Below are 45,163 nucleotides of genomic sequence, written 5' to 3'. Positions count from 1 at the left end.
GCTGCCACGGAACAACCTGCTCCATCTCGGCAAGAAAGATCTCGCGCCGGGTCTGCTTACGCTTGCCCAAGCCCTCAGCGTCACCGAACGTCAGCTGCATGGATGAATCCTCTACATAAGGCGATAGTGTCGCGCATCTGCGGTGAGTTGATCAGACCTTCCCTAACTTTTTCGCCAAGCCGACCGCCGATCGCGGCCGGCTTGCGCTCCCTCGCGGCCATTGGTCCGTTGAGCGAGTGCGCTGTCCGGCGAGTGCATCGATGGTGTCGACCCGTCGGTCCTTGTCGTTGGGGATGCACCTTCCTTCACTCTGGACAAACAGATATGACCACTTCCCGTGAGATCCATACGCTGGCCCGTGCCTGTCGGCGCCTGGGAACAATCGCGTTATTTGCAGCATTGCCACAGTGGGCGATGGCCGCCTGCGGCGACTCCAGCGCAACCAAAATGAATGCCATCCTGTTCAATGGTGCCGACAAGACCACGGTGCTGGCGCATCGCGGCCTATGGGGAAAATACGCCGGGATCGCCGATCTGCCGGAGAACTCGCGCGGCGCGCTGCAGGCTGCCAACGACCAATGCATGGATGGCGTGGAGCTGGACGTCAAGCTCACCAGCGATGGCGTACCGGTCCTGTTGCACGACTACAATCTTGGCCGTACCACCACCGTGTGGCAGCAGCATCCCGGCGTCAAATACGATCCCATCACCAACCAGGGTGTGAACCCGTCGGTCCTGGTGACGCCCTGGTCGCAGGTCAGCGCGCTCTTTCTGTTGAGCCCGGACCGCACCACCATTACCGGCTATCACGTGCCGCGCGTCGATGACGTGTTCGCCTATTACAAGCAGCACAACCTGCGCACTCCGATGGTGTTCGACATCAAGGATGCGGCGACGGTACGCGCCGTCCGCAAAGCGGCGGAAGGCGCGTTCGGGTTGGCGTCCGGCAGCTATGTCGCCGCCAAGGTCAATGCAACGCTGTACACCAGTCGCGATGCCTACCGTGCCGACGGTAGCGGCATGGTCGGCATTCCGGTGTTCACCACCAACATGCTGGGCAAGATCAACGTGCGCCAGACGATCTCGGCGTGGATGAACGACGGCCAGCAGACGATGGAGATCAACGTCAAGCAGCTCGGTGGCTTGTTGCAAAGCGATGCCGACTTCATTCGTGAGCGCGGTTATCGCGTCGGTGTATTCCAGGCCATTCCCGATGGACCGTATGCCGGCAAGTTCTATCAAAACAGCGGTGCCTGCTGCTATGCCTTGTCGGATCTGTATTTCTCCTACTCCGGTGGCCGCGACACCGCCGACAATCGCGGCAACCTGGATTTCATCGTGCGCGACGAGGCATTCGGCCTGATCACCACCGATGACCCGAAGGCCGCCATCGCCTATCTGCGTGCGCGCGGCAAGCACGAATAACGCGTGCATCTGGCCGACCCGACGGCGGCGCTGACCGCCGTCGGGTCTTGTCTAACGGAGGTTGTCGTATGGTGTCCACACGTTTGTTGCTCGCTGCGCTAGCGGTGAGCCTGATCTTCTGCGTGGCAGCGGCGCAGGCCGGCGCTGCCGTATCCGATGTACGCAGTCACCAGGCAACGGTGCTGCAGATCGGCAAGCAAGCGCTCGATGCCCAGGAGTACCGCGTGCTTGCACTGGCTGGCTTGCCACAGGATTTCAATCCCGCCAGTGCAGCCGACCCGGAATTTGTGCGCGAATTCGCCGATCGCCTGTTGCTGGTGGAGCAGGCTCGGCGTGAGCATTTGCAGGACGACCCGGTCGTGGCCGCGCGCATACGTCAGGCGACCGATGCGATCCTGGCCAAGGCCGTGCAGACGCGTGCGCGCGAAAGCGCGCAGATCGATGCTGCGCAGATCAAAGCGCAGTTCGATGCGCATCCCCACGATTACGATGAAGTGCACTTGAGCCATTTGTTCGTGGCGTTGAAGCCGCAGGGCGCCGCGCGGCGTGGGACGCCCCTGACCGATGCTCAGGCGCTTGCCCGGGCGCAGCGCCTCAAGCAACAGCTGGAGTCCGGCACACCGTTTGCCGAACTGGCGATGCGGCAGTCCGACGATGCCAGTACTGCGGCCGAAGGCGGCGAACTGTCGCCGATGTTTCTGCGCAATGTGGCGGACGCGTTCGTCGCGCCGGTGCAGGACCTGGCGGTGGGGCAGGTGTCGGCGCCGGTACGTGGCGCGGAGGGTTACCACCTGATCCGTGTCGATGCGCGGCGACCGGCAACCCTGGACAGCGCACGCGGACAGATCGAGGTGCAATTGCGTGACCAGGCGGCTGCCAACGCATTGGAGCAATTGCGTCAGGCCAATCCGGTGCGTTTCGATCGCGCCGCGCTGGAAGCGGCACTGCATTGAGGGGGCCATGACAAGCCAAGTGCATACCGTGCATGCATCTGGCGAGCGGCCAACTTGGCCGAGCTGGGGCCTGCGTGTCGCGGTCATGGTATTGCTGGCGTGCAGCGCGTGGTGGCTGTGCGCGTTGCATGCTTCAGCCCCCCGGCACGTGCAGGATAAATCGATGATGCCAGGCACGCCTCCGGTCGCGGCCCGATCGCGCCAGCGATCGGACAACATCTCGCGCAGCCTGTTCGATACCGCCATGCAGCAACTTGCCTGCCGCGAACGTCAGCACGAACAGGCTGCGCAGATCGCGCGCGGTGGAGTGATCGTCGCAGGGTTGTCTGGTCGTGCCGGATGCGTGGCAGACACGCCCTTGCAGATCGAGGCGATGTTACGTACAGCTGCCGCGCGTGGCGATGTGGATGCCCAGCGCTATCTGCTGGCGCACCACGCGGCCGACCTGATGCAGCGTGCCGTGGCGGCCGCGCCTGCGGGCACGCAGCAAACGTTGTCGCCGGATGCAGAGCGCGAGGTGGCTGTCATCGTGAGCGACCTGGAAGCGCTGGCATTGGCAGGCCACCGCGATGCCATCGATACCCTGGCGCAAGTGGTGGAATCGCCCCTGCTGCATGCGCCCGACCCGGTCTATGCGGCCGCGTGGCGACTCGCCGCACGCCAGCCGCCGGGGCGGCCGCTGGATGCAACTGCGCCGCTGCAGGCCGAAGACGAGGTGTTGGACGCGCTTACTCAACAGCAGCAGCAACAGGCACGAAGTTTGGCGCTGGAGCTGTTCGACGATTGCTGCCGCCGCCTGCCGCGACTACGAAATGACGGTAGCGCTTCGGCTCACCAGGGAACGCATCTCTCTTCGCAGCAAGGACGCTAGCCGCGCCGGCCATGCGCGGGGCAGCGCCTCGCTCAGCCGAAATAACGCGCCTTCAACGGCAAGGTGGCCGCGCCAATCGCGCAGGCATCGGCAGGTGCTTCGGCCGGGAGCAGCGCCGGCAGGCGCGTCTGCCCGCCGCGTGGCAGGTGGGCGATCTGCACTGCGGCGATCAGGCGTTGCGCCAGATCGCCCGGCAGGCGACCGCCGAATACGATGGCGTCGGGGTCGCACACGGCAGTGATGGCCGAGACGATCAACGCGATCCCCGGTACGCTGCGGGCAATCCAGCGCTCGATCGCCGTCCAGGCCGGATCGTAGGCCGCCAGCAGGCTGCGCGCATCGGCAAACGCCAGGCCGTCTTCGGCCAGCAGTTCGCGCAGCAATTCCAGGGTGGCCCGTTCCAGCTGCCGCGCCGGCAAAATGTCGGCGAATGCGCCGGCGTTGCCATGTGCCCCACGCATCACCTGGCCGTCGATGACCAGGCCGCCACCCAGGCCGTACCCCACAGACAGATAGGCAAAGTCGCGATGGCGCTGGCCAACGCCCAGCATCGCTTCGCCGGCGGCGGCAACGCTGCCGTCGTTATCCATCCAGACCGGTTGCCCGAACGCCTCGGCCAGCCAAGGGCACAGTGCGATCTGGCCCAGGGCGCGCAGCGGTTCGGGCGGATGGATGAAGGCATCCTCGCCGGTGAAGTACCCGCCCGGCGCCACGCCGATGCCCAGGCGCGCGCCGGCTGTGTCCACGCGTGCCAGCAGCGCCGCATCGGCGGCCTGCAGTTGGGTGAGCACCCCGTACAACGTGGTGTCGGTCAGCGCGGCCTCGCTGCAGGCGAGCAGGGCACCGGAAAAATCCACCAGCGCCAGGGCCAGCGCATCGGTGGCGATGGAGATGCCCAACGTGTGCCCATGCGCCGGATTCAGCGACACCGCCACCCCGGGCTTACCGCGCCCGTGGCGTGCCACCGCCTCGCCCATCTGCACCATGCCGCGCGCGTGCAGACCTTCGATCAGGCGCACCGCAGTCTGCATGGTCAAGCCGGTGCCACGGCTGAGGTCGGCACGGGTGAGCGCACCGGCCAGACGCAGGCGGTCGAGCATGTCGCGCTCGTTGCGGCTCAGGCTGGGAAAGGCAGGCGACTGCGGCGGCAACGCGACTGCGGCGGATGACGGCATGGCTAGCGGTGTCATGGGGGGTCGGACTAGCTTACCTACTTCGACCGAGCGGATTGCTTCACGGTAAGTGATTGAATTGATGGCACCTGTCCGGTACAGGTGCCCGCCTCGCGCCTTGGCTCACAGGCATCGGTCGCCCGACCGGCAGCGCCCGCGCGTCGGTGCTTGCCCCTCGCCACCGTTCGGCGGCGAGCGCGTCAGTTGCGCTGAGCCAATACGCCAGCTCATGGGGCGGCACCGATGACGCACGTGCCAGGATGGCACTCGCGCCTCCCCAAATACACAACTGCAGCGCGCGGCGGAATGCCTCAGCGCGGTGACGCATGGCGCCACCGTCCTGAGGGCGACACATGGCGCGGTACCATTCGGGGTTTGAACCACGGTCCGCGCCATGAAGATTGCCTCCTGGAACGTCAACTCGCTCAATGTGCGCCTGCCGCACCTGCAACAGTGGCTCGCTGCGTCTGCGCCGGATGTGGTGGGCATCCAGGAAACCAAGCTGGAAGACCACAAGTTCCCCGATGCGGCACTGGCGGCACTGGGCTACCGCAGCGTGTTCTGCGGGCAGAAAACCTATAACGGCGTGGCGATCCTGTCGCGCTCGCCGGCAATTGATGTGCAGATGGGCATCCCTGGGCTGGACGATGTGCAGCAGCGCGTCATCGCCGCCACTGTCGATGGCGTGCGCATCATCAATCTGTACGTGGTCAACGGCCAGGACGTGGGCACCGACAAGTACGCCTACAAATTGCGCTGGCTCGCCGCAGCGCACGACTGGATCGCGCAGGAGCTGCAGCGGTATCCGCAGCTGGTGGTGCTGGGCGACTTCAACATCGCCCCGGATGCGCGCGACGTGCACGATGCAACGGTGTGGAACGAGCACCACATCCTCACCTCGACCGACGAACGTGCCGCGTTGGACAAATTGCTGGCGCTGGGCTTGCACGACGCCTTCCGGTTGCACAACCAGGACGCCGAACACTTCAGTTGGTGGGATTACCGCCAGGCCGGTTTCCGCCGCAATCTGGGCCTGCGTATCGACCTGACGCTGGTGTCGGATACCTTGCGCGCACGCGCGGTGGAATCGGGCATCGACCGCGAACCGCGGACCTGGGAACGCCCCAGTGACCATGCACCGGCGTGGGTGCGGCTGGCGGAGGTCGGCGCATGAGCGAGCGGCATCTGCGTCGTAGCACGCACAAGGTGGGCGATGTCACGCTGGGGCCGGTGCATCGCCTGAGTTGCCACTGCGGTGCAGTGCAAATCGATCTGGATCTGCCGCACGGCCTGCTCGATCCACGCCGCTGCGATTGCTCGATGTGCCGCCGGCGCGGCGCCATCGTCGCGTCGGTCACCCTCGATGGCCTGCATGTCGTGCAGGGCCAAGAAGTGCTGCGGTTGTATCAATTCAACACGCAGACGGCAGCGCATTATTTCTGCGGCGTGTGCGGCATCTATACCCACCACCGGCGCCGCTCCAATCCCAACGAATACGGCTATAACGTTGGCTGCCTGGAAGGCGTCAATCCATATGCCTTGAACATTGCCGTGCCGGTGGAAGACGGCGTGCACCATCCGGCCGATCGCATCGCCGCCAAAGGCTGAGACGACAACGCCCGGGCAGGCCCGGGCGTTACGTAATGCGATGCGACAGCGTTAAGGCGATGCGTTAGCGCAGGCGGCCGCGGGTCACCAGGTTGACGATGGCCAGCAAAATCACCGCACCTACCAGCGACCACACGAAGGTCCACAGCGTAATGGCCTGGTTGATGCCGCCACCAAACAGGAAACCGGCGATCAGCGCGCCCACGATGCCTACCACCACATTGAGGATGATGCCCTGCTGCGCGTCGCGGCGCATGATGATGCTGGCCAGCCAACCCACGATGCCGCCGACGATCAACCAGATGATGATGCCCATGATGCCGATCTCCTTGTTCGCGCGCACCGGAAGTGGTGCATGGGCGCCATTCAACGCAGCCGCACGTGAAGCAGCTGTCGAACGCGATGAACGGTGTGGCCGACTGTTCGGTTTGGTGCACGGCGCGTGACAGCGCATGCGAGCTGGCGGGTTGGCCCGGTGCAGCTATGGCTACGCCCGCACCGCCCCGGCGAACGTGGCGAGCCGCAGGCACGTCAGCTGCTCGGCCCGGCGTTGGGCATCGACCCGGCGTTGGTGCCATTGCAGCGCGATGCACGCGGGCGTCCCTCGCTGCAGCCGGCGCTGCCCGACCGCGATACCGGCTGGAGCCATAGCGGCGAGCATCTGCTGGTGGGGCTGGGCGAAGGCGTGCGACTGGGCGTGGATCTGGAGCGCATTCGCGCGCGTCCGCGTGTGCTGGAGATCGCGCAACGCTTCTTTCATCCCGACGAGATCGCCTTGCTCGCTGCGCTGGCGCCGGACGCACAACACGCGTTGTTCTTTCGGCTGTGGTGCGCCAAGGAAGCCTTGCTCAAGGCCCATGGGCATGGCCTGTCGTTCGGCTTGCACCGGCTTGCATATGCGCTCGCGCCCGACGGCGCGCTGCACCTGCAGTGGTGCGATCCGGAACTTGGCCAGGCCGCGCAGTGGCAGCTGCACGAATGGTGGGCGGCACCGGAGTGCCGCGCGGCGCTGGCGTTCTATCCATTGGCGGGCGCGTCACCGGTCCGCTGCGTGGGCCTCTACGCCACGCCGTGCGGCAGAATCGGTTGACGGAACTGCGCCACCCCATCCAGGTCGCGCAGCGTCACCGTGAGCACGCCGCTGCGGCCGTCGATTTCCACTTCGCCAAAGAACTGGTAACCGGCCAGCGGCGAGGTGTTGGGCGCAGGTGGCGCTTTTTGAAACACCACGCTCGGGCCGAACGTGGCATCCAGTGCATTGGGCCCGAAACTGCCGGCATTGAGCGGGCCGCCGACAAATTCCCAAAACGGTTCGAACTGCTGAAACGCTGCGCGATCGGGGTGGTAGTAGTGCGCCGCGCAGTAATGCACGTCGGCGGTGAGCCACACCGTATTGCGGATACGTGCGCGGCTGATGAAGCGCAACAGCATGGCGATTTCCTGTTCGCGGCCACGCGGCACGCCGGGGTCGCCATTGGCGATCGCTTCCCAGCGCGGGCGCCCGTTCGCATCTTCGCCATCGGGCACCTGCAGGCCGATGGGCATGTCGGCGGCAATCACCTTCCATTGCGCGCGCGAGCCGGCCAGTTCGCGTTGCAACCACGCCAATTGCTCCGGCCCGAGAAACGCGGCATCGGGGCCGGGCTGCAGTTGCAGGTTGTCGCTGTTGGCGCCGCGGTCACTGCGCATGTCCAGCACGAAGACATCCAGCAAGGGGCCGTAGGCAATCCTGCGGTAGATGCGCCCGTTGCCATCGGCGCGCACGCCGCGCATCGGCGCATATTCCAGAAAGGCCTGGCGGGCGCGCCTGGCCAGCACGTCGATGTCGCGCACCTGATAGCGCGCATCCAGTTGCTTGCCGGGCGACCAGTTGTTGGTGGTTTCGTGGTCGTCCCATTGCCAGAGTTGCGGCACCTCGGCGTTGAAGCGGCGCACATGCTCGTCGAGCAGGTTGTAACGATAGTTGCCGCGAAATTCGTCCAGCGTTTCGGCCACCTTGCTCTTGGCCGCGGTGGTGAGGTTACGCCAGCGCTTGCCCTCTTCCACCGTCAGCTCGGCCGGGATCGGGCCGTCGGCGTAGATGGTATCGCCGCTGTGCAGGAAGAAATCCGGATTGCGCTCGCGCATCGCGCTGTAGATACGCATGCCGCCGATGTCCGGGTTGATGCCGAAGCCCTGGCCGACGGTGTCGCCGCTCCAGACAAAGCGCACATCGCCGCGCGCCTGCGGTGCACTGCGCAGGTGGCCGTGGACGGGCGCGCTCAACACGCCGCTGTCGGCATCTTCGAAGCGCACGCGATAGAAGATGTCCTGATTGCGCGGCAGACCGCTCAGGTCCGCGCGTGCGGTGAAGTCGTGCGCCGCCGACGCGGTCGTGCCGTCCACGCGCCGCGCCTGACGCAGGCTTGGACGCGTGTCCCATTCCACCCGCAACCGCGCCGGGCGATCGGCACGGCTCCACAGCATCGCGCGGTCGTCCAGCACATCGCCGCTCTGCACACCGTCGGTGATGATTGGTCGCCCCGACGGCGCGGCCAGGCTGCGCGTGGACCAACCGGCAGTGGCCGGCAGCAAGAAACCGGCGCCCAAGCCTTGCAGGACGCGGCGACGGGCGGGATCGGAGGCGGTCATGCGTGTCCTTCAGGCGGCTGGCAGCGTGCAGGTTTAGCGCGGCCGTCTTACCGCTACGTGTCGGTGACCACGCCTGGCCGCTTTAACGCGATGGGCCGCACGGTGCGCCGCGATCAGGATGCCGCGCGCCGCATCTGGGGGGCAGTGCGTCCGCCGCTGCCGCAGTGGATCACGCCTCCACTGCGCCGGGCCTGCCGTCCTCCACCACGAAGCGCTTGGTTGTCGACACCGTGGCGTTGCGGTCGCGCCGATCGGAGATGCCCTGCAGCCGGGTTTCCATCTGGCCCGGCGTGAGCGTCACCGACACGTAGCCGCGCGTTTGCCCGTCCACGTAATGCACGTGCGGGTTGGCTGCCATGGTCGCGTGCAATTGGACATTGCTCTGGCCGTCGGAGGTGATCGAGGTGCCGACGAATTCGGTGGCCAGCGTTGCCGACGCCTCGTCGGCCGGATCGGCCTTCAGGTCGGTGACCCAGTACGAGTGGATGTCGCCGCCCCAGAACACGGGGTTGCGCAGGCGCGTCTTCGCAATCGCATCGAGCATGCGTTCGCGCGTGGCCGGGTAGCCGTCCCAACCGTCGGTCCAGTGCCCGACCACGCCGTCGCGCCCTGCCTGTTGCATCGGTGCCACCAGCAGATCCTGCGCAATGACGTTCCAGCGTGCGGGCGACTGCGCGAAGCCGCCATGCAGCCAGCGCTCCTGTTCCCAGCCGAGCATGGTGCGCCGCGGCTCGGTGCGCTCGCGGCAACTGTCGGCCACCACATGGCCGCCGCGCCAGCCATTGGCCTGCGGGCAGGGTTGCTCGCTGCGGTACTGGCGGCCATCGAGCACGTAGAAACGCGCCAGCCGGCCGTAATCGAACGAGCGGTAGATGCGCATGTCAGCGCCGTGCGGGCGATGCCGCGCACGCAGCGGGAAATGTTCGTAGAAGGCGCGGTAGGCGGCAGCGCGCCGGGCCAGAAAGGTATCGACCGGAATCGACGGGTCCTGCGACCAGCGATTGGCGTAATCGTTCTGTACCTCGTGATCGTCCCAGGTCGCCACGCAGGCGCTGCCGGCATGCAGCGCCTGCAGGTCCGGGTCGGTGCGGTACAGCGCATAGCGATTGCGGTAGCCGGCCAGATCCAGGCATTCGCCGCTGCCGTGCGGGCGCACGATCTTGTTCGCCGCCTCGCCGTGGTTGCTGTACTCGTAGATGTAATCGCCCAGGAAGAACACCAGGTCCGGCTGTTCGGCGGCGAGGTGGCGGTAGGCGCTGAAATACCCCAGTTCCCAGTGCGAGCAGGAGACAAACCCGAACCGCGCTGCGTCCGGCGTCTGATGCGCTGCCGGCAGGGTGCGCGCGTTGCCGATCGGGCTGCGTGCCCCCAGGGCCTGAAAGCAGTACCAGTAGGGCCGATCGGCCGTCAAACCGGTGAGCTCCACGTGCACCGCGTGGCCCCAGACGGGGCTGGCGATGGTCTCGCCCTGGCGCACGATGGTGCGCATCTGCGGGTCGCTGGCCACCTGCCAGCGCACCGGCACCGCTGCGCGCAGGCCGCCACGTCCGTCCGGGTCCAGCGGGCGGGGTGCCAGCCGCGTCCAGATCACAAAGCCATCGGCCAACGGGTCGCCGGCCGCCACGCCCAGCGTGAAGGGATCGGCACTGCCGCTGGCGCGTGCGAACGGGCTCAGCAGCCCCGCCGCAGCCAGGCTGGCGCCAGCGATGAGGATGCGCCGCCGGCTCGGGTCCGGTGGCATAAGCGTGGCAGCGCAATCAGGCAGGGGTGAGGCGGCAGGCGGGTCGATCACGGGCATGGACAAACGGCAGGCAAGCAGACACGACCATGCTGTGGTCAGGACATGTCCGTTTTGTGTCGCGTATTGCGCCGTCACTGCGAGTGGTTCAGCACAGGCCGCCACGGCGCGGACGGACAGTACGTGGCAGGGGAACGCCTGCGGGAGGCAACCACGCCATCTCCAGCCGCGATGCCGAGATCGGTACGCGCATGCCCGCCAGCCCAGCTGCGATAATCGCGCCATGAACGATGCCGCACTCGCCCCCGATGTCTCCGCCGCGCTCGAGCGCGGCCTGCAGGCCCAATCCCTGGATGCGGCCTTCGCCGCACCGCTGCTGCGCTACCTGGCCTTGCTGGTGCGCTGGAACAAGACCTACAACCTGACCGCCGTGCGCGACCCGCGCGAAATGGTCACCCGCCATCTGCTCGATTCGTTGGCCATGCAGCCCTACATCGCCAGCGGCACCCTGGCCGACCTGGGCACTGGCCCCGGCCTGCCCGGCATCCCGCTGGCGATCACCCGCCCGCAGCTGCAGGTGACGCTGGTGGAAAGCAACGGCAAGAAGGCGCGCTTCATGCGCGAGGCCTTGCGCCATCTGGAGCTGGGCAACGCCCGTGTTGCCGAATCCCGCGCCGAGGCGCTGGCCGAGCCGGCCGCCTACGACCATCTCACCGCGCGCGCGCTGGACACGTTGGCCGGCATCATCGCCGTCGGCGGCCACCTGCTGCGCCCGGGCGGCAGTTTGTTGGCGATGAAGGGTGTGTACCCGCACGACGAAATCGCCGCATTGCCGGCCGGCTGGACCGTGGGTGAGGTGCAGCCGCTGCGGGTCCCCGGCCTGGAGGGCGAGCGGCATCTGGTGGTGGTGCGCAAGGGCTGAGGCGAAGCCGCGTCGGCCGGTCTCAAGCGGCCCTCACCCCACCCTCTCCCGCAAGCGGGAGAGGGGGCGAGCAGCGTCCCCGACAAGCTCAGCGCCTGCCTTCGTTGGATAAGCACACCAGCCCCTTCCCCCTCGACGAGCGCACCAACTCCCTTCCCCCGCCTGCGGGGGAAGGTGCCCGCAGGGCGGATGGGGGCAGCCCCTGACACGCCCGTCAATATCAGGGCAGCGCCGACACTCCAGCCATGCCTCTGCGCCAGCCCGCGTTGGGACTTCCGGCCCATGGCAGCTCACGCGCAGGCTGCCATGATCGGGCGTTCGCTCCAGATCAGGCCTTCCGCACGTGACCTCTCCGCTCGCCGCCGCACTCTCGCTCGCCCTGCTGGGCGCAGGCTTCGCCGCCACCTCGGCGCAGGCCGCCACGCCACCCGCCCCGGCCACGCTCACCGCCGAGGCACCGGCCGACGCGCGCTTCCGCGCCATCTACGAGAAAGAGTGGGCCTGGCGCCAGGCCGAGACCGGCCAGGCCGACGAAGACAGCGACACCACCGGCGACAACACCCATCTGCCCGATGTCAGCGCAACCGCGCAGCAGGCGCGTCTGGCCGTGTGGGACGGCGTACTCAAGCAGCTCGAGGGCATCGACCACAAGCAGCTCTCGCCCGCCAACCAGATCAACTTCGCCATCTACCGCCCGCAAGTGGAGAACCTGGCGGCCGAAGTGCGTCTGCGTGCCTACGAGATGCCGTTCAATTCCGACAGCTCGTTCTGGTCGAATCTGGGTTTCATGGCGCAGCGGCCGATGAAGACGGCGGCCGAGTACCGCGCCTACATTGCGCGTCTCAACGATGTACCACGCTATTTCGAGCAGCAGACGGTCAACATGCGCGCCGGCCTGGCGCGCGGATTCAGCGTGCCGCGCGCAGTGCTCGACGGGCGCGATGTCTCCATCGCCACCGTGGCCGATGTCAAAGACCCCACCGAATCGACCTTCTACGCGCCGTTCAAGCAACTGCCTGCGCAGATCCCGGCGGCCGAGCAGGCGCAACTGCGCGAACAGGCCGAGGCCGCGTTGCGCACTGCCGTCCTTCCCGCGTACAGCAAGCTGCTGACGTTCTTCCGCAACGACTACATGCCCAAGGCACGCACCACGCTGGCGGCCGAAGCATTGCCCGACGGCAAGGCGTTCTATCGCCAGCAGATCCGCGAATACACCACGCTGGAACTGACGCCCGAGCAGATCCACCGGATCGGCCTGGACGAGGTGGCGCGGATCCAGACCCAGATGAACGCCATCATCAAACAGGTGGGTTTCAAGGGCAGCTTCGCGCAGTTCCTGACCTTCCTGCGCACCGACCCGCAGTTCTACGCCAAGACCCCGCAGGAGTTGCTCGATCGCGCCGCATGGATTTCCAAGCGCGTGGACGGTCAGGTGGGCAAGTTCATCGGCACGCTGCCGCGCGGGCGCTTCACCATCAAGCCGGTGCCCGACGATATCGCCCCGTTCTGGACCGCCGGCCGCGGCGGTGCCACCACCTACTGGGTCAACACCTACAATTTGCCGTCGCGGCCGCTGTACAACCTGCCGGCGCTGACCCTGCACGAATCCTCGCCCGGTCATTCGCTGCAGGGGTCGCTGGCGCTGGAGCAGGGCGAGCAACCGGCGTTCCGGCGCGAGAACTACATTTCCGCCTACGGCGAAGGTTGGGCGTTGTACACCGAAAAGCTCGGCCAGGAGATGGGCATCTACGAAACCCCGTACGAAGAATTCGGCAGGCTCACCTACGAGATGTGGCGCGCCTGCCGGTTGGTGATCGACACCGGGGTGCACCATGACGGCTGGAGCCGCGAGCAGGCACTGGCCTATCTGCGCGATCGGGCCGCGCTCAGCGAGCACGAAGTCACCACCGAAGTGGACCGCTACATCTCCTGGCCCGGCCAGGCGCTGAGCTACAAGCTGGGCGAGATCACCATCGTCAAGCTGCGCGCCGAGGCAGAAAAGGAGTTGGGTGACCGCTTCGACATCAAGGCCTTCCACGATGTGGTGCTGCGCCAGGGCTCGGTCACCCTGCCGGTGCTGGAGCAGCAGGTGCGCGCCTTCATCGCCGAAAGCAAGGCACGCCCGGCAACGTCCAATAAGCCCCGCGCCGCCGCGCCCTGACCCTGACCAACCGTCCGCTCCCCGTCGGAGCGGACCCGGCCGCGACGCCGTCCCGCCCCTGGCGCCGTTCTGGCCTCGATCCCAGTTCCAGGTAATCGTCGGCCGCTTCTCGCCCGCCCGGGCGCTGTCTGCGAACAACCGGCATGCAGGCAGAGCGCCATCGCGCTGGCCCGGACGGCGTCGCGGCCAGGTCCGCTCCTACGATGCTGCGCGCCAGACCGTGCATGCGATTGTGTAACTCACCTGGCCCCGATACGCTGCGCCCATGCTGCTCCGCCGCGCCCGTCGATTGCCTCCCTTGCTGCGCCTGATGGCGTTGCTGGTGCTGGTCATGGGCGTGCTGGTCGCACCGGTCGCCTGCGCACTGGGCGATGTGCATACGCTCGCACACGACCAGGCGCACCTGGACGACACCGCACCGCATGGCCATGACGGTGCCGACGAAGGCGATGCCGGCGAGCGCGACGGTGCGGGTTTGCTGCATGCCTTGATGCACAGCGGCTACTGCCACGGGCACAGCCCGGCCATGCTGCCGGCGTTGGCCTGGGGCCCGTTGCCTGCGCGCGCACATGGGCAGCCGCCCGTGCTGACTACCGCCTACCGCTCGCATCTGAGCGAGACCGCATTGCGTCCTCCGATCGCGGCCTGATGCATCGCCGGCAGCTGCCGGCCTGTCCATCGATCCCGATCCGGAGACACCCTCATGTGGTTGCGACTGACGGCGCTTGCCGTCTTCGCGGTGGTGCCGTGCGCCAAGGCGCAGGACCTGCCGCCCAAACCCGTGCTGACCCTGGACGACGCCATTGCGCGCGTCGCCCGCCAGCACCCCGATCTGCGCCTGGCCGATGGCCAACGCGCAGTCCTCACCGCCGAAGCCGAGCGCGACGCGCTGCGTCCGCCCTTGCGCATCGGTGCCGAACTGGAAAACGTCTTCGGCACCGGCCCCACCCGCGCGCTGGACCAGGCCGAACTCACCGTCACCCTGGCCGGCGTGCTGGAACGCGGCGGCAAGCTCGACGCGCGCCGCACCCTGGCGCAAGCGCGTCTCGATGCGCTGGCACCGCAACGCGCCCTGGCCCGGCTCGACGTCTTGGCCGAGGTGGCACGGCGTTACCTGGCCATCGGCATGGCCGCGCAGCGGCACGCGGCGGCGCTGGAAATGCTGACCCAGCGCCAGCGCACCGTCAGTGCTGCGCGCCAACGGCTGCAGGCCGGCGCATCGCCCGAATCGGTGCTGCTGACCGCCCAGGCCCTGCAGGCGCGTGCAGAACTCGAACGCGACCGCGCCCAGCAGGAACTGCTCGCGGCACGCCGCCAGCTGGCCGTGCTGTGGGGCGAGCGCACGCCGCAGTTCGGCGCGATCACCGGCGACCCGTTGCAGCTGCCGGCGATTCCCGAGTTCGAGGTGCTGGCGCAACTGCTCGATGCCACGCCGGAACTGGCGCGCTTGAACGGCGAGCAGCGCGTGCGCGAAGCCCGTGTGCGCCTGGCGCGCAGCCAGGCGCGTCCGGATCTGGACTGGCAGGTGGGCGTGCGCCGGCTCCAAGGCAATGACGCCACTGCGTTGCTCGGCAGCGTCTCGCTGACATTGGGTAGCGCTGCACGCGCGCAGCCGGAGATTGGCGCTGCCGAAGCGCAGCTGGCGTTGCTGGATATCGAACGCCAATCGCAGGCGTTGGTGCTCTACGCAACCCTGGCCGATGCGCATGGCCGCTACCGCGCCGCACAGCTGGAAGTGACGCGCATGCGCGTCGATGTACTGCCCGCGCTCGCACGTGCCGATGCCGCCGCCGAGCGCGCCTACCGCGCCGGCGCCACCAGTTATCTGGACTGGGCGCAGCTGCAGGCGCAACGCAGCGAGGCACGTCGGCAGCAACTGGCTGCTGCGTCGGAAGCGCAGACCGCGTTGATCGAAATCCAGCGCCTGACCGGGCAGCCGTTCGTACGCGATCCTGCTGCGCAGGTGACGCCATGAACGCGGTTTCCGTATGGCGTTGTCGTGCCGCGTGCACGTGCCCGCTTGAATCTGCCGCATCCGCATCTGCATCCGCATCCGCGCCCAGTGCTCGCCACGCAATACCCACGCCAGTCGCACCTTCGATGCAGCCCACCTCCATTCGTTCGCCCGACGCAGCGCGTCGGCGCCAACCAGGACCACCGTCGATGACACGTTTCATGATTGCGCCGCTGCTACTGGCGCTGGCGCTCAGTGGCTGCAGCCGCAACAGCGACGCCGCGCACGATGACCGCACAGGGCACGCCGCCGAAGGCGAGGCGGGCGCCGATGCGCACGGTGATGAAGCCCAGACCGGCACGCACGGCGGGCGATTGCTCAGCCAGGACGGCGACAGCGTGGAGCTGGCCATCGCCGAAGACGGCACGCCGCCTACGTACCAGGCCTGGCTGTACCGCGATGGCAAACCGTTGCCGGCCACCGCCGGCAAGGTGGAGGTGCATCTGAAGCGGCTCGGCGGCATTAATGAAGTGCACCAATTGCGGCCGCGCGACGACGGCAGCCTGCTGGCCGACAGCACGGTCGGCGAGCCGCATTCGTTCGATGTGGAAGTGCGTGCCACCGTGCAGGGCAAGACCCATCGCTGGCGCTATCCCAGCTACGAGGGGCGCACCACCATCGCGGCGAAGGTCGCGCAGGACGCAGGCATTCGTGTGGCCGCCGTCGGCGCCGGCAGCATTGCCGACCAGCACGAAGTGCAGGGGCTACTGACGCCGGCAGAAGGCGCGCAAGCGCAGGCGACCGCGCGTTTTCCCGGGCCGGTACGCAGCCTGCGCGTCAACGTGGGCGACCGGGTGCGTGCCGGTCAGGTGCTGGCCACGGTGGAGAGCAATCTGAGCCTGACCACCTATTCGGTGAGCGCACCGATCAGCGGCGTCGTGCTTGCCCGCAATGCCAGCCTGGGCAGCAACGCAGGCGAAGGTCAGGCACTGTTCGAAATCGCCGACCTGTCCATCTTGTGGGTGGATCTGCACATCTTCGGCGCCGACGCCGGGCACATCACCGCCGGTGCACCGGTGGCGGTAACGCGTATCAGCGATGGTGTGGTGGCGCAGACCACCTTGGAGCGGGTGTTGCCTGGCACCGCCACGGCGAGCCAGAGCACCGTGGCGCGCGCAGTGTTGCGCAACAGCGATGGGTTGTGGCGGCCGGGATCTGCGGTGAAGGCGCGGGTCACGGTGGCGCAGCAACCGGCAGCGATGGTGGTGCCGGTGGCTGCGTTGCAGCGGTTCCGCGACTGGGATGTGGTGTTTGTGCGGTTGGGCGATGTCTACGAAGTGCGCCCGGTAAAGCTGGGCGCGCGCGATGCGCAGCAGGTGCACGTGTTATCGGGCTTGGTGGCAGGTGATGCGGTGGTGGTGGAGCAGAGTTACCTGGTGAAGGCCGACATCGAAAAGTCGGGGGCTTCGCATGATCATTGATCGCGCTGGGGTCGACGTCATTGCGTCTTTGAGTGGGAGCGAATGTCGGATACGGGGATGCACGCCAGATCCAAGGCTTTCGCGCCCTGTCGGGCACGAGTCACCTTTTCTTTGCTTGTGCAAAGAAAAAGTAACCAAAAAGAAAGCACACCCCGTCCTCGCGCCCTCCGCGCCTGCGGCGCTGCGGGTGCGCAAGTCCGGCAGGAATTTTTGTAAGGGACATCCCTGTCCCTTACAAAAACGTCGCGCATCCGTGCGCGCCGCCCTGCGGGTTGTCTCTGCCGGCCTTGCCGCTGCGGTATGGGGCCCCGAAGGCCAACAGCAACAGCAACAGCAGCGCTGCTGTTTGGGTGGTTGTTTGTCTGGCGTGTTGCGCGGCAGCGCGGTAGCGAAGCGTTCGCGCCCTTTCAGACCTAGGCAAAGGCTTTCACGCCCTGTCGGGCGCGAGTCACTTTTCTTTGCTTGTGCAAAGAAAAGTAACCAAAAGAAAGCACACCCCGTCCTCGCGCCCTCCGCGCCTATGGCGCTGTGGGTGCGCAAGTCCGGCAGAAATTTTTGTAAGGGACATCCCTGTCCCTTACAAAAACGTCGCGCATCCATGCGCGCCGCCCTGCGGGTTGTCTCTGCCGGCCTCGCCGCTGCGGTATGGGGCCCCGAAAGCCAACAGCCACAGCCACAGCCAACGCAGCGCTGGTGTTTGGGTGGTTGTTTGTTTGGCGCGTTGCGCGGTAGCGCGGTAGGGAGGCGGCGTTATCGGTCGGTGACGCGGCGAGAGCACCGGCAGGCGCAGGGCGCTGCCAGGCGTATGCGGAGGGGCTTGTCATGCTGACCGACATCATCCGGTTTGCAATTGCCCAACGTTGGTTGATGCTGGCGTTGACAGGCGTGCTGATTGCGATCGGGGCGTGGAGTTTTTCGCGCCTGCCGATCGATGCAACACCCGATATCACCAACGTGCAGGTGCAGGTCAATACCGCCGCGCCGGGCTATTCGCCGCTGGAATCCGAGCAGCGGGTGACCTTTCCGTTGGAGACGGTGCTGGCGGGCTTGCCGGGTCTGGAATCCACGCGCTCGCTGTCGCGCTATGGCTTGTCGCAGGTCACGGCGGTCTTCGCCGATGGCACCGATCTGTATTTCGCGCGGCAACAGGTGGCCGAACGTCTGCAGCAGGTCAAGTCACAATTGCCTGCCGATCTGGAGCCGCAGCTGGGGCCGATTGCTACCGGCCTGGGCGAGATCTTCATGTACACGGTCGAGGCCAAGCCGAATGCGCGCAAGCCCGATGGCAGTGCATGGACGGCGACCGATCTGCGCACCTTGCAGGACTGGGTGGTGCGCCCGCAGCTACGCAACGTGCCGGGCGTCACCGAGGTCAACACCATCGGCGGGTATGCGCGGCAGATCCATATCACGCCCGATCCGGCGCGCCTGGTCGCGTTGGGATTTACCCTGGACGACGTTGCCCGAGCGGTCGAGTCCAACAACCGCAACATCGGCGCCGGCTATATCGAACGTAACGGCCAACAGTTTCTGGTGCGCGTGCCGGGGCAGGTGGACGACATCGCGCAGATCGGCGCGATTGTGCTGGATCGGCGCGCCGGCGTGCCGATCCGCGTGCGCGATGTGGCGCAGGTGGGCGAGGGGCGCGAATTGCGCACCGGTGCAGCCACCCAGGACGGTACCGAAGTGGTGCTCGGCACGGTCTTCATGCTGGTCGGCGCCAATAGCCGCACCGTGGCGCAGGCCGCAGCGCAGCGGCTGGAGGTGGCCAATGCCAGCCTGCCGGCCGGCGTGCAGGCGGTGCCGGTGTACGACCGCACCGCGTTGGTGGACCGGACCATCGTCACCGTCGCCAAGAACCTGATCGAAGGCGCGTTGCTGGTGATCGTGGTGTTGTTCCTGTTGCTGGGCAATGTGCGCGCAGCGTTGATCACGGCGGCTGTGATTCCGTTGGCGATGCTGTTCACACTCACCGGCATGGTGCGTGGTGGCGTGTCCGGCAATCTGATGAGCCTGGGCGCGCTGGATTTCGGTTTGATCGTCGATGGCGCGGTGATCATCGTGGAGAACTGCCTGCGCCGCTTTGGCGACGCGCAACGTCGGCTGGGGCGCGTACTCGAACGCGATGAGCGTTTCGAGCTCACTGCCGAAGCCACTGCCGAGGTGATCCGCCCCAGCCTGTTCGGCCTGGGCATCATCACTGCAGTGTATCTGCCGGTGTTCGCGCTCACCGGTATCGAAGGCAAGATGTTCCACCCGATGGCGATCACCGTGGTGCTGGCACTGACCGGCGCGATGCTGTTGTCGCTGACCTTCGTGCCTGCAGCGATTGCGTTGCTGCTCGGCGGCAAGGTGGCCGAGCACGAAAACCGCGCGATGCGCTGGGCGCGCGGCGTCTATGCGCCATTGCTCGATCGTGCGCTTCGGCATAGCCGCTGGGTCGGGATTGCGGCGCTTGCAACGGTGGCGCTGTGCGCGGTATTGGCCACGCGTCTGGGTAGCGAGTTCATCCCCAACCTGGACGAAGGAGACGTCGCGCTGCATGCCTTGCGCATTCCCGGCACCAGCCTGGAACAGGCCATCACCATGCAATCCACGCTGGAAAAACGCATCAAGCAGTTTCCGGAGGTGGCGCATGTGTTCGGCAAACTCGGTACTGCCGAAGTGGCCACCGACCCGATGCCGCCATCGGTCGCCGATACGTTCCTGATCATGCATCCGCGCGCGCAGTGGCCGGATCCGCGCAAGCCCAAGGCGCAGTTGCTGGCCGAGATCGAGGAGGCGGTGAAGCAGTTGCCGGGAAACAATTACGAGTTCACCCAGCCGATCCAGATGCGCATGAACGAGCTGATTTCCGGCGTGCGTGCGGATGTGGCGATCAAGGTGTACGGCGACGATCTGGACACGCTGGTCAGGCTCGGGCAGCGCGTGCAGGAAATCGCCAGCGCGGTGCCGGGCGCGGCCGATGTGAGCCTGGAACAGGCCACCGGCCTGCCGATGCTGGCGGTGGTACCCGATCGCGCCGCGCTGGCCGGCTACGGGCTCAATCCCGGTGTGGTGCAGGACACCGTGGCCGCGGCAGTGGGCGGACAGGAGGCCGGACAATTGTTCGAAGGCGACCGGCGCTTCGACATCGTGGTGCGCCTGCCGGAATCTCTGCGCCAGGATCCCACCGCGCTGGCCGATCTGCCGATCCCGCTGCGTGGCGATGGCGAGCGTGCCGATGCGGACGAGTCCAGCCGCGCGGCAGGCTGGCGCAGTGGCGAGCCGACCACCGTGCCGCTGCGCGAGGTCGCCAAGATCGACACCGTGCTGGGGCCCAACCAGATCAACCGCGAGGACGGCAAGCGCCGCATCGTGATCACCGCCAACGTGCGCGATCGCGATCTGGGGAGCTTCGTGGCCGAGGTGCGGCAGCGCGTGCAGATGCAGGTCAAGCTGCCCACCGGGTACTGGATCGGCTACGGCGGCACCTTCGAGCAGCTGATCTCCGCCAGCCAGCGCCTGGCCTGGGTGGTGCCGGGCACCTTGCTGCTGATCTTCGCGCTGCTGTATTGGTCGTTCGGCTCGCTGCGCGATGCGCTGGTGGTGTTCAGCGGCGTGCCGCTGGCGCTGACCGGCGGCGTGCTGGCCTTGGCCCTGCGCGGGCTGGCCTTGTCGATTTCCGCCGGTGTGGGCTTTATTGCGTTGTCGGGCGTGGCGGTGCTCAACGGCCTGGTGATGATCGCGTTCGTGCGCAGCCTGCGCGCTGACGGCATACCGCTGGAGCGGGCATTGCGCGAAGGCGCGCTGGCGCGGTTGCGACCGGTGCTGATGACCGCCCTGGTGGCCGCGCTGGGCTTCGTGCCGATGGCCTTCAATGTCGGGGCCGGCGCCGAAGTGCAGCGCCCGCTGGCCACGGTGGTGATCGGCGGCATCGTCTCTTCCACCCTGCTCACCCTGCTGGTGTTGCCGGTGCTGTATCGCTGGCTGCATCGGGAGCGGGCGCCCCGTCGGGAGCGTGGAGCGGCGGAGTAGCGGGCGTCACGCGGATGATCGGGCGACAGGCAGTGAGCCAGACCTGCAATCGTCCGCGACCAAGCAGGCTTGGGTCGATGCGTGGCCCGGCCCGGTCTTGGGTCCGCTAAGTGCTTGCGGCACATAGGAAAGCCGTGCATAATGCGCGGCTCGCTGTGCCCGGATCGCTCCGGATGGCGGTACCCAACGCAATGGGGTTGCCGGCCTGTTCCAGCGTAAGTTCTTGATTCCCAACGTTGCGTGACAGCCCTGGCGCTGTCGGGGCCGCCGCTCCCCAGGCTATGGGTGGCAATTCATTTATCGAGGTGCGTAATGTCCCGCGTATGCCAAGTGTCCGGCAAGCGTGTGCAGACGGGTAACAACGTCTCCCACGCAAACAACAGAACCCGTCGTCGCTTCCTGCCCAACCTGCACGAGCGTCGCTTCTGGGTTGCCAGCGAAAACCGCTGGGTGAAGCTCCGTGTTTCCGCGCATGCATTGCGCACCATCGACAAGAACGGCATCGATGCCGTTCTGAAAGAGCTGCGCGCGCGCGGCGAAAAGGTCTGAGGAGTAAGCAGTCATGGCAAAAGGCAAGCGTGACAAGATTCGTATGATTTCCTCGGCCGCTACCGGCCACTTCTACACCACGGACAAGAACAAGAAGAACACTCCGGGGAAGATGGAAATGATGAAGTACGACCCGGTCGTGCGTAAGCACGTGATGTACAAGGAAGGCAAGATCAAGTGATCGACTGATCGCTGGATCCGCTTTCAAGCAAACACCCGCCGCAAGGCGGGTGTTTGCGTTTGTGGGGTTGGGGAATGGTCTTGATGCGTGTAGGCGCCGATGGCAGTGTGATTTCCACTATCGGGTTGCCAGCCAAGCCCAAGAGAGGCAAAGGTGCGTGACAAAGCCCCTCTCCCCTCGGGAGAGGGGTTGGGGTGAGGGTACGGGGCGAAGCCTACGCAATTATTCTGAGTGCACGAGGCTTCGCCCGTACCCTCATCCGCCCTACGGGCACCTTCTCCCGGAGGGAGAAGGGGATCACAGCCCACGCGCACGCAATTGCGCGTCCAGCCGTGGATACACCCGCCGCGCATTGCCTTCAAAGACCTTGTGCTTGTCGGCATCGGAAATCGCCAGTGCATCGACATAGCGTTTGGTGTCGTCGAAGTAGTGGCCGGTCTGCGGATCGATGCCGCGCACGGCGCCGACCATCTCCGAGCCGAACAGGATGTTGTCGATGTCGATCACCTCGAACAGCAGGTCGATCCCCGGTTGGTGATACACGCAGGTGTCGAAGAACACGTTGCGCATCACATGCGTGGACAGCGCAGGTTTGCCGAGCATATCGGCCAGGCCGCGGAAGCGGCCCCAGTGATACGGCACCGCGCCGCCGCCATGTGGAATGACGAAGCGCAAGTCCGGAAAATCAGTGAACAAATCGCCTTCGAGCAACTGCATGAAAGCAGTGGTGTCGGCATTGAGATAATGCGCGCCGGTGGCGTGGAAATTGCAATTGCAGCTGCCGGAGACATGCACCATCGCCGGGACGTCGAGTTCCACCATCTTCTCGAAAAAGGGATACCAGGCGCGGTCGGTCAGCGGCACACCATTCCAGTGCCCGCCGGACGGGTCGGGATTGAGGTTGCAGCCGACGAAACCCAGTTCGTTGACGCAGCGTTCCAGTTCGGCGATCGCGTGCGCGATCGGCACTCCCGGCGACTGCGGCAACTGGCATACGCCGATAAAGGTCTGCGGATACAGCTGTACCACGCGTGCGATCAGGTCGTTGCAATGGCGCGTCCATACCTGGCTCACCGCTTCGTCGCCGATGTGATGCGCCATGGTGCTGGCGCGTGGCGAAAAAATCGTCATGTCGGCACCACGCTCGCGCAGCAGGCGCAGTTGGTGCAGCTCGACACTTTCACGCAGCGCATCGTCGCAGATGTACGGATACACCGGCACAGGCGCGTGCGCATCGTTGTAATGCGCAATCTGCGCCGTGCGGAACGCATCGTGCGCGGCGGGCGCGGTGGTGTAGTGGCCGTGGCAGTCGATGATCATGGCGATGGTGTGTGTGTTGCAGCGGAAGCGGCGCGCCAGCGATTGCCTGTGCGCAAGGTGGGCCGGCCGGGTGCACGGACGCTGCAGGCCGCGGTGGATGTGGTGGTCCCGATGTGCAGATGGGCACGGATCGCGACGCACTGGGTAGCAATGGCTTCCTCGAACGGCACACACGCACACGTGCCGCTGCGATGGCGGTTGCCGCAGCTTGGCGACGCAGCGGAATACTCAGCCATACAGCTCACCATCGAACAATTTGCGCGCGGTGCGCACCACCGCGGCACCGACCACGGCGCCCTGCGCATCGAGATCGATCAGGCAGCTGCTTGCGCCGCTGGGGTGTTCGACGTCCAGCCGCTGGCTGCGCCCGCCGGGCACCTGCGCCAGCGCGTGGGCGGGCGAGCCGGGCAACAGACAGGCGGTGGCGACGGTGACCGCACCCAGCACGCCGATGGAGGCATGGCAGCGGTGCGGGATGAACGAGCGCGCGCTGATCGCACCACCGGCGCGCGGGGCGGCGACCAGCATCATTTTCGGCACCGTGGCGTCGCGCACATCGCCAAGATGCATCAACGGACCTGCCTGCAGACGCAGCGTTTCCAGACGCGCCCGTAGCGCAGCATCGGCATCGAGCGTGGCGCGGTCTTCGTAACCGCTGATGCCGACATCGCTGGCGCGTAGCACCACGCAGGGCATGCCGTTGTCGATCAGCGTGACCTGCACACCGTCGAGCGTGTCCACCGCATGCCCGCTCGGCAGCAGCACGCCGCACGAAGCACCGGCGATATCGGCGAATGCCAGCGCGATCGGCGCAGCCGTGCCGGGGACGCCGTCGATGCGGGCATCGCCGTCGTAACGTACCTTGCCATCGGGCGTCTGCACGGTGGCGGTGGCCAGGGTGCCGGTGTTGCGCATGAAGATGCGCACCTGGGTCTGGCCATTGCGTATGGGCAGCAAGCCGCGTTCCAGCGCGAACGGGGCAACGCCGGCCAGCATGTTGCCGCAGTTCTGTGCATCGCTGACCTGCGCATGTTCCACCGCGACTTGCAGGAACAGATAGTCCACGTCGGCATCGGCATGCGTGGAGCGCGACACCACGGCGACCTTGGAAGTCAGCGGGTCGGCGCCGCCCATGCCGTCGATCTGGCGCGCATCCGGCGAACCGTAGGCGCGCAACAAGAACGCATCGCGCGCGGCGGTGTCGGCGGGCAACTCGTCGGCCAGAAAGAATCCACCCTTGGAGGTGCCGCCGCGCATCCACATCGCGCGCACGCGCTCAGACATAACGCAGGCCTTTGGCGGCCAGACGTTCGCGCATCGCATAGATGTCCAGGCCCAGTTCGCCGCGTGCCAGACGTTCGCGCTTGAGCAGTTCGCGTGCCTCGCGCGCCTGCGCTTCGGTCAGCACATCGACAGCGGTGGCACGCGGCACCACGCAGACGCCATCGTCATCGGCCACCACCACATCGCCGGGCTGGATCAGTTGCCCGGCGCACACCAGTGGCACGTTGACCGAGCCGAGCGTCTCCTTGATGGTGCCCTGCGCGCAGATGGCGCGGCTCCAGGCAGGGAACTGCATGGCGGTGAGATCGCGCACGCCGGCATCGATGATCAGGCCGCGACATCCGCGCGCCTGCGCCGAGGTGGCCAGCAGGTCGCCGAAGTAGCCGTCGCAACAGTCGCTGGTTGGCGCGACCACCAGCACATCGCCGGCATGCAGTTGCTCGATGGCCACATGCATCATCCAGTTGTCGCCGGGCGGAATCGACACGGTGACCGCGGTGCCGGCGATGCGGCAGCCGGTGTAGATGGGACGTAGCCGATGATGCAGCAGGCCGCTGCGGGCCTGCGCTTCGTGCACGGTCGCCACGCCGGACTGCGCCAGCCCGTCGACGATGGCCAACGGCGTACGCTCGATCCGGGTAACGACATGGCTCATCCATCCATCCTCGTTAAGAGTGCGCCGAGTCTGGCCGGGCAGAGCCAGCTGGCTCAAGATTCATTTGAGGTATGCATATTGGTTTTGCTTATAGTTAGAGCATGCAGCCGAGCCCGGAACCAAATCTGCGTCACCTTTACGCGCTGGTCGTGGTGCATCAGTCCGGAAGCATCAGCGCGGCGGCGCCGCGGGTGAATTTGTCGCAGCCGGCCCTGACCCAGGCCGTGGCGCGATTGGAGCAGCAACTGGGCGTGCGCCTGTTCGACCGGCACCCGGGCGGCATGCTGGCCACCGAGGCCGCCGGGTTGCTGGTGCCGCGTATCGAGCGGGTGCTGGCGCATCTGGGCCGGGGGATCGGGGTCGCGCGTCGCGCGCTGCGCCTGCCGGCCCGCCCTGGCCTGGAGCGGCGGGTGTCGCTGGGCCACTTGCAGGCCCTGGTGGCGGTAGATGTGGCAGGCAGTTACGCGTTGGCGGCGGTGCGCGCCGGCGTTTCGCAGCCGGCGATCTATCGCGCGGTGCAAGCGCTGGCCGATGTGATCGAAGTGCCGCTGACGGTACGCCGCGGCAAGACCATGCAGCCCACGCCGGTGGCGCTGCGGCTGTTGCGGCAGGTGCGGCTGGCGCTGGCCGAGTTGCGCGCCGGTCTGGACGAGGTGGCCGCATTGCGTTCGCAGCACGCCGGCCGCCTCACCCTGGGGGTGATGCCGCTGGCGCGCGCGATTCTGTTGCCGCAGGTGCTGGCGCGGTTTGCGCATGCGTACCCGGGCGCCAGCGTCCAGGTGGTCGAGGGCCCGTACGACCAATTGCTGGCGCATCTGCGCGAGGGTGGCCTGGATCTGTTGATCGGTGCGCTGCGCGACCCGTTGCCGGTACGCGATGTGCTGCAGGAGCCGCTGTTCGACGACGAACCGGTGATCGTGGCGCGCAGCGGCCACCCCCTGGCCGGGCGGGGCTACGCGTTTGCGCAACTGCGCGATTATCCCTCGGTGATCGCTGCGGCCGGCACGCCGGTGCGCGCGCGCTGGGAGCAGCTGTTCGGCGACCACCAGCTGGAGCCGCCGCCGGTGCGCATCGAATGCGGCGCCGAACTGACCGTGCGTGGCCTGCTGCTGGAGGGCGACTGGTTGACCTTGATGTCGCGCGACCAGTTCCTGTTCGAGCGCCGCGCCGGCCTGCTGGAAGAGATCGGCAGCGCCGGGCCGCTGCTGCGCCGGCAGATCGGCATGACCACGCGCAGCGACTGGTATCCCACCCGGATGCAGTCGGCCTTCGTGCAGACATTGCGGCAGGTCTGCGCCGAACGCGTGCAGCCTGCCGATGCCCAGGGCGGGCCGTTTCGCTATTGCCCCCCTGTCTGTGCGCCGCCGCCGTTGCGTTTACGCGCGGCCAAGTCAGAATCGGGTTCCTGACGAAGACGGAACACTGATGCTGCCCGATTGGGTCACAGGCACTTGGCTGCTGGCACTGGACTGGGCGATCCGCCTGGCCGCACTGCTATGGATTCCCGCCCGCACCACGCCGGGTGCGGCGCGCAGCTGGCTGCTGCTGATCGGCTTCGTGCCGGTGGTCGGCCTGCCGCTGTATCTGTTGTTCGGCCACCCGTGGTTGTCGCGGCTGCGGGTGGAGCGGCAAGCCACCGCCTCGCAGGTGATTCGCGAACAACAACTGCCCTTGCATGCGTTGCGCTGGATGCCCCAGGCAGACACCAGCAGTGCCGAAGTGGTGCCGCTCATCGAACGCGAAGGCGATTTCATGCCCACGCTGGGCAACGCGGTGGAATTGCTCGACGATTACGCGCAGTCGTTGCAGGCCCTGATCGCGGCGATCGACGCGGCCGACAAACGTGTGCACCTGCTGTACTACCTGATGTTCGACGATGCGGTGGGCGAGGCGGTGGTAGCGGCGCTGGAACGCGCCAGCGTGCGCGGCGTACGTTGCCGCTTGCTGCTGGATGCGGTGGGCGCCAAGCGCGGCCTGCGCCGCTACCGCAAGCGCCTGCAGGACGGTGGCGTGCAGGTGCTGGCAGTATTGCCGGGAGGTTTGCGCTGGCGTCGCAGCGGCCGCATGGATCTGCGCAACCATCGCAAGATTGCGGTGCTCGACAACCGGGTGGCGTTTGTCGGTTCGCAGAATCTGGCCGAGGCCGGCTTCATTGATGGCGTGCCCAATCGCGAATTGGTGGCACGCGTGCGCGGGCCGGTGGTCAATCATCTGGAAGCGGTCTTCGCCAGCGACTGGTTCACCGAAACCGGAGAGCGGCTGGACGTGTGGCCCGATGCACCGGTGTGCGAGGCCAATATCGCCACGCAATTGCTGCCCAGCGGGCCGGCGTATCCGTTCGAAAATGCGCGCGATGCGATCAATGCGGTGATCCATCTGGCGCGGCGCAAGGTGGTGCTGGTCACGCCGTACTTCGTGCCCGACGAAGCCTTGCTGAGCGCATTGCGCATCGCCGCAGTGTCGGGGGTGGATGTGCAGTTGATCCTGTCCGAACACAACAACCAACGCTTGGCCGCGTGGGCGCAGGAGGCCTATTTCGAAGAGCTGCTGCGTTGCGGGGTGAAGATTGCGCTGTATCGCCCGCGCTTTTTGCATGCCAAGCACCTGAGCATGGATGAGGACATTGCGCTGGTGGGCTCGATCAATCTGGACATCCGCTCGTTCGCGCTCAACGCCGAGATCGGCATGCTCTGCTACGACACTGGCGTGGTGCAGCGGTTGCGTGAGATCGAGCAGGACTATCTGGCCAACGCGCGGCAATTGACGTTGGAACAGTGGCGTCGCCGCCCGGCCTGGCGCCGCAGTCGCGAGGGCATTGCGCGGCTGGCCGATGCGTTGATGTAGGCCGCTTGCGTCGATCCAGGCGCATGACCTGGAAGAGGCTGCCTTCCGGGTTGCGGCCGTCGTACCGCTTGCGATGCCGTGGAAGACAACCACTGCCGGTGACGGCCTGCGGGTGTTCGGACGCATCGCCTACAATGTCGAGATGAATACACTGCGTGATCCCGGCGATGCAATCATCGCCATCGTCGGTGGTGGCGCGTCCGGTGTGCTGGTTGCGCTGCAGCTGCTGCGCCAGGCTGCAGCGCCGTTGCAGATCGTCCTGATCGAGCCGCGTGCGGCGCTTGGCGAGGGTGTGGCGTATTCCACTGCGCGTGTCGAACACCTGCTCAATGTCCCGGCTGCGCGCATGAGTGCGCTGCCGGAGCTGCCGTACGATTTTGTCGATTACCTGCGCGCGAACGCCTGTTGCCCCGAACTGGAGGATGCGCAGTTGCCGCGGCAGTTCGTGGGACGCCGGCACTACGCGCCATATTTGCGCGATCGCTTGCAGGCGGCATGCGCGCACAGCCCGGCGATGTTGCGCGTCCACTGCGCACGCGTGCAGTCCCTGCACCCCAATGCCGGTGGCGCACTGTTGCAGCTGGACGATGGACAGCTGCTGCAGGCTGGCGCGGTGGTCCTGGCGGTGGGCAATGCACTGCGACCGCTTCCGCTGCGGGGGGCCACCGGGTTGTCGCATGCGCAGCGTGTTGAAGCCTGGGAGACCGAGGCGGTGGCAGCGCTGCCACCGGACGCGGCCGTGTGCATCGTCGGTTCGGGCTTGAGCATGGCCGATACCGTGGTGACGCTGGCAGCGCAGGGGCATCGGGCAAGCGTGCATGTGGTGTCGCGGCATGGGTTGCTGCCGTTGCCGCAGGCGCACGGCGGCATGGCGCTGTTCGATCCACAGCCTCTGCTGACAATGCCGCTGCGCGCGCGCATGCGTACCCTGCGCCTGCACGCGCGTGCCGCCGCCGCGCAGGGCCTGCCATGGCAGAGCGTGATGGAACGCATCCGGCCGTTGAGTCAGGCGTTATGGCAGACGCTGTCGGTTGCCGATCAGCGCCGTTTTCTACGGCATGTGGTGCGCTACTGGGACGTGCATCGGCATCGCATCGCCGCAACGGTGCATGCGCAGCTGCAGACGATGCACGCGCGCGGGCAGCTGCAGGTGCATCGCGCGCGGCTGGATGTGGCCTTCGAGGTGGGCGCTTGCGTGCGCGTGAGCGCCGGGGCCGCCAGTGCCGGACATGCCTTGCAGCTGGATGTGCAGACCCTAGTCAATGCCACCGGTGTGGAAATGCGCGTTCAGGCGATGCGTAACCGGCTGCTGCAGCAATTGCTGGGGCAGGGCATTGCAGTGGCCGGCCCGCACGGGATTGGCATGGACACCGGCCCCGATGGCAGCCTGATCGATGCAGATGGACGTACGCAGCCGCAGTTGCGGGTGATCGGCAGCCTGCGCATCGGCACGTTGTGGGAAAGCCTGGCGGTGCCGGAGTTGCGCGAGCAGGCTGCGGCGATTGCGCGGGATGTGCTGTTGCTGCTTGGGCGGTGATGGATTGACGGTACGCAGGTTCCGGCCGGAGAGGTGATTCCTTCTCCCGACGGGACATTGTCCTCCCTCATGGGGGAGAAGCTGCCCCGCAGGGGTGGATGAGGGGCGCCGCAGAAATTTACGCGCCCCTGCAATGAGAAACGCGTCGCCACGCGCCTGCAAAGGTGACATGCCCGTTGCTTCGCCCCGTACCCTCACCCCAACCCCTCTCCCAGAGGAAGAGGGGTGTCCATCCGGCGAGCAATCACCACAATCCCAACTGCTTCATCGCAATCTCAGCCGCAGCGACGCCACAACCGGTAAAATGCGCCGGTGGATGTCTCTCATTTGCTCGATCATTTAAACCCCGCCCAGCGCGAGGCCGTTTCTGCGCCGCCGGGGCACTACCTCGTGCTGGCCGGCGCCGGCTCCGGCAAGACGCGCGTGCTGATCCATCGCATCGCCTGGCTCAATGAAGTCCAGGGCGTGCCCAACCACGGCATCTTCGCGGTGACCTTCACCAACAAGGCCGCCGGCGAAATGCGTCACCGCACCGACCTGCAGCTGCGCAATGGCAGCCGCGGGATGTGGATCGGTACATTTCACGGGCTGGCACATCGCCTGTTGCGTCTGCATTGGCAGGATGCGCGGCTGCCGGAAGGCTTCCAGGTCATGGACAGCGACGACCAGTTGCGGCTGGTCAAGCGCGTGGTGCAGGCGCTGGAGCTGGACGAGAGCAAGTATCCGCCCAAGCAGATGAGCTGGTGGATCAACGAGCAGAAGGATGAGGGCCGCCGTCCGCAACATATCCAGCCCGAGCCCAACGACGATTGGACCGAGGTGCGCCGGCAGGTGTATGCGGCCTACCAGGAACGCTGCGACCGCTCCGGGCTTCTGGATTTTGCCGAGTTGCTGCTGCGCGCGCATGAGTTGCTGCGCGACACGCCCGCGTTGCTGGCGCATTACCGCGCGCGCTTTCGCGAGATTCTGGTGGATGAGTTCCAGGACACCAACGCCATCCAGTACGCCTTCGTGCGCGTGCTGGCCGGCGAATCGGGCAATGTGTTCGTGGTGGGCGACGACGACCAGGCCATCTATGGCTGGCGCGGTGCCAAGGTCGAAAACGTCCAGCGCTTTCTGAAGGATTTCCCCGGTGCGCAGACCGTGCGGCTGGAGCAGAACTACCGCTCCAGCGCGAATATTCTGGGCGCTGCCAATGCGGTGATTGCGCACAACCCGGACCGTATCGGCAAACAGCTGTGGACCGATTCCGGCGATGGCGACCCGATCGATCTGTACGCGGCCTACAACGAAGTGGACGAAGCGCGCTATGTGGTGGAGCGTGCACGGCAGTGGGTGCGCGACGGCGGCAGTTATGGCGAAGTGGCGGTGCTCTACCGCAGCAACGCGCAATCGCGCGCGCTGGAAGAAGCGCTGATTTCCGAGCAGCTGCCGTACCGCGTGTATGGCGGCATGCGCTTCTTCGAACGTGCCGAAATCAAGGACGCGTTGGCTTACTTGCGCCTGCTGACCAATCGCAGCGACGACGCTGCGTTCGAACGCGCGGTCAACACGCCCACGCGCGGCATTGGCGACCGGACGCTGGATGAGGTGCGCCGGCTGGCACGTGCCAGTGCGCTGTCGTTGTGGGAAGCGGCGATGCTGTGCACGCAGCAGAACACGCTGGCCGCGCGCGCGCGCAATGCCCTGGCGACCTTCCTCAGCCTGATCGGCCAGCTGCATGCCGAAACCGGCGAGATGGAACTGGCCGAACGCATCGACCATGTGCTGATGCGCTCGGGCCTGCGCGAGCATTGGGCCAAGGAAAGCCGCGGCGGGCTGGATTCGGAATCGCGTACCGAGAACCTGGACGAACTGGTGTCGGTCGCCTCGCGCTTCACCCGCCCGGACGATGAAGACAGCCAGGGCATGACCGAGCTGGTCGCCTTCCTGGCTTACGCCTCGCTGGAGGCCGGCGAAGGCCAGGCGCAGGCTGGCGAAGAGGGCGTGCAGCTGATGACGCTGCATTCGGCCAAGGGCCTGGAATTTCCGATTGTGTTCCTGGTCGGCCTGGAAGACGGCCTGTTCCCGAGTGCGCGTTCGCTGGAAGAGAGCGGGCGGCTGGAAGAAGAGCGTCGCCTGGCGTACGTGGGCATCACCCGCGCGCGGCAGAAGCTGGTGCTGTGCTACGCCGAATCGCGCCGTATCCACGGCCAGGACAATTACAACGTGCCCTCGCGCTTCTTGCGTGAGATTCCACGCGACCTGCTCAACGAAGTGCGCCCGAAGGTGCAGGTTTCGCGCACCGCATCGCTGGGCGCGGCGCGCGGCGGCCCGGTGCATGGCATCGTGGAAACGGCACCGATCAAGCTCGGCGCCAACGTCGAACACCCCAAGTTCGGCGGCGGCGTGGTCGTCGATTACGAAGGCGCTGGCGCGCATGCGCGCGTGCAGGTGCAGTTCGACGAGGTCGGCGCCAAGTGGCTGGTGATGGCCTATGCCAATCTGACTGTGGTCTAGCCAGGCTTGCACTCGTCTGCGATTGCATTTCTTCAGCAGGCGAGGGCGTCGTGCGGTTGCGCTGTGCGTGCAGCAAGTGGAACCGGCCGCTGCTGCACCTCACGTCGAGGGAGATCGTGTGATCATCTGCGACAGATGATCGATGGATGAGGCGTGGCCTGCCCTGCTCTGTTGCGCGCTTACATTTCCCAGCTGAAGCTTGAGTTGATCTGCTTGCAGTTCACGGTAAGCGTCGACCTGTTTGCGAGCACGACCAGGGTAAAGGGCGGCACGCGCCTGTCGTCTCCTGTGTAGATCAGGCGGAGGATTCTGCGTTTGGTATCGAACGTCTTGACCTGAAAATTGCCCCGCAACAACACGGTCTCGCTCGCGCCAGGTGCATTGAAACGAAGACTGGCGATCACTGGTCGGGTGTCGTGACCGATTTCGAAATCTATCCAGTATCCGCCGCCTTCGAACGAGAGCGACGAGGTTGCACTAGCAGGGGTGCTTAGGCATGCCCATAGCAACAATGCAATGCAAGCGGCTAAAAATCGTGTCATGACATCATCCTTGAACGTCGCCATGCCGCAAGGGCACGGCCGGGAGTATCGATGCTGGCGCCGCGGCAGCGCAACGGATGCGGCGAGCAATGGAATGACCACATAGCCGCACGCGGGTGAGGCAGGTGCCCGAAAGCTACATGGGCGGTTTTCACCCAAGGGTGCACATGCCAGTCGCCTTCATCAATCGCCCGACGCGACGTGTTATGGCCGCTATGGATCGGCAAACCAAGGCCATTGGTGCATCGCTCGATGCATACCGCGCTCTATCCATGCCACCCTGTCAGCCGTTCATTGCATAGGCACCCGGCGGCATGCACACCGAAAAACAGAAAATGCTGGCAGGCGAGCTCTACAACGCCACCGATGCGCAACTGCAGGCCGATCAGGCGGCGGCTGCGGCGTGGATGGTGCGCTATAACGCCACTGGCGCGCAGTCATCGGCGCAACGGCATGCATTGCTGGTCGAGCGGCTCGCCGAGGTGGGCGCGAATGCGGTGATCCGGCCGCCGTTTCATTGCGATTACGGCTACAACATCCATCTGGGCGCGGGCGCGTTCCTCAACTTCAATTGCGTGATCCTGGATATCTGCCAGGTGTACATCGGCGATGGCACGCAGGTGGGGCCAGCGGTGCAGTTCTACGCTGCCGACCATCCGCGCGATGCCGCCGGACGTGCCAGCGGGCTGGAGTTCGGGCGGCCAATCCGCGTCGGGCGCAATGTGTGGATTGGGGGCGGAGCGATCATCCTGCCGGGCGTCAGCATCGGCGACGATGCGGTAATCGGTGCCGGTGCGGTGGTCACGCGCGATGTGCCGGCCGGTGCGATCGCCGTGGGCAATCCGGCGCGCGTGCGCACACCCCGGCTTGCTGCCGATGAGGCGCCCACCGACTGAACGCAACGAAGAAGAGCCGCTATCAAAACGATCGCGCAGCTGCCAGGCGGACGCGGCCGGTGCAATGCAGCTCATACGCGAACAGGCAGTTTTGAACGCGTTCCTGGCGCCGGGGATGGTCGCTCGTCAACCAGGTGAGTCGCTTTGGGCGCTACAGTCCGTCACGTGCAAGATTGATCCATCTCAAGGTCTGCGTTGCGGAGTACTGTCAATCTCAAGTCGCCGGCGAGGCTGCCGGTCCATCCGGGAGGTCATCATGTACAAACGAATCCTGATCGCCATCGATGCATCCGAGCTCTCGCATCGCGGCCTGTTTCAAGGCCTGGAGCTGGCCAAGGCGACCGGTGCGAAAGTGGATATCGTCACCGTGTCCGAGCCGTGGGCGATGGGCATGTACGACGCAATGGGCTGGAGCGTGGGCTACGAGGCCAGCCCGGAATACCGCACCGAGCGCGAAGCGGCCGCCGAAAAGATCCTGCGCCCGGCGTTGGAGCTGGCCGCCGCTGCCAACATCAAGGCCACGCCGCGGCATGTGCTGGATCGTTTCGCGGCCGAGGGCATCGTGCAGACCGCCAAGGATTGCAACAGCGATCTGATCATCATGACCTCGCACGGCCGCCGCGGCATGCAGCGCATGCTGCTCGGCAGCCAGACGGTGGAAGTGCTCACCCACAGTGCGATTCCGGTACTGGTCATTCGCTGATGCCGATGCCATGGCCTTGTCTCGCCTAGGCGCGTACCTGGGCGCAAGGTGGCGTCCAGGCCATGCAGGTCGCGCCCAGGTGCGCTCCTACGCAACTCAAAGTGCTTCGCTCTCCATCGGCTCCGGTTGTGCCGCAAAGCGCGGTGCCGATCGGGCGAGCCGGCGCAGTGCTTCGGTATGCACCAGCGGAGAGCCGTGCGTGGGTGTGGCCGCGCCGCCGCGGATCGATGCGTGCTCGGGTTGTACGTGCTGGCTCAGTTCGCGCATGAAGCGCCACATCGGCATGTAGTGGCCACGCCGTGGCGCAGGAAGATGCGGCGCAGCGCGGCACTGGCGACGCCACTGCATGGGCGGCATGCCGAAGCGCTGCTGAAACGCGCGCTGAAACTGCCGCTCGGAGGCAAAGCCCATTTCGTAGAGCAACCAGGTCAGGCTGCACTCCGGGTAGGCCTGCAGGTAGCGGTGCGCTGTGCTTAGCCGCTGCTCGCGGATATAGCTGGCCACACCGCCACGCGACTGAAACAAGCGGTACAGCGATGCACGCGATAACGCGAACGCTTGCTGCAACGACTCGGTGCCCAATTCCGCCTCGCCGATGTGCTGCTCGATATAGGCCAGCAGATCGATCATCAGCGGCGCTTGTGCCTCGCCGGCCGGCGGTACGTGCGCAACGATGGCGCTGTAATAACTGCTGCTGCTCATGCGGATGCTGCCTGCGGCCCACTCCCCGGGGCCTGTCCCCTGGTCAACCGAGAAAAGCAGTGCCAACCCATCACGCCTCTTTCACAAAGTCGGCGCTGGATCACGCATCCGTGCCCGTCTGCGCCCGATCGCGGCGATTGAGACGATTTGTCGGGTGAGCGCACAGGCGCATTTCTATCCTCGCCGCAACGCTGAGAAAGCGTCATCGCACGGCCTGCCGCTTCGGTCCGGGTGGTGCGTGGCGGTCGTGGGCTAGCCCACGGCAGCGGCGTCGCACGCAGGCCGCAGGCATACCGCCGGGCCGGCGACATCCAAGCCACATGGCGGCGCACGTGCCCTGCACGCCGGCGCAACGGGCAAGCTCAATCGGAGATCAGGCATGGCCAGCAGTCAGAAGTTCATTGCCCGCAATCGGGCGCCACGAGTGCAGATCGAATACGACGTGGAGGTCTACGGTGCGCAGAAGAAGGTACAGATTCCATTCGTGATGGGCGTGATGTCGGATCTGTCCGGCGCCAATGCCGGCGAACTGCCTTCGCTGGACGAGCGCAAGGCATTGGAGATCGATGTCGACAACTTCGACAGCCGGCTGCAGTCGATGCGTCCGCGTGCGCAATTCAAGGTGCCCAACACGCTCACCGGCGAAGGCGAGCTGGCGGTGGATATCACCTTCGAAAGCATGGACGACTTTTCGCCGGCTGCCATCGCGCGCAAGGTTGCGCCGCTGGCCAAGTTGCTGGAAGCGCGCACGCAGCTGGCCAACCTGGACACCTACATGGATGGCAAGGCCGGTGCAGAGCAGCTGATTGCCAACGCCATCCGCGACCCGGCGTTGCTGCAGTCGCTGGTGTCGGCCGCCAAGCCTGCCTCCGAACCGGAAGGAGCGTAACGCCATGTCCGCGACCGAAGCCGCATTGGCCACCAGTGGCACCGAAACAACCGAGCAGGGCGACTTTGCCGCGCTGCTCAACCGCGAGTTCCGCCCCAAGAGCGAGCGCGCCAAGGAAGAAGTGGAATCGGCGGTGCGCACGCTCGCCGAGCAGGTGCTCAACCGCAGCGATGTGGTCAGCGAAGACGTGTCGCAGACCATCAAGGCCTACATCGCCGAGATCGACCGCGCACTCACCGAGCAGCTCAACCAGATCCTGCATCACGCCGATCTGCAGCAGCTCGAAGGTGCTTGGCGCGGCCTGCATTATCTGGTCAACAACACCGAGACCGACCAGCAGCTCAAGATCCGCGTGCTGAACATCAGCAAGAAGGAACTGGGCAAGGTGCTCAAGCGCTACAAGGGCACCGCCTGGGATCAGAGTCCGATCTTCAAGAAGGTCTACGAGCAGGAATACGGCCAGCTCGGTGGCGAGCCGTATGGCTGCCTGGTCGGCGATTACTACTTCGACCAGAGCCCGCCGGATGTGGAACTGCTCAACGGCATTGCGCAGGTAGCCGCCGCCGCGCACGCACCGTTCATTGCCGCCGCCGCGCCCAAATTGATGGGCATGGACAACTGGAGCGAGCTCTCCAATCCGCGCGATCTGGCCAAGATTTTTTCCACGCCCGATTACGCTGCATGGCGCTCGCTGCGCGAATCCGAAGACTCCAAGTACATCGGTCTGGCCATGCCGCGCACGCTCTCGCGTCTACCTTACGGTGCGGCCACCAGCCCGGTGGAAGAATTCGATTTCGAAGAAGACACCGCCGGCGCGGATTCCAACAAGTACACCTGGCAGAACGCCGCCTATGCGATGGCGGTGAACATCAACCGCTCGTTCAAGCAGTACGGCTGGTGCTCGCGCATTCGCGGTATCGAGTCTGGCGGCGCAGTGGAGGGGTTGCCCACGCATACCTTTCCCACCGACGACGGTGGCGTGGACATGAAGTGCCCGACCGAAGTGGCGATCACCGACCGCCGCTCCGCCGAGCTGGACAAGATGGGCCTGATGCCGCTGGTGCATCGCAAGAACTCGGACATGGCCGCCTTCATCAGCGCGCAGTCGCTCAACAAGCCCGACGAATACGACGACCCGGATGCCACCGCCAACGCAGCATTGGGCGCGCGCCTGCCCTACATGTTTGCGTGCTGCCGCTTTGCGCATTACCTCAAGTGCATCGTGCGCGACAAGATCGGTTCGTTCTCCGATCGCGAACAGATGCAGCGCTGGCTGACGCGCTGGGTGACGCAGTACATCGACGGCGACCCGTCCAACTCCAGCGAAGAAACCAAGGCGCGCAAGCCGTTGGCTGCCGCCGAAGTGGTGGTGGAAGAAGTGGAAGGCGCGCCGGGCTACTACAGCTCCAAGTTCTTCCTCAAGCCGCATTACCAGCTGGAGGGCCTGACCGTGTCGTTGCGGCTGGTCTCGCGCCTTCCCTCGGCCGCCAAGGCCTGATCCGACGCATTCGCGTCACGCACGACGCCACTGCGCGTCGCGCCATCTCGTGTTGTCACTCTCATTGAAGGAGCAGTTCCATGGCGTTCGACATGCATATCAAGTTCGGCAGCGGCAAGGTCAAGATCGAAGGCGCGTCCAACCACAAGAAGCACAAGGGCGAGATTCCGATCCTGGCCTGGTCGTGGGGCGCGAGCAATTCCGGCGACCTGCACACCGGTGGCGGCTCGGCCAGCGGCGGCAAGGCGCATATCCAGGACATCTCCATCACCAAGTACGTGGACGGCTGCTCCAACGCGCTGCTGGATGCAGTGTGCACCGGTGCACGGGTGGAAAACGCCTGGCTGTACGTCACCAACGCCACCGGCGAGCAAAGCGACTTTCTCACCCTGGAATTGAGCGAAGGCGTGCTGATTACCTCGCTGTCGACCGGCGGCTCCGGTGGCGAAGACCGCCTGACCGAAAACGTGACGCTGCACTTCGGCAAGTTCAAGTACGGCTTCCAGCCGCAGGACGACAAGGGCACCGCGCAGGGCGGGGCGAAGGAATTCACCTACGACATTCAGGGTGTGGCCAAGGCCTGACGCGGGCGCAGGCCACCACAACGCCTTCGCCACGCAGGTGCGTTTGGCGACGCGGTGCGGCACGACATGCGTGTACATCGCTCGCTCTGCGCCGCCCATCGGAAGTTGACGCTGTGACGTTGGCTGCCTCCGATGGCGGCAATGCAATGACTGGCGGTGCCGCGCACGGCACCGCCACCTTCTTCGATAAGGAACCGCGCGATGGATGCCACCGCACAGACCCTGCTTGCCCAAGGCGAGCCGGCGCAGGCGTTGCAGCAACTGATCCAGCAGGTGCGCCGGCAACCGGCCGACGCAGCGCAGCGCGTGTTCCTGTTTCAGTTGCTGGCCGTACTCGGCCAGTGGTCGCGCGCCGCAGATCAGCTGCGCGCCTGCGCTGAGCTGGATGCCGCCACGCAGCCCTTGGCGCAGACGTACCTTGCAGTGCTGCAGGGCGAACAGACGCGCGCTGAGGTGTTTGCCGGCGCGCGATTGCCGCATGTGATCGGTGAGCCGGCCGAATGGTTGGCGATGCATCTACACGCGCTGCAACTATCGGCGCAAGGGCATGGCGAACAGGCCGCGGCGTTGCGGGCGCAGGCGTTCGCGTTGGCACCGGCCAGTGCCGGCGTGCTCGATGGCGAACGCTTCCAGTGGCTCGCAGATGCAGACACCCGTTTCGGGCCCTGCATCGAACTCATGCTCGACAGCGGCTACGCCTGGGCACCGCTCAGCCACATCCAGCAGTTGCGCATGCAAGCGCCGCGGGATCTGCGCGACACCGTGTGGGCGCCGGTGAGCGTGCTATGGCGCAACGGTGGCCAGGCCTTCGGCTACCTGCCGGTGCGGTATCCCGGCAGCGAGCATCTGGATGCCGGCGAGCTGCAATTGGCGCGCCGCACCGAATGGACGCATGGCGCGCAGGGCGAGATCGGCCTGGGCCAGCGCATGTGGAGCACCAAGTTGCGCGAGATCGCGCTGCTCGATGTGCGCGATGTGCAATTCGACGCGGGCTGACACGCCATGGCCGAACTCACCACCACCGAACGCCTGCAGCCCTCGCTGCTGGACCGGCTCACCGATGTCGCGCCCAGCCAACGCGAAGAGAGCCGCGAGCAGCGCGTGATTTCGGCCACGCGCCTGCGCGAGTGCGTGATTCGCGATCTGTCGTGGTTGCTCAATGCCGTGAATCTGGAAACCAGCCGCCCGCTGGAAGCGCACCCGCAGGTACGCAGTTCGGTGCTGAATTACGGCATCCCGGATCTGGCCGGTGTTGCAGTGACCGGTATCGATGCGGCCGCGCTGCAACAACGCATTCGCGAGGCGATTCTGGCGTTCGAACCGCGCCTGATTCCCGAGACGCTGCGCGTCAGCGTGCATGCCGATGCTGCGCGCATGGACCGGCGCTCGCTGTTGTTCACCATCGAATCGGAGATGTGGGCGCAGCCGTTGCCGTTGAACCTGTACCTGAAGACCGCGCTGGACCTGGAAACCGGCCGGCTCGATATCGTCGAAGGGCACGGCTGACCTCATGGACCCGCGCCTGCTGCCGTACTACACCCGCGAGTTGCAGCACGTGCGCGACATGGGCGCGGAGTTTGCGCGCGAGTATCCCAAGATCGCCGGCCGGCTCGGCCTGGATGCATTCGAATGCGCCGACCCGTACGTCGAGCGGCTGCTGGAAGGCTTCGCATTCCTGGCTGCGCGCGTGCAACTCAAGCTGGACGCGCAGTACCCGGTGTTCACCCAGCACCTGCTGGAGATGGTCTACCCGCATTATCTGGCACCGCTGCCTTCGATGGCGGTGGTGCAGTTGCAGCCGGACCTGAAAGACAGCGGGCTGGCAGCAGGCGTGGCCGTGCCGCGACAAAGCGCGTTGCGCAGCCTGATCGGCGCCGGCGAACGTACCGCCTGCGACTTCCGCACCGCGCATGCGGTGACCTTGTGGCCATTGCAGCTGGCCGAGGCCAAGTATCTGGAATCGCCAGCCGCATTGGCCGCTGCCGGCATCGCCTTGCCGCCCGGGCGCGTGGTGCGTGCCGGCGTGCGTCTGCGCTTCGAGCTGGTGGGTGGTGCGCAGACGCACGCGCTGGCGCTGGATCGGCTGCCGCTGTTTCTGGCCGGCGCCGATGGCTTGCCCAAGCGGTTGTACGAACAGCTGCATGCCGATACCACTGCGGTGGTGGTGCGTGGCAGCGGTGCCGGCGGTGGCACGCTGGAGATGACGTTGAGCGCCGATGCCGTGCAGATGCGCGGCTTTGCCGACGACGATGCATTGATTCCCTACGACGGCCGCTCGTTCAGTGGTTACCGCTTGCTGCAGGAATATTTCGCCTGTCCGGAGCGCTTTCTGTTCGCAGAACTCACCGGACTGCGCGCGCCATTGCGGCGGTTGCAGGGCAGCAGCTTCGAGGTGGTGGTGTTGCTGCAACGCAGCCTGCCCAGCCTGGCTGCGGCAGTGGGCGCCGAGCATTTCAAATTGTTCTGCACGCCGGCGATCAACCTGTTCCCGCGGCGTGCCGATCGCATCCATCTGCAAGCCGGCCTGCACGAATACCACGTGCTGGCCGACCGTACCCGGCCGATGGATTTCGAGATCCATCACCTGGGCGAGGTGGAAGGCTTCGGCGATCGTCAGGAGCCGGAGCAACGCTTCACCCCGTTCTACGGGGGCGACGCTCGCACCTGGCATGCGCGGCATGGCGCATTCTACAGCATGCGCCGCGAGCCGCGCATGCTGTCGGCACGGCAGCGCCGTGATGGCGCGCGGTCGAGCTATGTGGGCAGCGAAGTGTTCGTCAGCCTGGTCGATGCCGACGATCAGGCACGCAGCACGCGCCTGCGTCAGCTTGGGCTGCAACTGTGGTGCAGCAACCGCGATCTGCCGCTGCATATGCCGGTAGGCAAGGGCGCCACCGATTTCACCATGGACAATGGCGTGCCGGTACAGAGCGTGCGTTGCGTGGCCGGACCAACCAAGCCGCGCCCGGCACTGTCGGATGGGCAGACCGCGTGGCGCCTGCTCAGTCAATTGCAGCTCAATTATCTGTCGCTGTTCGAAGATGGCCCCGACGGCGCCGCTGCGCTGCGCGAGATCCTCACCCTGTACTGCGACCCGTTCGATGCGTCCGCGCAGCGCCAGATCGAAGGCGTCAAGCAGGTGCGCGGCACACCGATCGTGCGGCGCATTCCGGTGCCGGGCCCGATCACCTTCGGCCGCGGCCTGGAGATCACGCTCACCTGTGAGGAGGCCGCTTTCGAAGGCACCGGCGCGTTCCTGCTGGCCTCGGTGCTGCGTCACTTCTTCGCGCGCTACGTGTCGGTGAATTCCTTTACCGAAACCGTGCTGCGTACCACCGAACGCAACGAGGTGGCCCGATGGCCAGCCCAGCCCGGCACGCGCCCGCGCCTGTGAGCGCCGCGGCTGCCGCGCTGGCACAGGCGCTGCAGACCCGGCCACAGGATTTCAGCCCATTCGCGGCCTTGCGCGCGATCGAACGCTGCCATCCGCAGCAGCCGCGCCTGGGCGAATCGGCACGCGCCAGCGACGATGTGCTGCGGTTGCGGCACGCGCCGTCACTGGCATTCGCGCCACGTGCGCTGGACCGCTACACACCGGCAACGCACGATCAGCCCGCCGCGCTGTATGGCGTGTTCTTCGGTCTTTTCGGGCCAAACGCGCCGTTGCCGTTGCACCTGACCGAATACGCCATCGAGCGTGCGCAGCAAGCCAAGGACGGCACCTTCGCCGCGTTTGCCGATGTGTTCCACCACCGCATGCTGAGCCTGTTCTACCGGGCCTGGGCACAGGCCCAGCCCAGCGTGCAGGCCGAGCGGCCGGCGAGCGACCAGTTCCGTGCATGGCTGGACGCATTGGTGGGGATCGCCAGCCCGCACCTGCGCCAACGCGATGCATTGCCGGACGACGCACGTCGTTACCACACCGGCCGCCTTGGCGCAGCCACACGCACGCCGGAAGGCCTGCGTGCGCTGCTGCAGCAGTTGTTCGATTGGCCGGTGCAGGTGCAGGAATTCATTGCCGAATGGATGCGCCTGCCGGCCGATGCGCACTTGCAACTTGGGTTAGGTCCGCGCAACGCGCGCCTGGGTGTGGACAGCGTGGTGGGCGCACACGTGCGTGGCGCGCAGCAACGCGTACGCATCTGCCTGGGGCCGCTGCCACGCCAGGCGTTTCAACGGTTCCTGCCGGGTGGCCAGGCGCTGAAGCAACTCACCGCCACGGTGCGCAGCTATCTGGGCGACGAATTCGGCTGGGAACTGCAACTGCTGCTCAAGGCCGACGAGGTTCCCACGCCGCACCTGGCACGCAATAGCCGGCTGGGCCTGGACACCTGGCTGGGCCGCCGCGTCTGGAGCATCGCCGATGCCGACGATGTGGTGCTGCACCCCTCCGGGTGACGCGCAGCGCGTACTGATTCGCTCACCACCTATCTATTCGATTCAAGGACGCACCATGGCCGAGATCTCCCGCAGTGCCTTGTTCGGCAAGCTCAATCCGCTGGCCTACCGCGGCATCGAAAGCGCCACCGTGTTCTGCAAGCTGCGCGGCAACCCGGATGTGGAGCTGGTGCATTGGCTGCATCAGTTGCTGCAGCTGCAGGACTCGGACCTGCACCGCATCATCAAGCACTTTCAGCTCAACCCGTCCACGCTGGCGCGCGATGTCACCGCCGCGCTGGATGGCTTGCCGCGCGGCTCCACTGCCGTGACCGATCTATCGGCCAACGTCGAAGAAGCGGTGGAGCGCGGTTGGGTGTACGCCTCGCTCAGTTTTGGTGAAGCGCAAGTACGTACCGGCTCTCTGGTGGTCGGTATGTTGAGCGTGCGCGGCTTGCGTCATGCGTTGCTGGCGATCTCCAAGGAGTTCGACAAGCTCAAGCCCGCAGTGCTCAACGAGCGCTTCGCCGAGATCGTGGCCGGCTCGCCGGAAGATGGCTTGCTGCCCAGCGATGGATTCTCGCTTGGTCAGGCCGCTGCACCCGGGGAGACCAGCGGTGCCATCGCGCCTGCCGCACTCGGCAAGCAGGAAGCGCTGAAGAAATTCACCACCGACCTCACCGCACAGGCGCGCGAGGGCAAGCTCGACCCGATCATCGGCCGCGACGACGAGATCCGCCAGGTGGTCGATATCCTGATGCGCCGCCGCCAGAACAACCCGATCCTGGTCGGCGAAGCCGGCGTCGGCAAGACCGCGGTGGTGGAAGGTTTCGCGCAGCGCATCGCACGCGGCGATGTGCCGCCGGCGTTGAAGGATGTGCAACTGCGCGCGCTGGATGTCGGCTTGCTGCAGGCCGGCGCCAGCATGAAGGGCGAGTTCGAGCAGCGCCTGCGCGCGGTCATCGACGAGGTGCAGGCCAGCCCCAAGCCGATCATTCTGTTCGTCGACGAAACCCACACCCTGGTCGGCGCCGGTGGCGCGGCCGGCACCGGCGATGCGGCCAATCTGCTCAAGCCGGCACTGGCGCGCGGCACCTTGCGCACGGTGGGCGCGACCACGTTTGCCGAGTACAAGAAGTACATCGAAAAGGATCCCGCACTGACGCGGCGCTTCCAGGCGGTGCAGGTCGATGAGCCAGACGAAGCCAAGGCGGTGCGCATGATGCGCGGCGTCGCTTCGATGATGGAACAGCATCACCGCGTGCAGATCCTCGACGAAGCGCTGGAAGCGTCGGTCAAGCTCAGTCACCGCTATATCCCCGCGCGGCAACTGCCGGACAAGTCGGTGAGCCTGCTCGACACCGCCTGCGCGCGCGTGGCGGTGAGCCTGCATGCCACGCCGGCGGAAGTGGACGACAGCCGCCGACGCATCGAATCGCTGGACACCGAGCAGGCGATCATCGAACGCGAGCGCGCAATCGGCATCGTGGTGGATGAGCGTGCTGCTGCATGTGCAGGTTTGCTGGATGCCGAACGTAGCCGGCTGCAGGCATTGGAACAGCGTTGGGTTGCAGAAAAAGCATTGGTCGACGAACTGCTGTCGCTGCGCGCGCAACTGCGCAACGCCAGCGCGCCGGTGGAAGGCACCGGCAGCGCATTGGAAGCGGAGGCCAATGCCGAGCAGATCGCATCCGGCGACACAGCGGTGCTCGACGCACCGGTGCAGGTGGATCGCGACACGCTCCTTGCGCGCCTACAACTGGTGCAGGCCGAACTGGCCGCACTGCAAGGCGAATCACCGTTGATCCTGCCCACTGTCGACTACCAAGCCGTGGCCGCCGTCGTCGCCGACTGGACCGGCATCCCGGTCGGGCGCATGGCGCGCAACGAGATCGACACCGTGCTGCGCCTGCCCGAACTGCTGGCCAAGCGCGTGATCGGCCAGGACCACGCCATGGAGATGATTGCCAAGCGCATCCAGACCAGCCGCGCCGGCTTGGATAACCCGGATAAACCGATCGGCGTGTTCCTGCTGGCCGGCACCTCCGGCGTGGGCAAGACCGAAACCGCACTCGCTTTGGCCGAAACCCTGTACGGCGGTGAGCAGAACCTGATCACCATCAACATGAGCGAATACCAGGAGGCGCATACGGTCTCCTCGCTCAAGGGTGCGCCGCCGGGCTATGTCGGCTATGGCGAAGGCGGCGTGCTGACCGAGGCCGTGCGGCGCAAGCCATACTCGGTCGTCCTGCTCGACGAAGTCGAAAAAGCCCACCCCGACGTCCACGAACTGTTCTTCCAGGTCTTCGACAAGGGGTGGATGGAAGACGGCGAAGGCCGCCGCATCGACTTCCGCAACACCCTCATCGTCCTCACCAGCAATGCCGGCACGGACCTGATCGCCAGCCTGTGCAAGGACCCGGAACTGATGCCCGATCCGGAAGGCATGGCCACGGCCTTGCGCGAGCCGTTGTTGAAGGTGTTTCCGCCTGCATTGCTCGGGCGGTTGGTGGCGATTCCGTATTACCCGCTGAGCAACACCATGCTCGGCCAGATCGTGCGACTGCAGTTGAACCGCATCAAAAAGCGCATCGAAGAACGCTACAGGATTCCCTTCGAATACGACGAGTCTGTAGTGGAGCTGGTGGTGAGCCGCTGCACCGAGAGCGAGTCGGGCGGGCGGATGATCGATGCGATCTTGACCAATTCGATGTTGCCTGAGATCAGTCGCAAATTTCTGCGTGGGGTAGTGGATCGGGAACGGACTGAACGCCTTGATATTCGTGCTGAAGAGTCCGCATTGGTTTATTCGTTCCTCTGATTTCGAAAATTTTCTGTTGGTTTTACTGGGTTAATAGAAAATTAGTGGCGACGGGAAGGCCTGGCCATGAGTGGAGGGATGTATGACTGACTACAACACCTTGAGAAGTAGCGGTTTCAATCCTGTTTAAGATCATGCATTGGTTTAATTTTTGGTTTTCAAAAAAATCGCCAATTTCACTGTTGCGGGAAGGTAACGGTCTAGGGAAGGTCTGAACAACGAGACCTGACAGGGCGGAAGGTGGCGTCGTTCCGAAGAGTGGCTTTTGGAACTTCGGAATTTCGCCATTTCTGGCGCTTTCCGCGGGAATTTCCCGGTTCACAGACGCACGCTCCCCATCGCCGGCAGT

At 65.9% G+C, this 45,163-nt stretch carries 38 protein-coding genes and 1 pseudogene; 28 read left to right on the top strand and 11 right to left on the bottom strand.

From position 1 onward, the window contains the following. Positions 1-100: pseudogene (locus J7367_RS03390) on the bottom strand (IS5 family transposase); the annotation flags it as partial. Positions 101-324: 224 nt separating this feature from the next. On the opposite strand from J7367_RS03390, the gene J7367_RS03385 reads away from it, so the two are divergent. The 3 genes from J7367_RS03385 to J7367_RS03375 all read left to right on the top strand — a co-directional run bounded on the left by J7367_RS03385 (position 325) and on the right by J7367_RS03375 (position 3,249). After that, complete coding sequence (locus J7367_RS03385; protein WP_057659032.1) at positions 325-1,425, top strand: glycerophosphodiester phosphodiesterase family protein; 1,101 nt, start codon at positions 325-327, stop codon at positions 1,423-1,425. Positions 1,426-1,493: 68 nt separating this feature from the next. Beyond that, positions 1,494-2,378, top strand: a complete 885-nt coding sequence (locus tag J7367_RS03380) for a peptidylprolyl isomerase (RefSeq protein WP_057659030.1) — start codon at positions 1,494-1,496, stop codon at positions 2,376-2,378. Positions 2,379-2,541: 163 nt separating this feature from the next. Then, positions 2,542-3,249 carry a hypothetical protein gene (locus J7367_RS03375; RefSeq protein WP_057659028.1) on the top strand — a complete coding sequence of 236 codons (708 nt, stop codon included), beginning with the start codon at positions 2,542-2,544 and terminating at the stop codon, positions 3,247-3,249. A gap of 32 nt (positions 3,250-3,281) precedes the next feature. Here the strand turns inward: J7367_RS03375 and J7367_RS03370 are convergent, their stop codons facing one another. Further along, complete coding sequence (locus tag J7367_RS03370) at positions 3,282-4,424, bottom strand: ROK family transcriptional regulator (RefSeq protein ID WP_057659026.1); 1,143 nt, start codon at positions 4,422-4,424, stop codon at positions 3,282-3,284. Between the two features lie 391 nt (positions 4,425-4,815). On the opposite strand from J7367_RS03370, the gene xth reads away from it, so the two are divergent. Together xth and J7367_RS03360 are read left to right on the top strand one after the other, a co-directional pair. Further along, on the top strand, positions 4,816-5,595 hold the full coding sequence (gene xth, locus J7367_RS03365) for an exodeoxyribonuclease III (protein ID WP_057659024.1): 780 nt from the start codon (positions 4,816-4,818) through the stop codon (positions 5,593-5,595). Then, entirely contained in the window at positions 5,592-6,029 is a 438-nt protein-coding gene (locus J7367_RS03360) for a GFA family protein (protein ID WP_057659022.1), read from the top strand. Before xth ends, J7367_RS03360 begins: the two co-directional genes overlap by 4 nt. Before the next feature lie 64 nt (positions 6,030-6,093). On the opposite strand, the gene J7367_RS03355 is transcribed toward J7367_RS03360, so the two are convergent. Continuing rightward, positions 6,094-6,345 (bottom strand): GlsB/YeaQ/YmgE family stress response membrane protein, encoded by a 252-nt coding sequence (locus J7367_RS03355; RefSeq protein ID WP_005914591.1) that lies wholly within the window; start codon positions 6,343-6,345, stop codon positions 6,094-6,096. 126 nt (positions 6,346-6,471) lie between these two features. Here J7367_RS03355 and J7367_RS03350 point away from each other — a divergent pair, with 126 nt between their 5' ends. Then, a complete protein-coding gene (locus J7367_RS03350) occupies positions 6,472-7,119 on the top strand; it encodes a 4'-phosphopantetheinyl transferase superfamily protein (protein ID WP_042675837.1) in 648 nt (215 codons plus the stop codon). Here the strand turns inward: J7367_RS03350 and J7367_RS03345 are convergent. Both J7367_RS03345 and J7367_RS03340 read right to left on the bottom strand, forming a co-directional pair. Beyond that, positions 7,089-8,660 carry an alkaline phosphatase D family protein gene (locus tag J7367_RS03345; RefSeq protein WP_007972830.1) on the bottom strand — a complete coding sequence of 524 codons (1,572 nt, stop codon included), beginning with the start codon at positions 8,658-8,660 and terminating at the stop codon, positions 7,089-7,091. The genes J7367_RS03350 and J7367_RS03345 overlap by 31 nt on opposite strands. 169 nt (positions 8,661-8,829) lie before the next feature. Then, positions 8,830-10,458, bottom strand: coding sequence for an alkaline phosphatase D family protein (locus tag J7367_RS03340; protein WP_057659020.1), 1,629 nt, complete (start codon positions 10,456-10,458; stop codon positions 8,830-8,832). Positions 10,459-10,681: 223 nt separating this feature from the next. Here J7367_RS03340 and rsmG point away from each other — a divergent pair, with 223 nt between their 5' ends. The 8 genes from rsmG (at position 10,682) to rpmG (ending at position 21,663) form a co-directional block, all read left to right on the top strand. Further along, on the top strand, positions 10,682-11,320 hold the full coding sequence (gene rsmG, locus J7367_RS03335; RefSeq protein WP_057659018.1) for a 16S rRNA (guanine(527)-N(7))-methyltransferase RsmG: 639 nt from the start codon (positions 10,682-10,684) through the stop codon (positions 11,318-11,320). Positions 11,321-11,663: 343 nt separating this feature from the next. Then, positions 11,664-13,481 carry a DUF885 family protein gene (locus tag J7367_RS03330; protein WP_057659016.1) on the top strand — a complete coding sequence of 606 codons (1,818 nt, stop codon included), beginning with the start codon at positions 11,664-11,666 and terminating at the stop codon, positions 13,479-13,481. 265 nt (positions 13,482-13,746) lie between these two features. After that, positions 13,747-14,130: a DUF2946 family protein gene (locus J7367_RS03325; protein WP_057659014.1), complete on the top strand. Its 384-nt coding sequence runs from the start codon at positions 13,747-13,749 to the stop codon at positions 14,128-14,130. A gap of 54 nt (positions 14,131-14,184) precedes the next feature. Then, positions 14,185-15,456, top strand: coding sequence for a TolC family protein (locus tag J7367_RS03320; protein ID WP_057659012.1), 1,272 nt, complete (start codon positions 14,185-14,187; stop codon positions 15,454-15,456). Between the two features lie 188 nt (positions 15,457-15,644). Then, complete coding sequence (locus J7367_RS03315) at positions 15,645-16,916, top strand: efflux RND transporter periplasmic adaptor subunit (RefSeq protein WP_007972839.1); 1,272 nt, start codon at positions 15,645-15,647, stop codon at positions 16,914-16,916. An 822-nt stretch (positions 16,917-17,738) separates the two neighbouring features. Beyond that, positions 17,739-20,933: a CusA/CzcA family heavy metal efflux RND transporter gene (locus tag J7367_RS03310; RefSeq protein WP_057659010.1), complete on the top strand. Its 3,195-nt coding sequence runs from the start codon at positions 17,739-17,741 to the stop codon at positions 20,931-20,933. A 312-nt stretch (positions 20,934-21,245) separates the two neighbouring features. Continuing rightward, on the top strand, positions 21,246-21,482 hold the full coding sequence (gene rpmB, locus J7367_RS03305) for a 50S ribosomal protein L28 (protein ID WP_002809459.1): 237 nt from the start codon (positions 21,246-21,248) through the stop codon (positions 21,480-21,482). 13 nt (positions 21,483-21,495) lie between these two features. Then, entirely contained in the window at positions 21,496-21,663 is a 168-nt protein-coding gene (gene rpmG, locus J7367_RS03300) for a 50S ribosomal protein L33 (protein ID WP_002809462.1), read from the top strand. Between the two features lie 297 nt (positions 21,664-21,960). Here the strand turns inward: rpmG and J7367_RS03295 are convergent, their stop codons facing one another. The 3 genes from J7367_RS03295 to J7367_RS03285 all read right to left on the bottom strand — a co-directional run bounded on the left by J7367_RS03295 (position 21,961) and on the right by J7367_RS03285 (position 24,922). After that, a complete protein-coding gene (locus J7367_RS03295) occupies positions 21,961-22,983 on the bottom strand; it encodes an amidohydrolase family protein (RefSeq protein ID WP_057659008.1) in 1,023 nt (340 codons plus the stop codon). Between the two features lie 228 nt (positions 22,984-23,211). Then, positions 23,212-24,267: a 4-oxalomesaconate tautomerase gene (locus J7367_RS03290; RefSeq protein ID WP_046832436.1), complete on the bottom strand. Its 1,056-nt coding sequence runs from the start codon at positions 24,265-24,267 to the stop codon at positions 23,212-23,214. Continuing rightward, entirely contained in the window at positions 24,260-24,922 is a 663-nt protein-coding gene (locus tag J7367_RS03285) for a 4-carboxy-4-hydroxy-2-oxoadipate aldolase/oxaloacetate decarboxylase (protein WP_057659006.1), read from the bottom strand. Before J7367_RS03285 ends, J7367_RS03290 begins: the two co-directional genes overlap by 8 nt. Before the next feature lie 101 nt (positions 24,923-25,023). On the opposite strand from J7367_RS03285, the gene J7367_RS03280 reads away from it, so the two are divergent. The 4 genes from J7367_RS03280 to uvrD all read left to right on the top strand — a co-directional run bounded on the left by J7367_RS03280 (position 25,024) and on the right by uvrD (position 31,802). Next, the gene (locus tag J7367_RS03280) at positions 25,024-26,331 is read left to right on the top strand and encodes a LysR substrate-binding domain-containing protein (RefSeq protein ID WP_057659005.1); all 1,308 of its coding nucleotides are present in this window, start codon (positions 25,024-25,026) and stop codon (positions 26,329-26,331) included. Between the two features lie 16 nt (positions 26,332-26,347). Further along, complete coding sequence (gene cls / locus J7367_RS03275; RefSeq protein ID WP_057659002.1) at positions 26,348-27,766, top strand: cardiolipin synthase; 1,419 nt, start codon at positions 26,348-26,350, stop codon at positions 27,764-27,766. 142 nt (positions 27,767-27,908) lie between these two features. Next, positions 27,909-29,303, top strand: a complete 1,395-nt coding sequence (locus J7367_RS03270; protein WP_057659037.1) for an FAD/NAD(P)-binding protein — start codon at positions 27,909-27,911, stop codon at positions 29,301-29,303. A gap of 312 nt (positions 29,304-29,615) precedes the next feature. After that, positions 29,616-31,802, top strand: coding sequence for a DNA helicase II (gene uvrD, locus J7367_RS03265; protein WP_033481367.1), 2,187 nt, complete (start codon positions 29,616-29,618; stop codon positions 31,800-31,802). Between the two features lie 179 nt (positions 31,803-31,981). On the opposite strand, the gene J7367_RS22495 is transcribed toward uvrD, so the two are convergent. Continuing rightward, complete coding sequence (locus J7367_RS22495; RefSeq protein ID WP_057659035.1) at positions 31,982-32,206, bottom strand: hypothetical protein; 225 nt, start codon at positions 32,204-32,206, stop codon at positions 31,982-31,984. A 452-nt stretch (positions 32,207-32,658) separates the two neighbouring features. On the opposite strand from J7367_RS22495, the gene J7367_RS03255 reads away from it, so the two are divergent. After that, a complete protein-coding gene (locus tag J7367_RS03255; RefSeq protein WP_057659000.1) occupies positions 32,659-33,240 on the top strand; it encodes a maltose acetyltransferase domain-containing protein in 582 nt (193 codons plus the stop codon). 256 nt (positions 33,241-33,496) lie between these two features. Continuing rightward, a complete protein-coding gene (locus tag J7367_RS03250; protein ID WP_007972857.1) occupies positions 33,497-33,943 on the top strand; it encodes a universal stress protein in 447 nt (148 codons plus the stop codon). Between the two features lie 96 nt (positions 33,944-34,039). Here J7367_RS03250 and tagK read toward each other — a convergent pair whose 3' ends face one another. Further along, positions 34,040-34,711 (bottom strand): transcriptional regulator TagK, encoded by a 672-nt coding sequence (tagK, locus tag J7367_RS03245; protein ID WP_057658998.1) that lies wholly within the window; start codon positions 34,709-34,711, stop codon positions 34,040-34,042. Between the two features lie 313 nt (positions 34,712-35,024). On the opposite strand from tagK, the gene tssB reads away from it, so the two are divergent. The 8 genes from tssB (at position 35,025) to tssH (ending at position 44,814) form a co-directional block, all read left to right on the top strand. Next, the gene (tssB, locus tag J7367_RS03240) at positions 35,025-35,534 is read left to right on the top strand and encodes a type VI secretion system contractile sheath small subunit (RefSeq protein ID WP_008572540.1); all 510 of its coding nucleotides are present in this window, start codon (positions 35,025-35,027) and stop codon (positions 35,532-35,534) included. Positions 35,535-35,538: 4 nt separating this feature from the next. Continuing rightward, positions 35,539-37,032 (top strand): type VI secretion system contractile sheath large subunit, encoded by a 1,494-nt coding sequence (gene tssC / locus J7367_RS03235; protein ID WP_057658996.1) that lies wholly within the window; start codon positions 35,539-35,541, stop codon positions 37,030-37,032. A gap of 80 nt (positions 37,033-37,112) precedes the next feature. Continuing rightward, the gene (locus J7367_RS03230; protein ID WP_005993934.1) at positions 37,113-37,616 is read left to right on the top strand and encodes a type VI secretion system tube protein Hcp; all 504 of its coding nucleotides are present in this window, start codon (positions 37,113-37,115) and stop codon (positions 37,614-37,616) included. Between the two features lie 201 nt (positions 37,617-37,817). After that, positions 37,818-38,612 (top strand): type VI secretion system accessory protein TagJ, encoded by a 795-nt coding sequence (locus J7367_RS03225; protein ID WP_057658994.1) that lies wholly within the window; start codon positions 37,818-37,820, stop codon positions 38,610-38,612. A 6-nt stretch (positions 38,613-38,618) separates the two neighbouring features. Then, complete coding sequence (tssE, locus tag J7367_RS03220) at positions 38,619-39,122, top strand: type VI secretion system baseplate subunit TssE (RefSeq protein ID WP_017157737.1); 504 nt, start codon at positions 38,619-38,621, stop codon at positions 39,120-39,122. Between the two features lie 4 nt (positions 39,123-39,126). Continuing rightward, positions 39,127-41,010 (top strand): type VI secretion system baseplate subunit TssF, encoded by a 1,884-nt coding sequence (tssF, locus tag J7367_RS03215; RefSeq protein ID WP_057658992.1) that lies wholly within the window; start codon positions 39,127-39,129, stop codon positions 41,008-41,010. Continuing rightward, a complete protein-coding gene (gene tssG / locus J7367_RS03210) occupies positions 40,974-42,014 on the top strand; it encodes a type VI secretion system baseplate subunit TssG (RefSeq protein WP_057658989.1) in 1,041 nt (346 codons plus the stop codon). Before tssF ends, tssG begins: the two co-directional genes overlap by 37 nt. 55 nt (positions 42,015-42,069) lie before the next feature. Then, positions 42,070-44,814: a type VI secretion system ATPase TssH gene (gene tssH / locus J7367_RS03205; RefSeq protein ID WP_057658987.1), complete on the top strand. Its 2,745-nt coding sequence runs from the start codon at positions 42,070-42,072 to the stop codon at positions 44,812-44,814. Positions 44,815-44,836: 22 nt separating this feature from the next. Here tssH and J7367_RS03200 read toward each other — a convergent pair. Beyond that, a partial coding sequence (locus tag J7367_RS03200) for a hypothetical protein (RefSeq protein ID WP_209028897.1) occupies positions 44,837-45,163 on the bottom strand: 327 nt, incomplete at its 5' end.

It is taken from the genome of Xanthomonas sp. D-36-1 (assembly GCF_017746155.1).
In the GTDB taxonomy this organism is placed as follows: Bacteria; Pseudomonadota; Gammaproteobacteria; order Xanthomonadales; family Xanthomonadaceae; genus Xanthomonas; species Xanthomonas cissicola.
Note: the sequence above shows the minus strand (reverse complement) of the source record. Positions and strands in the feature narration are given on the sequence as shown.

What these genes read in the sequence shown, in the direction of transcription:
- J7367_RS03385 (WP_057659032.1), top strand. Translation starts at nt 325, where the DNA reads ATGACCACTTCCCGTGAGATCCATACGCTGGCCCGTGCCTGTCGGCGC.
- J7367_RS03380 (WP_057659030.1), top strand. Translation starts at nt 1,494, where the DNA reads ATGGTGTCCACACGTTTGTTGCTCGCTGCGCTAGCGGTGAGCCTGATC.
- J7367_RS03375 (WP_057659028.1), top strand. Translation starts at nt 2,542, where the DNA reads ATGATGCCAGGCACGCCTCCGGTCGCGGCCCGATCGCGCCAGCGATCG.
- J7367_RS03370 (WP_057659026.1), bottom strand. Translation starts at nt 4,424, where the DNA reads ATGCCGTCATCCGCCGCAGTCGCGTTGCCGCCGCAGTCGCCTGCCTTT.
- xth (WP_057659024.1), top strand. Translation starts at nt 4,816, where the DNA reads ATGAAGATTGCCTCCTGGAACGTCAACTCGCTCAATGTGCGCCTGCCG.
- J7367_RS03360 (WP_057659022.1), top strand. Translation starts at nt 5,592, where the DNA reads ATGAGCGAGCGGCATCTGCGTCGTAGCACGCACAAGGTGGGCGATGTC.
- J7367_RS03355 (WP_005914591.1), bottom strand. Translation starts at nt 6,345, where the DNA reads ATGGGCATCATCATCTGGTTGATCGTCGGCGGCATCGTGGGTTGGCTG.
- J7367_RS03345 (WP_007972830.1), bottom strand. Translation starts at nt 8,660, where the DNA reads ATGACCGCCTCCGATCCCGCCCGTCGCCGCGTCCTGCAAGGCTTGGGC.
- J7367_RS03340 (WP_057659020.1), bottom strand. Translation starts at nt 10,458, where the DNA reads ATGCCCGTGATCGACCCGCCTGCCGCCTCACCCCTGCCTGATTGCGCT.
- rsmG (WP_057659018.1), top strand. Translation starts at nt 10,682, where the DNA reads ATGAACGATGCCGCACTCGCCCCCGATGTCTCCGCCGCGCTCGAGCGC.
- J7367_RS03325 (WP_057659014.1), top strand. Translation starts at nt 13,747, where the DNA reads ATGCTGCTCCGCCGCGCCCGTCGATTGCCTCCCTTGCTGCGCCTGATG.
- J7367_RS03320 (WP_057659012.1), top strand. Translation starts at nt 14,185, where the DNA reads ATGTGGTTGCGACTGACGGCGCTTGCCGTCTTCGCGGTGGTGCCGTGC.
- J7367_RS03315 (WP_007972839.1), top strand. Translation starts at nt 15,645, where the DNA reads ATGACACGTTTCATGATTGCGCCGCTGCTACTGGCGCTGGCGCTCAGT.
- J7367_RS03310 (WP_057659010.1), top strand. Translation starts at nt 17,739, where the DNA reads ATGCTGACCGACATCATCCGGTTTGCAATTGCCCAACGTTGGTTGATG.
- rpmB (WP_002809459.1), top strand. Translation starts at nt 21,246, where the DNA reads ATGTCCCGCGTATGCCAAGTGTCCGGCAAGCGTGTGCAGACGGGTAAC.
- rpmG (WP_002809462.1), top strand. Translation starts at nt 21,496, where the DNA reads ATGGCAAAAGGCAAGCGTGACAAGATTCGTATGATTTCCTCGGCCGCT.
- J7367_RS03295 (WP_057659008.1), bottom strand. Translation starts at nt 22,983, where the DNA reads ATGATCATCGACTGCCACGGCCACTACACCACCGCGCCCGCCGCGCAC.
- J7367_RS03290 (WP_046832436.1), bottom strand. Translation starts at nt 24,267, where the DNA reads ATGTCTGAGCGCGTGCGCGCGATGTGGATGCGCGGCGGCACCTCCAAG.
- J7367_RS03285 (WP_057659006.1), bottom strand. Translation starts at nt 24,922, where the DNA reads ATGAGCCATGTCGTTACCCGGATCGAGCGTACGCCGTTGGCCATCGTC.
- J7367_RS03280 (WP_057659005.1), top strand. Translation starts at nt 25,024, where the DNA reads ATGCAGCCGAGCCCGGAACCAAATCTGCGTCACCTTTACGCGCTGGTC.
- cls (WP_057659002.1), top strand. Translation starts at nt 26,348, where the DNA reads ATGCTGCCCGATTGGGTCACAGGCACTTGGCTGCTGGCACTGGACTGG.
- J7367_RS03270 (WP_057659037.1), top strand. Translation starts at nt 27,909, where the DNA reads ATGAATACACTGCGTGATCCCGGCGATGCAATCATCGCCATCGTCGGT.
- J7367_RS03255 (WP_057659000.1), top strand. Translation starts at nt 32,659, where the DNA reads ATGCACACCGAAAAACAGAAAATGCTGGCAGGCGAGCTCTACAACGCC.
- J7367_RS03250 (WP_007972857.1), top strand. Translation starts at nt 33,497, where the DNA reads ATGTACAAACGAATCCTGATCGCCATCGATGCATCCGAGCTCTCGCAT.
- tssB (WP_008572540.1), top strand. Translation starts at nt 35,025, where the DNA reads ATGGCCAGCAGTCAGAAGTTCATTGCCCGCAATCGGGCGCCACGAGTG.
- tssC (WP_057658996.1), top strand. Translation starts at nt 35,539, where the DNA reads ATGTCCGCGACCGAAGCCGCATTGGCCACCAGTGGCACCGAAACAACC.
- J7367_RS03230 (WP_005993934.1), top strand. Translation starts at nt 37,113, where the DNA reads ATGGCGTTCGACATGCATATCAAGTTCGGCAGCGGCAAGGTCAAGATC.
- J7367_RS03225 (WP_057658994.1), top strand. Translation starts at nt 37,818, where the DNA reads ATGGATGCCACCGCACAGACCCTGCTTGCCCAAGGCGAGCCGGCGCAG.
- tssE (WP_017157737.1), top strand. Translation starts at nt 38,619, where the DNA reads ATGGCCGAACTCACCACCACCGAACGCCTGCAGCCCTCGCTGCTGGAC.
- tssF (WP_057658992.1), top strand. Translation starts at nt 39,127, where the DNA reads ATGGACCCGCGCCTGCTGCCGTACTACACCCGCGAGTTGCAGCACGTG.
- tssG (WP_057658989.1), top strand. Translation starts at nt 40,974, where the DNA reads ATGGCCAGCCCAGCCCGGCACGCGCCCGCGCCTGTGAGCGCCGCGGCT.
- tssH (WP_057658987.1), top strand. Translation starts at nt 42,070, where the DNA reads ATGGCCGAGATCTCCCGCAGTGCCTTGTTCGGCAAGCTCAATCCGCTG.